We start from the raw sequence: 57,671 nt of genomic DNA, 5'->3' as shown, positions 1-57,671 counted from the left end.
TTTGAAGAATACCGGACATTTAAATATCAAAAGGAATGAGTAAAAATGAAATTTAAATTAATAAGGTCAAACAAACGCTTCCTTTACAAAGGAATCATCGTTGAACCACAAGTTCGCGATTTTTTTACCGGTCGTATTTGGACGCGAAGCAATACGCCATTCCATCAAGAGAAAGTCAATGCTTACATTCAACAAAACTATTTCAATGTGAAATCGGGGATTACTAGCCAACCAAAGGGAATATTCCTGCGTCAATCATTCACATGCAATCGTTGTTATAACCAAATTCAACACGAGTTCGTGCAATACAATTGTGCCAAGTGTGAAAAAATTTGTGTGTATTGCCGGCATTGCATTAACATGGGGCGCGTGACGAGCTGTACGAATTTGATACTTTGGAACGGTCCGCTGCCACTCAAATACCAAAAGCATGTGTTGGATTGGGATGGTACCTATACACCCGCGCAAAAGCAGGCAGCCCAAGAGTTAACCGAGAGTATGAATAATAAACGCAGCCATCTGGTACATGCAGTCTGTGGCGCTGGAAAAACAGAAATCTTATTCCCCGCCGTTCTCCATGCTCTGAACAAAGGCTTGCGTGTATGTATCGCTACACCAAGAACAGATGTTGTGCTTGAACTGTTTCCTCGTTTTCAAAAAGTATTTCCCAATACAAACATCCACGCCTTATACGGCAATGCGCCAAAACAAGCCGGCTTTTCGCAGCTTGTCCTTTCAACAACGCATCAGCTTTTTCGATTCGAAAATGCGTTTGATGTGGAACTTGTAGATGAAGCCGATGCTTTCCCTTATACCATTGATCTGGCATTACAACAAGCCGTTCTGAAAGCAAAAAAAGAGGGGGCGCCCATTGCATTCGTGACCGCTACGCCCTCAACTCAAATTTTAAATACAGTGAAAAAAGAGAACTGGAGCTATTCGTTTATCCCCAAAAGATATCATAACCATCCTTTGCCGGTTCCTCGGTTTGAGGCGCTCTGGTCTTACGAAAAAGGCATCACCAGAGGGAAAATTCCTCTCAAACTAATCGAATGGACAGAAAAGAGACTATCCAATCGAGAACCTTTCTTGATTTTCTTTCCGACTATACAATTAATGCAAAAAGCGATCCCTCTGTTCCAGCGGATGAATGAAAAAATTCTAAGCGTGCATGCAGAAGATGAACACCGAAAAGAAAAGGTGATAAAACTGCGGAATGAAGAGATTCCCGGGTTGCTCACAACTACCATTCTCGAAAGGGGCATTACCATCAATAATGTACAAGTTGCCGTGGTAGGGGCAGAATCCAAAATTTTCACTTCCAGTGCCCTAATTCAAATTAGTGGCCGAGTCGGGCGAAACGTACAGTTTCCAGAAGGCGATATTGTGTTCTTTCACCATGGCATAACGGCCGAAATGGATGAAGCACGCAATGAAATACTTCGGCTGAATAAGGAGGGGTTCGGGAGTTGAAGAGGAATGAAGTTGAAAATTGTCTTCTTTGCAACTCTCCGATTGATGTGCCCGTAACCTGGAAAACGCTTTTAACGAATGAATTTCCGAGAACCATTTGTTTAGAATGCGAAGAAAAGTTTGAGATTTGCAAAACATCAAATGAAGAAGTCACTTCACTCTATAAATATAACGAACAAATGAAAGATTATCTGCACCGCTATAAATTTATGCATGATCTTTTATTGGCAAAAGTGTTCAGATATCAGCTACATTACCATTTAAAAAAGACAAAAGAACTCATCGTCCCGATCCCAATGCATGCGGAAAAACGAAAAGAACGGACATTTGCCCATGTTGACGAGTTGTTAAATGAAGCCGTAATCCCCTATACTCACCTTCTCGAAAAAATGACCACTGCAACACAGGCAAGCAAATCGCGTGAAGAAAGGCTCAACACACCGCAAATTTTTCAGTTAGAACAAGGGGTTATAGTACAACAGAAAGACATTCTTTTAGTTGATGATATTTATACAACGGGGACTACCATCAACCATGCCAAGCAATTGCTGTTGGATGCGGGAGCAAAATCCGTGAAGGCCTTCACCTTAATCAGAGGGTAAAGAAAATATAAAAAAAGCCGATAAAGAGAATAAGTAAAAAGTAATAGTTTTTAAGACAGGGGGAATCAGCATGGCTGAATTACGCAATTGCCCTAGTTGCGGAGAGTTTTTTAATTATACAGGTGTTCGGGATGTTTGCTATAATTGTGTTCAAAAAGAAGAAGAGTTGTACCAGATTGTTTACAAGTTTTTAAGAAAACGTGAAAATCGCGCGGCAACAGTTGAAAGAATAGTTGAAGCGACAGGTGTACAGGAAGAATTATTATATAAATGGGTACGTAAAAACCGTTTGCAGCCTGCCATGTTTCCTAATTTGGGCTATCCTTGCGACAACTGCGGCCGTCTGACAACGAAAGGGAAACTTTGCGATCAATGTGCAGATGAATTAAAATCTGATTTACGTACTTTTGAAGCGGCAAAGGAATTCAGAGCGAACATAGCAAAAAGTGAAAGAGGAACATATTTATCTGAAAGAAATAAGTAAATAGTTGTGCTCACAATAGTGCTAAAAATCCTTGTTCACCGTTGCGTTAATAGGAAAAAGCATGGATTGTGAGTTTTTTCATTTATAAAGGTTAATAATTATTAGATATAACCGAAAATAATAGTATAGATTAAAGTTGAAGGAGGAATCGTTGTGAAAATCACGTCTTATGGTGTAAATTCAGTCAACCCATATAACAAAGCGCAAAATAATGTAAAAGCAGCCGAGAAGAAGGCTGCCGTGTCTTCAGATAAAATCGAAATTTCATCCGCTGCCAAAGAAATGTCTGTCTCTTCTACGTACACCGCAGAACGTGCACAAAAAATTCAGCAACTGAAAGAACAAATTCAATCCGGAGAATACAAAGTAAATGCCAATAAAGTGGCAGAGGATTTGCTAAAATTCTATCGTTATTAAACAGCAAAGGAGCTCGAAACCATGTCTGTCCAACTCATCATCGCCAATCTAGAAAAGCTTGAAAAAATGCATAAAAGTTTACTCGAGCTAGCTTACAAGAAAACGGAGCTTGTGAAGAAGGGCAACATGGAAGAGCTTGATGAAATGCTGAAAAACGAGCAGTCCCATGTAGCAGCAATCGAACTACTCGAGAAACAGCGCCAGCAAATGGTAACGGATTACCTCCGAGCAAAAGGAATTGCTCTTGCTGGCACACCAACTGTCGCTGATGTAATTAATGCTGCTGATGTGATAGAAGAACGGGAAACGTTAGAAAAAGTAAGAACTAGTTTACTTTCAACAATAAACGAAGTGAAACAGCAAAACGCCTTAAACCAGAAGTTGGTGTACCAATCGTTGCAGGTTGTCAATGCAACATTAAACATACTGCAGCCGCAATCAGAGGAAATTAATTACTCTGGCAATGCGGTGCGGAGAGATTATACAGCAGCTAAAAAATCTCTATTTGATTCGCAAGCATAGCGCAGTTCAAATCTGCGCTCATACATACATATTAAAGGAGGAGACACTATGCGCTCCACATTTATGGGATTGGAAGCAAGCAAGCGCGGCCTTTTTACGCAACAAAGCGCTTTATATACAACGGGACATAATATTTCGAATGCCAACACAGAAGGCTATTCGCGCCAACGGGTAAATATGCAACCTACTTTGCCATATCCGGGAGTAGGATTGAATAACGATACAAATGCCGGCTATATTGGAACAGGTGTTGAAGCCGGCTCTGTTCAACGCATTCGTGATAGCTTTATTGACAAGCAATATCGCCAGGAAGCAACAAAATTGGGTTATTGGGAAGCACGTTCGCAGTCCATCACGGAAATGGAAGATATCTTGACAGAACCATCTGATTATGGACTAGCTCAATCGCTCAATGATTTTTATAATTCGCTACAAGATTTAAACGTCAACCCTGAAGACGGCGGGGCGCGCGCAGTCGTGGTACAACGGGGGATTGCGGTGGCAGATTCATTTCACTATATGCACAATAGCATCCAACAAATAAAAGAAAATGCCGCATCCGAAATCGGCATCCTTTTGCGTGACGCTAACTCGATTCTAGAACAAATTGCTGGCATCAATGCTCAAATCCAAGCTGTAGAACCGAATGGCTATTTGCCGAATGATCTGTATGATGCACGTGATAATTTAATTGATAAACTATCAACCTACTTCCCTGTAGAAACGACAAAAGTGCAATCTGGTGGTAATGCTTTGGCTAATGCTGAAGGGTCTTTGACAGTTTCGTTGAAGTTGAATGGCGTTCAATCTATCACACTAGTGGAAGGCAAAAACTTTGCAAAACTTAGTAATAGGGGAACAAATACAGAGACTCCAACAGGAATGGTTACAGGTCTGGGTGGTGTAGATAGCAGTGGTGATAGTATAAATGCAGATATTAATATTTTTAATAGTTTAGGGAAATTTAAATCCCTAGTTGATTCATATGGCTATAAAAGTAATGTGACTACTCCAGCCTCTGAAAAAGGGCTTTTCCCGGATATGTTGAAGAAGCTGGATACTTTGGCTAAAGAATTTGCAGATGCATTTAACAGTATTCATAAAAAGGGAACAGATTTGAAAGGGGTAACTGGTAAAGAGTTCTTTGTTAGTAATGATACTAGTTCTCCTATCACAGGAGGGAATATCTATGTTTCGCAAACTATCCTAAATGATGCTAGTTTAATTGCTGCTTCAGATTCTTTAGAGACAACACCTATTCCAACTCCAGAGCCAGGAAATGGCAAAAACGCACTAGCGCTTGCTAATATAAAATTCAAGAATCTAAATGATCAAAATGGCGGAGGAAACCTAGGCGGTGTCAGCGTCCAAACCTATTTCGAAGGGCTGATCGGCCAGCTTGGGGTAGATGGACAACAAGCGGAACGTTTGAAATATAACTCTGAAACGCTAAAGCAAGCTGTAACAGAAAAACGAGCTTCCGTAAGTTCAGTTTCCTTAGATGAAGAAATGACCAATATGATTACTTTCCAACAAGCATATAACGCAAATGCGCGTATGATTTCCGTTATTGATGAAACGTTGGATAAAATTATTAACGGCATGGGCCGTGTTGGGTTATAGGAGGGATAAAACATGCGCGTAACACAATCAATGCTTTCCAATAACTTGCTTCGCAACTTGTCGAACAGTTATGCAAAGTTGGGAAAAGTGCAAGAGCAGATTAATACAGGCAAAAAAGTAACTCGTCCTTCCGATGACCCAGTCGTGGCCATGAAAGGAATCGCGTTGCGTACACAGTTAAATAATGTGGAACAATATTCGCGGAATATCGGTGAAGCCCACAATTGGCTGGATACGACGGATGATACACTTGATAAAGTCAACTCTGCCTTGCAGCGTGCCAATGAATTAATGGTGCAAGCATCGAGTGATACTTATACGGCAACTGATCGAAATAGTATAAATAGTGAGTTGCAACAATTAAGGGCTCATATTCAGGATTTAGCCAATACACAAATTGGTGAGCGGTATATTTTTAGTGGGACAAAAACCACTACTGCTCCTTTTGCAGATGGTAAATTTGCAGCAGTTGACGAAGCATTTGAAAAACCGATTGAAATTGAAGTTTTCGATGGGATTTCAATGAAAATTAATACTACACCAATTAAATTATTCAATGAGATTGACCAGATGTTTAAAGATATTGATGGATCAATAAATTCTTCAAGTGGAGAGCAGTTATCTAAGCACATCTCAACCATTCAAGACAGAATGAATAAATTAACTAATACACGTGCGGACATTGGAGCGCGGCAAAACCGGGTAGAGTTAATGGATTCGCGTCTTCAATCTCAAGAAATAATCGCCACAAAACGGATGTCGGAGAATGAGGACGTCGATTATGAAAAAGCGATTGTGCAAATGACAACGCAAGAATCCATACATCGTGCGGCCCTTTCAGTAGGAGCGAGCATTATACAACCAACTTTAGTAGACTTTTTAAGATAATGTGGAGCGTTTGGAAATTTATTTCCAAACGCTTTCTTTAAAGGGGAGAGAACAGGTGGACATCCCAAAACTTCAACTACAAACAACAAGAGGTCAAATCGGACTAACGATTCAACAACCTCAGCAACTTATTCAACAACCGAAAGCAGAACTCGACTTGCAGCAACCGCAAGCGAAAATGACAATCAATACAACGCAGTCATTGCTTTCAATTGATACAACCGAAGCACGAGCGGATCTTGACTTAAAGAGCTCTCGCAGAAGAACAGTAGAAGTAGCCGATTATAGTATCCAAGAAGCCTTAAATGGACTTGCCCGGGTATCGCAAGAGGGTGATAATTTAATGAAGATTGAAAATGGCGGGAACCCGATTGTAGAGCATGCAAAAAGAAGAGGCAGACAGCCCTATACGAGCATAAATATTAAATTCATCCCTTCTCAAGGAAATGTAAAGATTGATTTTCAACCTGCTGAAGTGGAGATTAATGTAGAACCGCAAAAAGTAATTAATAATACAAAGATTAATAAACCGATACATCAATATACACCTGGGAAAGTAAGTGTTGATTTGATTCAACAGCCTTCCCTTAAAATTGATTGGCTAATCTAACAATAAGGAGCGTTAAAAATGAACATTAAAACAGCCTATATGGGCGAAATTAGCATTAATCCTTCCCATATTCTTTCATTTGAACACGGCATTCCAGGATTTGAAGATGAAAAAAGCTTTATAATGCTTCCGGTTGAAGAAAACAGTATCTTTCAAGTTTTGCAATCAGTGAAAACAGAAGGTCTGGCATTTATCATTACAAGTCCATATGCCGTAATAGCAAATTACAATTTTAATTTAGATGAGGCAACAGTGCATGCCTTGGAAATTAAAGATGAAAAAGAAGTTGCGGTATTCGGAATAGTATCGTTAAAAGACAAACTTGAAAATTCAACTATCAACCTTAAAGCGCCGGTTGTCTTAAACACTGTCAACAACAAAGCCAAGCAAGTCATAGTAGATAATGACCGCTATGAAATTCGTCATAAACTTTCTTTAGAAAGTGAAATGGGGTGAGCTAATGCTAGTATTATCTAGAAAACCTGGAGAAACCATTTGGATTGGTGAAGATGTAGAGATTGTCATTTCAGAAGTGAAAGGTGATCAAGTAAAAATAGGCATCCGTGCACCTAGAAGTGTAGAAGTCATTCGCGGTGAACTAAGGGAGGATGTATCTGCATCAAATAGTGAAGCTATACTTAAAAACTTGGATCTAATAAAAAATCAAAAAAATAATATCTAAATTTCTAAAAACCTATTAAAAAATCCGATGTCGTTCCGATACTAATAATGTAAGTAAGGAAGAAAGAGATCGGCCGGCTCGCTACCCTTGCTAATACACCAAATCCAAAATGTTCACAAGGACGTGAACAGTATATTCCAAGGAGGAAACTAAAATGAGAATTAATCATAATATCGCAGCTCTTAACACTTATCGTCAGTTGAATAGTGCTTCTACAGCTCAATCAAAATCAATGGAAAAATTATCTTCAGGTCTTCGTATTAACCGTGCAGGGGATGATGCTGCCGGTCTAGCAATCTCTGAAAAAATGCGTGGGCAAATTCGTGGGCTTGATATGGCTTCAAAGAATGCTCAAGATGGCGTGAGCATGATTCAAACAGCCGAAGGAGCTTTAAATGAAACTCACGACATCCTTCAACGTATGCGTGAATTAGCAGTTCAAGCTTCAAATGATACCAATACGGATACAGATAGAGGAGAAATACAAAAAGAAATTAATCAGTTGACTTCTGAAATAGATAGAATTGGTAACACTACAGAATTCAATACGAAGAAACTATTAAATGGGTCTCAGTCACAAAGCGTTACATTGGCTACGGGTAACACAAAAGTTACAAAGGCAGAAGTACTGAATGATACAGCCGTAGGCACATATTCATTAAAAGTAGAAAATAAAGCCATAGAAGCGGCAAATTTATCTGGTGGTGGTACAGGACTAACATCAGCGGATTTAGCATTAGGTGGAGCTTCCATTGATGTAAATCAAGCATATCAAATTAAAGTTGTAGATGGTGCGACAGGTGGAAAGTATGATATTACACTTACGAAAGCTGATGGGACTGTACTTGATACACTTACTGACCAAGATGTAACTACTGCAGATTTCAAGTTAAATAGTGGTGGCGCTAATGAAATTACCGTAACAAAAGGTAAGATTACTGGTGAAGGAACAACTAATTTTGATGTAGGTATCACTGCAAAGTACACATTAACAAATACAACTACTAATGAAGCTACTGTTGCAACAAAAACGTCTACAGATGGTCTAGTTGATGTAGGTGCCTTCCAATTAACAGTTGATAAAACTCTAACTAATGCTACAGATAATGCAGCTTTCAAAGTGAGTGGTGAAGCAGTACAATTACAAATTGGTGCCAATGAAGACCAATCAATGAGAGTTGCAATACGTGATATGAGAGCACAGAATTTAGGTGTTGATAGTATCGATGTATCATCTTATTCAAATGCAAAATCCGCAGTAACAACTATTCAGAATGCAATTGAATCAGTTTCAGCAGAACGTTCTAAACTAGGCGCATATCAAAATCGCTTAGAACATACTATCAACAACTTGGGAACATCTTCAGAAAACTTAACTGCTGCTGAGTCTCGTGTACGTGACGTTGATATGGCAAAAGAAATGATGGCACAAACTAAGAATTCTATTCTTTCTCAAGCAGCACAAGCTATGCTTGCTCAAGCAAATCAACAACCACAAGGAGTTCTACAACTTCTTCGTTAATTTTATATTATTTGAAAGGGACTCTAGTCTTACTAGGGTCTCTTTTTTACTGTTCTGATATATTAGGTTGAAAGAATTTCTTATTAATAAAAGGAGGATTTGAATGACTATTTTAAATTGTGATGTAGGATTGAGAGACTTGTTATTAGAATATAAAGTGTATGATTCATGGCAGTTTGTAACTAATAGCATAAAGAACTTAGAGACTGCCGAATATTGTTCGGATTTAATAAGAAGGCTACTAGATGCAATGGATGAAGAACAGGAACAAACGAATGAAGAGATGTGGAAAAAGCTAAAAAAAGAAGGACAGTACAGTTTTAATATTGAGGACTTTCCAAAAGGGAAGGTAGATATATTAGGAAAAAGTGTAAGCCATTACTTTTTACTTGATAAATACATTAAAGATTTTTTTCAGTATTTGAGAAATTCCTTAGATTCTTTAGCACAATTTATTAATCTTACTTTGTTAGCAGAAAATCCAATGGATATTGAGCGTGTTGATTTTCCCCGTGTATTAACTAGTTTAAAAAAACAATCAAATTATGTAGCAGTAAAAACGGAAATGGAATTTATTAAAAGTTCTGTGGAATATGCATACATTAGTGAATTTAATAATAAAGTTAAACACATTTCTGATGCTAAATTAGTTGTTTCTAGAAGTATATTGGATAATTCAGGAAAAAACCTAATTAGTAGTTTTGTAAAAAAAGGTGAACCATTTAAAGAGCAGGAAATAAATACAATAGTAGCCCAGACATATTCATTTATTGAAAGTCATTTGGACTTATTGATAGGAAACGTTAAAAATGAGATAAGTAATTTGGCTATGAGAGATAGAAGATATTATCAAATTAAATTTGAAGGACAACGTATAAATGGTGATGCTCAAAATACATTTACCAATATTTTTATAGAATGTGCTGATATTGATAAGTTGGCTGATGAAATAGGGATTCTTTTTGTAAATGATGTAGATAAAGATAATATACGTGTTATGAACTGCGAATACGATGAAATCTTTGTAAAGGATGAAGGAGGAAAATATGTAGGAAAATATAAAGCATTAGAATCTTATGATGAATATATCGACTTACTTCAATATAGAAGGTATAAAAAGGAAACTTTTAATTCCCCTTGTGCATTTGTTATCCATGATATAAAAGTTAATAGCATTAAGCCATTCTTTATGAGTGGTACTATAAAACAAATTGGTTTTGACGACGCTTCTTTTTAATTATTAATTATTGGAGTGGTTAAATGGAAAAGAAGGTTATCAGGAAAATTCAAATTAGTTATGATAATCAGAGCTTTAGGGATTTTTCTCTAATAAATGGTGAAATAAAGGAATTCGACCATGCCTTTTCTAATCCTTGGGAAATTAGTATTGAAACTAGGGATGAGATGAGTGTTGATAAGAAAGCGGACATTCGCTTTCTAATTGAGGGTAATCGTTACTTTGAAGCATCAGTTTTTGTTTCGATTGATAACATCAATGAAAATTCAGGTATAAGAGATTACACCTTAAAGGGAATTAGCGATATATTACCTTGCCAGTCCAGTCATTTAACTAAATGGTATTAAAAAAATAAATAAGCATATATCATAAAATTGAGCATTCATGCACATATGTTCATCAAATACTATCTCTCTCTCTTCGGAGGGAAGTCCTTTTTTAATTGAAGGAGGAGAAAAGATAATGTATTTAGACTGGTTTGTTGGAACAATGAAAAAGACATTTAACATTGAAGTTAAAAGAGAGGATGTAGGCTATGAAGCCCATGATTTCTATCATGAAGAAATAGATGATTTGCTCATCCCAGCCGAACACTTAGAAAAGCTGCCTAACCCATTGCTTATAGAAACACTTTCCTATGTAGATGATAAAGGGTACGAGTGGATTGCTGGTTATGTACTGAGGAGGAAGCGAGTGAGAAGCTTTACGAAGTATGGATAAAGAATGGGGAACAAATTGCTTACGAAATTTATGTTGACTAAATGGGATTCACGACATTTCTTACTGCAATCTTACGACAAAACTAAAAGGAATAAAATCATATTTTGCAGAATGTATGAGTGACAAAGAAATGGAATGGTTGTAACCGTCAAGTAGTTTTGAACACTTTTTGCTCATTAAGAATGAACATTTTTGATTAATTGAAAATCTTTTGTTGATGTTCTAATCTATGGCTTTCGTTGTTCATATGAATGGCCTCAACACGGTGTAACAGACGATCCAGTATGGCCGTCATCATTCCTTGATTGCCTACAAGTTCTGTCCATTCTTCTGGGCTTCGATTTGATGTTAAAATTAATGAACTCTGTTCATATAATTGGTGAATTAATTGGAAGAACACAGTTGCTTCACATTGATCCATTGTCATATACATGACATCATCAATAATAATTAAGTCCGAAGCACGCAGCCGCATTAATTGAATCTTTGATTTGCGTGTGAACTCTTCCGTTTTTAACAGCTGAATTAATTCACCCATTGTAACGAAATACACTTGAAACCCTTTTTGAATCGCTTCAATCCCTAAGCCTACGGCTAATAAAGTTTTACCTGCCCCAGGTGGCCCGAGTAAGATTAAGTTATAGGCTTGCTCTAGCCACTGATACTCACGTAAATGATTTAATTGTCGCTCTATGATGGCTGTTTGCTCGTCTAAAGAAACTGAAGTTGTTGAACGTACGAAAAGTGGAAGAAAAAAGACTACTGCTAAGGGTAGATATCCTATTGGGATTCCCTAGTCGATTCTGGTTTTATTGTCGTTTGCCTTGGTCGAAGAATCAACAATAGCTAGTGATATTTTCATGTAGGTAACTTTAAATTTAAGTATCGAGTATTGTCTCGATTCGTGAGATATTAAGGTATTTTGGTGACTGCCATTATAACGAATTTGGGGAGGTGTCCCATTTTTATCGGTTTGAATCCTTTGCTGAAGGAGTTGTATTATAGATAACTGCTTTAATAAAATAATATCAATCGGTTTATTAGTTGTTGTTTTTCTTAATTATTATTGAAAATAAGAGAATTTGCGCCGATATAATAAACAATAACTGATATCTTATAGGAGGAGAGCTTTATGAGGATTCATTCGCAAATGCAAATAGATACTTCAAGTACTCCAACAACACTTCAAAAGAGTGATAGTTTATCAAAAGAGATAAATGCCGCTCAAACTCATCAATTCGAACAAAAACTACCTAAAATAGAAATCTCTTCAAATATCGTGGACAAGCTAAATGAATTTTTGGAAGTTCATAATAAAAATTTAAAATTCGTTTACCATGAGGGCTTGGAAGAATATTACGTAGAAATCGTTGACTCACAAACTGATGAGGTCATCAAGGAAATTCCATCTAAAGAATTACTAGATGCATATTATCAAATGCAAAAAATTATTGGAAATATCGTAGATGCAAAGGCTTAAGGAGGTAGTAATAGAATGGCTAATGTTTCAGGTAATTATTCATATTTACAAACGGCAAATAGTCGTATTACCGGATTAGCGTCTGGAATGGATACAGAATCCATGGTTGAAAAATTAATGAAGGCTGAAAGTGCCCAAATGGAAAAGTTGCAACAACAAAAACAAAAGTATGAGTGGAAAAGAGATGCGTATAGGGATGTAAATAAAAAATTGTCCACATTTAGTGACAATCTTTTCGATAAATTTGCACTACAAAGAGACTTTTCCTCTAAAACAGTCTCTGTTTCGGATTCAAGCAAATTATCTGTTACTGCAGGAGCAAGTGCAACAGGTACACTTAGTATTGAAAAGGTTGATCGGTTGGCTACATCCGCATCAAAAAGTGTAAGTTTAACTTTAGAACAATTTGGATTTACAGGTGGCACTGGTAGTTTGGCTTCATTTAAAGTGGACGGCGTAGATGTTACGGTTTCATACAGTAAAACAGATACGCTAGATCAACTAGTTGGTAAACTGCAAAAAATCACAGGGTTAGAAAAGGCTGTAATAAAAGACGGCGTTATTTCCTTAGGAACGGATAAAGTAGAGGTTGGAAGTGCGACAAACTTCTTTAAAAAGTTAGGATTTGATTTAGGTGCTAATCCTACTTCTACTACAAAAGTGCCAAGTAAAAGTGATATAACACTTAAATCATTTGGGTTAACCAGTGATGGCACCGTAATGGTAAAAATTCTTCAATCTGATGGAACATTAAAAGAAACAACTATAGACTATAAATCAACAGATACTCTCGACTCTTTTTTGAAAAACTTAAATAATTCTGGAGCAGGGCTGACTGTTTTATCCTCTAAAGGAGCAATATCAATTACAGCCAATGCAACAGGTAGTATAGCAGGTGGAGCGATTCAAGTTTCACAAGATTCCCAAGGATTATTCCAAAAACTTGGCTTTTTAACTAGCACAACTGGAATGATAAAAGATGGTGCCAATGCTGAATATACAGTTAATGGTTTGGCTATGGAAAGCACATCAAATACCTTTAGTATTTCAGGTTATAGCATTACACTAAAAGAAAAGTTTGATAGTACTTTGACTACACCTATCACGATTTCTTCTTCTATAGATGTTGATGCAATGGTTGATAAAGTAAAAGATTTTATCACCACATATAATGAATTAATCCAATCATTAAATGACAAAGTTTCTGAAACGAAATACCGAGATTTTAAACCTTTAACAGATGCACAAAGAACTGAAATGACGGATGATCAAATTACGAAATGGGAAGAAAAAGCAAAGTCAGGTATCCTTCGTAGTGACTCTACTGTCAAAAATGCGCTTTCCAATTTACGTGAAACGCTTTATCAATCAGTTGAGGGTGTGGATGAAAAATATAATGCCCTCTATAAAATTGGGATTACCACAACAAGCACGTATAATGATGGCGGTAAAATTAGAATTAGTGATGAAGATGCACTTAGAGAAGCATTAACAAAAGATCCAGATAGTGTTATTAAACTATTTACACTTAATGATACAAGTGATAATAAAGATACAGATGCAAATCACGATGGGAATCCGAAAACGGGAATGGGTATAATTGCACAATTGCGTAAAGTTGCTGATAATGCTGTCAAAGCTATCGAAGTCACTGCTGGAAAATCAACTTCTACCGAAAATGCCTATACTTTAGGCAAACAGTTGATTAATATCAACAAAAGCATCGATGATTGGAAAGATCGCTTAAAAGATATTGAGAACCGGTATTGGAGACAATTTTCAGCCATGGAAGATGCAATTCAAAGAGCGAATTCTCAAGCATCTTACTTTATGTAGAAAATGTAATATTATATAAAAGGAGTTAATCATAGATGCCAACACAAACTGCATACAATGCGTACCAACAAAATAGTGTTACAACCGCTTCACCTGGTGAATTGACATTAATGCTCTATAATGGTTGTCTTAAATTTTTACATCAAAGTAAAAAAGCAATTGTAGAAAAAAACATCGAGGGGAAAAATACTAATATTCAAAAAGCGCAAGCGATTATTTCTGAACTCATGTCTACATTGAATATGGATATCGCCCTCTCGCAGCAAATGTTTTCATTGTATGACTTTATGAAAAATCGTCTAACTGAAGCCAATATCAAAAATGATATTTCGATTATTGACGAGGTTGAAGGATATGTCGTTGAATTTCGCGACACTTGGAGAGAAGTCATTCGTATAAATCGTCAAAAACAATTTTCAGGTAATCAAGTATAATGGAACCCATCCAAGAATTACTTGAAATTTCCGAAAAGCTTTTAACACATTTAACGATTATTCCTACTGACAAAGACAATGAGCGTGATGCCTTTATCCAAAAAATGAATGAACTACTCAATGCACGAGGAGCAATTATTGATCAATTGAAAGATTTGAAACCTAACCCAATACATAGCCACCCGCTAAAAAGTGAGCTCATACAACTTGATCAAGGTATTCGTGAACAATTACAAAAAGCGAAAATGACTATTGCCGATGACTTGAAACAACTACAAATTACTAAGAAATCTGAACAACGATATATAAATCCATATGCTGCTGTTCAAGTGATGGATGGTACCTATTACGATAAGAAAAAATAGTACTTAATTCACTTGCATGCTCAAAGGAGTTACTTATTCCGCCTTTTTAACAATAAAAAGTACAACATAACTAAGATCGTTGAGTTGTACTTTTTCATTTTAAGCCTGTTACCATTATCAATTATTTATTTGCACTAAAATTATTAGAAATGATTCCATCTGGATTTGTTCGCCAATGTGCATTGACAACTGTTCCATCGGCACGTACATAAGAATCAACCAGCGTTACACCCGGGAACTTTGGACATTGGTAAATTTTCGATTGACTTAAAGGGTCATTTCCAAAATATCCGTCTTGATATCCTGTAAACTGGTTATTAGTTGAGTAGTTAAAATCCACTACATCATCGTAAAAACTATCACTCGTCAATGAATCATTATGGTGATCAACATTTAGTTCTCCTCCATTAAGTCCATTAAATAAATCGTACATAAACAATTCCTCCTATACCGTTAGTAGTTTTTGGTCATTTAACAATTGATTAATCGCTAAGATTTCTTGATCGTTTTCGTTCGTCTTGTTATTATTTTTTTCTATCTGTTCGCGTACAGCTCTTTCTTGCTCTGAGATTCGGTCATTGAAGTATACCAATGACTGGTCAAAAACATGTTCTGCACTTTTCTCAATATACTCACAAACTTCATCTATAAATTGAAATTGGACTTGTACTAGTTTTTCACTTATATCAGATTTCATTTGTGGTTTTAAATTATCAAGTTGCTTCTTCTGCATTTTCTTTTGAAGATAAGGAAGACCAACCATCCCTAGAATTGGCAATAGAATTGGACCTCCTAAAAAAAGCAATAAAGTGCTTGCACCACCCACAAGTAAACCGGATGTCAACAGTGGGTCTGGTTGTTTTTCCGACTCTAAACTAACTTCCTTAGCACTAGCTACTTGATAATGACTTCTCATAGAGTGAATTGATACTTTTTCTTTAAATAATTGTTCTAGTATTTCTGCTAGGGCTAATTCTAACTTACTAATTAATTCATGAATATGGGGAGTATAGCGCTCAATCCACATCTTCATTTTTCGTTTGATTAAATTAGGGATTTCTTTCTCGAAAAATAGTTGGATTTGAGTACCACTATAAACTTCGATTCGATCATGAATTTCTTCTTCAAGATCGTTAAAAAACGTTTTAATTGATAATTTAGCCATTTGTTTGAATTCAATTACGCGTTCATCTTTATAGGCTTTTAAATTATCTAAAAAAACTATTTGCTCTTCTCGCCAATTTCTAAGTTGTTCTTGGTATTGTTCTAACTGTTCTATGGATTGTTCCAACATAAACTTTTGTTGCTCTAACAATGTATAAAATTCTTCTTGAATGAATAAAAGCCGAAGTTCATAACGTTTTTTCTTTTCTAAAATTCGAGTACCAGAATTGCATAATTGAACCATTCTTTCTTTCACAGGAGGCATTCCTGAGATTTCATACAATTCTTCATCATTTTCAACAATGGCATCCGCTGCTTCGAGCGCTGAGAAGGGAAAAACAACTACTTCTTCAAGATTTGTTCCATATTTAATTTGGCGTTGTATTTTATCAAGAATAGCGTCAATTTCTGCCTCGTCGACTTCATCAGCAAAATTTGCAATAAAGATAATTCTATTCAACCCATTTGCTAATAATGTATTTGAAATAAAATCATATTCCGTTCTACGGAGCGGGGTACGGCAATCTAATAGGAAAAATACAACATCTGCTCGTGGGATATATTGATAAGTAATATCTGACCGTAATTCATTGATATCATTTAGTCCTGGTGTATCCACTAACACAATGCGATCTTTTAAAAATTCAATTGGTTGCTCCACTGTAATATGGTTAATTTGATCCGCATTTACAATTTCCTTTGCAATAAACTGTCTCAATACATCTGGATTTGCATCAGTATATTGCGTACCATCTAAATAATTAACGGTAACTTTTTCCTGTTCTCCATAGTGAATTAAGTTAATTGTTGAAGTCGTTGGTGTAATTCCAGTTGGTAGGATAGGTTGTTCAATTAATGCATTCAAAAATGAAGATTTCCCTGTACTAAATTCGCCAACTACGATAAACGAATAATAATCATCCTCAATGTCAGCAGCTAAAATTTGTAGTTTATCAGAAACGGAAACCATTTTATATTGCTCCGCAAGCTGCTTAAAACGATTGATTTCAATTAGTAGGTTATCTCGGAACAGGGATTCGTTCATCTGCTTTCACCTCATTGGTTGTAGTTAAATAATGGTCAAAATCTTTATCTAAATTGTGTATTAACGATTCACAAACTTGACGTTTGATATCTAAAGCTTTTATTTTTTGTTGCACTTCACCAGCTTCTAAGTTTTGATTTTTAATAAGCATTTGAGAACGAGTACGCTCTTGTGCAATTTTAGCTTGTACTACTTTTTTATATTCTTCTTTTGTATCCTTGTTTAATTGTTTTAGATACTTATCTAATTCCTTCGTTTGCTTGGATACGTTTCCTTTATACCGGCTTTTCACTTGCGTTTTTAAACGGCCGTACATTGATTGATTGTCTTCTTTTTGTGTAACGTACGAGTAGGTTGCTCCGGCTATCCCTGCACCAACAAGACCCCAACCAGCTAAACCACCAGTAAATAAAAGTGTTAATCCACCTAAAACAACTGCCCCAGCACTTGCATTTTCAACAGTTTTTCTTACTTGCGTTTCTCTTCGCACAATTGTTTCTCCCCATTGATCGTTATGGGTGGAGAGACCTATTACATTTTGAGTTAAATTTCCTAACTGATCATTCAATTGACGATCTTCATCGCTAATAATGCCATTAATCATGCTTTGAATTTTTTTCGACAACTGTTCGGCAATCTGTGTTTCAATTTTCCCAGTTGCCAGGTCAATATCAGATTTAACAACTTCTGGGTCTTTTTGAAGAGAAATACCATCTTGCATGGTTTGTTCGGCAATATTCGCAACATTACTTAATTCATTAGAATACCATCTAGAAATTGCTTCTGATTCAAGTGACATCTTTAATTCAATTCGTTTCGTCGTTTGATTAAGGTCATTTTCAACTTTTTTCAATTGCTTTTCAATTTCAACAACGCGTGTTCCGATATCCGAAATATTGTGATTCAAGGAATTTCGTTCAAACAAAATATGGTTATCTATTACCGACTCAAGTAAACGAACTGCTCGATCGATGGGTTTACGCAATTTCTGAGTCCCACTCTCCGTAGACAAAAAGTTCATTAACTGTTGTTCAAACTCCAACATTCCAGAATCTTCAATCGTTAATTCTCGTTCTTGTTTTCTTTGGGCACGGCGGCTAAGAGGTTTTTCTTCGTTAACCCCTTTCAACTGTTTATAGTGGTTTAAGGCATGCAATGCGGACACAAAATAGATTTTGGGAGATTCAATTTCTTTTGGTAAGTGATCGATTACAATTTGTTGTATTTCGGCAAACTCTTCTTTGGAGCGAATTAAATCTTTAAAGTTAATCACAAAAAAGATTTTTTTGATATCCGCATCTAAAATCCTTTGTAAAAATGCCTTCTCACTTGCAGAAAAAATCTTTGTAGCATTCAATATGAAAATTGCAGCATCACTTTTTGGGATATATTCATGTGTAATTTGGACGCGTCTTTCATCCATATCATTTGTTCCCGGACTATCAATCAATACAATATTATTCTTACAGATGGGCGAGGGGTAACCAATTTCCAGATGTGTTGCTTTTCCAAATTGGTCACGAATCTTTTGTAAAATTTGAGGAGCTTTTCCTTCGACTTTATGTTTGTCCTCGGCAACAAAATCTAAAAATTCTTGCCTCGTTAGATTTTGTGTTTTTCCATTATCATAATGTACTTCATATGTCGGTGCTTTTCTGTAATAGATTTTATTAATTAGCGCTGTTGTTGGTACATTAGAAGAAGGGAGGAGTTCTTCTTGCAACAAAGCATTTAAAAAAGTAGACTTCCCATTTGAAAATTCGCCTGCTATGATAATTTCAAATTGTTCACGACTCAATGTCATGCGCATCAAATGTAAATCTTGTGCAATTTTTTCAATCCCTAGGTCACTGACAAATTTTTCAGCTAGCTCTAACGACTTTAAAGTTTTAGATTTTGTTTCTTCGAATTGTTGTAAATAATTCATCAGTATTCACTCCACTCATAGTCTTCATAAGTAACAACCTTACCGTTATTGCTTATCCATGCATCGTATCCAATACGATACCAACCAGTCTCAGAAGAAATTTCATAGACCTCTACAATTGTGCCTTTTTTTAAAATCCCCTGACTTTCTGCCTCAGTATGATCATTTTGACGAACATGTAAATCTACTAAAACCTCAGCCAAACCAATAACTGATTCTCCTGTAGGAAACGCTTCGTAATACTTAGTAAATGTACTATAATCTGGATCTTCACTTACCCACCCCTGAGTCCCGATACGATACCAGCCTGTGGAATTTGAAACTTCATAAACATTTACTATAGTGCCTTTAGGTAAAATCCCTAATAGATTTGATTCTTGATAATCCAATTCACGAACATTTAAAGCATTTGTATCAACTGTTAAAGTACCAATTGGTTCGCCATATTCTTCTGGTACAAAGCTCCAATCGATATCTAAGAATTTATCTACTTCTATCCACGCATTTGTACCAATACTCGCCCATTTGCTTGTTGGTAATTGATAAATATCAACATTTGAGATATTCTCTAAATAACCAATAACGGCACTTTCTCTATTATTTTCTGCAAAAACAGGAATGAAAGAAGAAGTAGTGTCTTCCGTCCTTATAATCGGCTCATAGTTTATATTTGTACTTAAATTATTATGTAACGACCATTGATCCAGTGTAATGGACTGTTCATCATAGAAAACCCAGGCATTTTCACCAATTTTCAACCAACCATTTTCAGTAAACGCTGACACTAAATATTCTGTGTCTCCAAGATAGCCTAGTTTTGATGATTCATCATTTGCTCGTTCATAGACTAAAATTTCCTCATTGTTTATATTATCTTTCGGATAAATCGTAGCCATACCAGCTGTATCATATTGAATATATTCTTGTAGATTAGCTATAAATAAGTGTTCAACATCTTCTTTTTTCACCCAATAATCTTCTTGAATTTCATAATATAAATCAGTTTCTGAAAATACACCCCAAGATGTATATGGCGATAAAAGATAGTTTGTATCTTCATAGCCCCTAGCAGGACTTTGATAAATTGGTATTTCCCCATTATCTATATCAATATAGCCAATATACTCTCGGCCATCTCCAGGAAGTTGTTCTAAAGCTTGATATACTTCTTCAGGTACTTCGTCATATATTTCGTGATATACTTCGTCATTTGAAACTTCATAGTAATCGTCTACAGGATTTTCATTTGATAATACATCCTTACCGGCAGAGGCGAAATTACTAATTGGATTTTTCAAAAGGATAAAAGCAGAAGCCACTAATGCAATGGCAGAAGCACCAACTAATGGTCGAATATTATGAATAAAATATATTGGAACTTCATCTAGTAGTTTTAACTCGTTTGGAATTTCAACTTGAATCTTGATATCGATTTCATGGGAATCCTTTTTAGGCGAGCTATTGATTTCTTCATTTAAAGAAGCAATTTCTTTTTCAACTAGTTGCTCTTGTTTAAGGTGTGGTAATTCATTTGCAAATGCCGCGATTATTGATGCATTATGAACATATTGGTTAACTTGAATCATACTTTGTTGTAAATCGAGCAAAAAATCCCATTTCCTTAATTGATCTTCTAATAATTTCTTAGATAGTAGATTAGCATCTTTTAACTTTGCGTTTTCAGATTCTATTTTCTTCAGGATAGTTGATTCATTTTCAATTAAAAGGTTACGGTAATATTCGGTGATTTTCTCTATTATGTAATTTTTCTTATTCAGAAGATGAGCATGGATTTTGTTTATATTCTTAATTTGCTTATTTAACTCTTTTTCTGTATTCAACAATTCACGTTGTTGGAATCGGTATTTCACTAGAACAATTTTAGGAGTGGATAATAGTTTAGAAAATCCAATCTTCTCTCCAAATTCATTTAAAATATTATGTTCGTATTCCATAGTATCCAGTTTTAACCTTTTGGAAGCTTTTAATAAATCATTATATGATTCATTAAAAGCTTTCCATTCTTCAAGTTCTGGAATTGCCTCTACTAGATTTATAAAATCTTCCTTTTTTGCCCAATCATTTAAATATACCGTTTTAGAAAAGTTTGATTGTATTTTTTGGTTATTATCTTTCATTTGACTTTCTTCCTCGGTCAAACGCTTCTTAATAATTCCATTTTCTTTCTTTACATCTTGTAAATCATTTTTGATTTGTTGAATACTATTTAAATATTTATCAGAAACGATAAATTCTTCCAATGATTCATTTAACTGACTCCAAAATTTCATAAAGCTTTGCTCAAATCTCTTTTTCTTCAAAGAGTGCTTATCAGTTTTTACTTCTTCTATAATGCTTAATAACTGTGGAAAGCCACTTAAGTCCAACAATTCTAAATCATTGTTATTATATGCATCTTGAGCTTCAATTGCAGAAACACCAATTAGTTTTCTTACTCGTCCACTTAGTTTTTCAAATTCATAATTTAAATAGGGCTTAATGTCATCATCATTCGATTCGTCAATCATATTTACGACACCAATTGGATGTAATCCGTCATCTTTAAGATCTTTTAGAACATTAATTTCTGATTGTTTTCCTACATTCCTATATTTAAATATCCACAAACTATCATCCGCTTCTTTATATGCTTCGAAAGCTTGAATATCATGATGGGCAAAAGGGGAATTTAATCCTGGTGTATCAATCAAGACAATATTTTTCAAGATTGGATTAGGTATATAGAGATTGATATGATGGATTTTTTCCCTAAGTTGTTTTCCTTCTCTATCTCTTTCCGAAGTAAGCCTCGTTAACTGGTCAACAGTTAGTTGCTCGATTATTCCGGTTTCATAAACCACTTCTATATATGTATCTTTTTCACCAAAACGTAAATAGGTTGCAATGGCGGTCGTAGGAACCGCTCCACTTACAAGTACTTTATCGCGTAATAATGTATTAATTAATGTCGATTTCCCAGATTTAAACTCTCCCATAACAAGTAGTCGGACCGGATCATGCCAATGTACTAGTAATCGTTCTAAAGAAGAAACTAACTTACTAAAGCTCTCTTCTTCTCGCAAAGAATTTAGCATGGAGTTCATTACTTTATCAAAACTCATCGTGTAGCCTCACCTTACAAAAATCTATTATTTTAGTCGGATCATTTACTTTTAAGTTATTACCGATTTGGTAGTTTCTTTGTTCTTTTATACTTTTCTTTTTATTAGGTATTTAGATAGATTTAACAAACTTAATTATAATGGTTATTTGGTACATTTGTATACCAAATAATTCAAATAAAATGTATATAAAGACTTTGGTTTGGGGAAGAGGCACAAAAAGCAATTGAGAGAATTGACCAAGCCATTGCAAAGGCTTCCTCCTTACGTTATATATGGTGGTGCTTATCAAAATGAACTTGAATATGTATTGGAATATGCTATAAACCACGAAGTAAACTTAGTCTCCGCAGAATGCCATATTCGCGATACGTTTATGCATATGCTTTTTAAGCAGTGAATGTACAGTCGCCCTAGTTAGTAAGGACTAGTGATGATGAACGGGTGGATTGCTGGAAATCCCTTAGAGCTTTTCTCAATACAACTTAGTTAGAAACTACAATCGTAAAGGTTTTCATTTTGTCCAAAATGGCAAATTTTGTTGATATCGCTCAAATTTTGATTAAATACACGTTAAAAATAATCACAAAAGGAAAATGTAAAATAAAGTAAAAAGTCGCGTAGACTTAAGTAACGCCTTCCGTTAATTTGGAATAAATAGGAAAATTAACAGGAGGAAACGCTTGTGCAATTTAAAAGAAAAGAAGGATTTCGTTATGTTTTTAAAGAGCCGATTAAGGCGAATGTCCGGTTGCTGCTGGATGGAGTAGCCATCAATCCGCATACTCCTTATTCGAGTGAAATATTGGATATCAGTCCACGTGGTGTGAAGCTGTTTTCGGAAGCGAAAATTGGGGAATATCTCAACAACCTTAACCTGCAAATGGAATTGCAATTTGTTTTGGATGTGAAGTTGATTGAAGCAATCGGTGAAATTATGTGGGTCAACCCCTATATGAATGGTCAGCAATATGGTCTTTCGTTACATGCCCAAGAGGATATCGATAAGCTGATTATTAGTGAAATGAAATTTCGCCGCAAAAAAGAAATGCTGCTATCAAAAAGACGATAAAAATTTTTTTGTCTGCTTTCTCGAGCATGTACTTCAACTCTTCTGTTCTTTAATAAGCTTCACCATCAACACGCCATGTAAGTAAGCCTTTGCTACTTATTTTGCCAGCAGTTTTAAAGATTTTCTACCATTAGAAAAGTATAAAAATTTCAATAGCTATATACCTAAATACCTACCGAAGCCGTCAACCTAAAAATAAAACCAAAAGCCCCATGACAAAAGAAAAATCTTCCATTAACTTAATGTTAATAGATTCTTTAGGTTTAGGAGGATTCCCCTATGCAATTTAAAAGAAATGAAGGCTTCCGTTTTGTGTTCAATGAGCCAATTGATTCGAGTTTTAAGATTATAATTGATGGGAATTATGTTAAGCCGGAAATTCGCCATGCGGGCAAAATCCTGGATATTAGCCCACACGGCGTGAAACTGTTTTCAGAAGCGCAAATTGGGGAATATCTGAATAAGACTACCTTGCGAATGGAATTGCAGTTTGTTTTGGATGTGACGATGATTGAAGCGGTCGGTGAAATTATGTGGACCAAGCCCTATATGAGTGGCCGGCAATATGGCATTTTGTTTCAATCCGAGGAAAAGATTGATGAGCTGATTATTCGGGAAATGAAACTTCGCCGGAAAAAAGAAATGCTTGATTCGAAACGGCGATAACTCCTATGTTTTCATTTTATTGAAGAATTCTTGCAAGCAAATTACCAGAATCGTGAATCATCCAGCTGCTCATGTTCACCTAGTTTGCCGCACACTATATGAAAACTTTCTAACTATTCTGTTAGGAAAATGTGAACGCAATTGTCGAAAGATGAAAAAGATTTCCTCGCAGTGGTAGGATTTTTTGAACCTATGGCGAATAGTATTTACATAGGTGTAATAAAAGGAGGAGTTTACATGATTAACTTTAACATTCGTGGTGAAAACATTGAGGTAACTCCAGCGATACGCGAGTACGTTGAAAACAAGATTGAAAAGATCGAACGCTATTTCAACGAAGATGTCAATGCCAACGCTAACGTCAACTTAAAAGTGTATAACGATAAGCAGACAAAAGTTGAAGTCACGATTCCCATGAAAAATGTTACACTCCGCGCAGAAGAACGTCATAATGATATGTACGCAGCTATCGATTTAATAGTAGATAAACTTGAGCGCCAAATTCGGAAGCACAAAACGAAAGTCAACCGTAAATTCCGTGAACGCGAAGGCGTGGGTGTTTTCTTCGCCAATGAAGCATCAAACGGTGTGGCGGCAACGGCTACGGAAGAGGAAGAATTCCCGGTTGTTCGTACAAAGCAATTTGACCTAAAACCAATGGACCAAGAAGAAGCGATTCTTCAAATGAACCTGTTGGGTCACGATTTCTTCATTTATACCGATTCAGAGTCCAACAACACAAACATCGTTTACAAACGCCGTGACGGGAAATACGGCTTGATTGAAACAAACTAACTATAGTATCCAAGGGGCTCTCTTGAAAGCAAAACTTTCAAGGGGGCTCCTTTTTTATTCCAACTGCTCCAAATTATTCATATATCCTCAACCTCAATTATTAAACCACTTTCCTAATTATTCATTTTTTAAACAAAAATCCCGAAAATGATTAGAAATTCACATGTTGGTAGTGCAATACCTTTCCTCTGCTATTTATTTTAGACTAAATTCGACATAATTCGACACAAACAAACAAATATTACTCTTCGTTAACACAAAAAACAAAACTATCCTCACGTGTCGAAGGGTCTATGAAATAAGGGCTCAATTTTCTTCCTAACTTTGACAACCTTTCCTCCTATCTTATACTGATAAAGTAAATTGCATTTGCGAGAATACGAGACAAACTAGAAAGTAGGGAAATTTGTGTTAGAGGCAAAACGACGAGCGGCCATTTTTCTTATACTCGCTTTTCTATTAGCGGCTGTTGCAGGGTATTTAGTGCTGGAAAAAGTGAAGCAGCTGAATGCCGAGCTTGGGGGAATGGTTGAGATTTACGTATCCAATGGCGATATCCCTGCTCGAACATTACTACAGTCCAATCAGATCACCAAAATGGAAATTCCTCAAAAATTCTTAACTGAATCTCATATCACTTCCGAGTCTGAAATTATTGGTCAAGTATCCGTTGTTCCTTTAAATGAGGGCGACATTATTACCAACAACATGCTGAAAAATTACTCGAACTTACAAAATGAAAATAATCGGCTTGTGGCGCTTTACCGCACGGACAACATTCAGTTTGACCAGGAAGTTGCGGCATTGGACCGAGTGGATATCATCGTTTCCACTGAAGCCAATGGCAAAAAGCAAACCAAGCTATTTATGAAGGATGTGTCGGTTGCTTATGCTTCCGGAACGGCTGAGAATTTTGCAGGCGTTGCTGTCGAAGTTTCGTCCGAGGATGCCACCAAACTGATACATATGCAAAACTATGCAGAGCACATACGCGTCTTGAAGGCGAATGTTGGACAAGAGTTGGCGGCAACGGAGGAAAAGCCTAAAGCTGCTGAGAAAACGAAGTCTCCAGCTAAGCCACAAGATGCAGAGGCGAAAGCCAAAGCAAAAGAAGCATCAGATTCTAAACAAACTGAATCGTCGGATGGAAATTCGTAAGGAAAGGAAATGTGAGCATGGAACAGAAATTAAATATTTTACTTGTCAGCGATGATCCGGTTCTGCGAGAACAGTTGAACACCATCGCTGAGACCACCGAAGAACATGTTCTTTCTGCAACGTCTGCCGATGCCATTCGGGAAATGAATCGCGAAACGCGGGATATCGTTCTCATGACCCAGCCTGATTCGGATATCGCGATTGATCTTGTGCAATCCATTCGACAAATTAATCCATCCGTATTGATTATTTTTATTGCAGACAGAACGGACTTTGTGCTGCTGCGCAATATGATGCGTGCAGGGGTGGATGAATTTTTCGTCTTTCCGGAAGAGACGTCTCTCTTTACAAGCCGGTTCCCTACGACGGTTAAAAACTATTCCATTAAAAAAAATTCAAGAGAAACGGAAAAAGCGGCGATTTCCTTTGGACGGGGAAGAGGGCAAATTTTCTCTGTATACAGCGGAAAAGGCGGTACGGGCAAATCCATCATTTCTTCGTCTTTAGCTCAAACGCTGAAGCTTGAATCGACTGCCGAAGTGATTCTCATAGATTTAAACGGGCAGTATGGCGGAATTGAATCAATGTTTTCCATCGAAACAAACCGTTCCATTGCAGACCTTTTGCCCGTTATCGAGGAGTTAAACGAAAGCCACATACGAAATGTGTCAAAAACCGAGGAGCATTCGAAACTCGAAATATTGGTCAGCCCAATAGATGCGGAAGTCTCGGAATCGTTGGGCGAAGACTTTGTGGCAAAGCTGCTTCGAACTTCCCGACGCGCGTTTGATTATGTGATTGTTGATTTGCCTTCTTCCATGAATGGCAAGTCAATCACTGCAATGGAAGAGTCCGATAAGATTTTTTACATACTCACACCAGATACGCCGTCATTGAAAGTGCTGAAGCATTATGAAGAGTTATCCGCTCGGCTTGGCATGAATTTGTTGGGGAAAATGGAGATCATTTTAAACTTCATGTCCAAAGAAAATGAAGTGCAGGAAAAAGATCTGAAAAATGTTCTTCGCTATCCGATTGCCGCCGTGTTGCGAAAAGATGTGAAAGGATTGCAGCCTTTCCTGAATAAAGGCGAGCCGGTTCGCAAAAATATCAAGGAGCGAAAACTCATTCCGTTTGCAAAGGATATTCGAAAGTTTTCGCGCGAAATTTTGAAATCATAAGGGGGTTTCGTCATGGCTTCTATTTTTGAAAGAAGAAAAGAGTTCGCTTCGCAAAAGAAGAATGTTTCCTATGAATACGAAAACCATCTTGTGGATGAACTGGTTGAACATTATAAAGCCCGTTTGCTTCGCGATACCAACCTGGAAGCACTGACACAGCTGTCGCAGGGCGAAATGAGGCTGAAAATTGAACAATATGTTTCGCAATTCATGTCGGAGGAACGAGTGGTTATTTCCCGTCATGATAAGGAACTGCTCGTTACACGAATTCTCGATGAATCGGTTGGATTGGGGCCGCTTGAACCGTTGATCAATGATTCCACGGTAACGGAGATTCTCATAAACGGCTTTAACGAGGTGTATGTCGAGCGAAAAGGAAGATTAGAGCAGGTCAATATTTCATTTCGCGATGATGAGCATGTTCGCCATATTGTCGACCGTATCGTGGCACCGCTTGGGCGGCGGATTGATGAAAGCTCGCCAATGGTCGATGCGCGTCTTCCGGATGGCAGCCGTGTAAATGCAGTGATTCCGCCAATCAGTTTGAATGGCACGCTTGTTTCGATTCGTAAATTCCGAAAAGAGCCATTCCAAATGGAAGATCTACTTCAGTTCAATTCTCTTGATGACCGGATGGCTACCTTCATTGATAGTGTGGTCAAGGCGAAGATGAACACGCTGATTTCGGGAGGAACCGGTTCTGGTAAGACGACCTTGCTGAATGTGGCGGCAAGTTCCATTCCCGTTTATGAACGCGTGATTACAATAGAAGATTCCGCCGAGCTTCGGTTGAATCGTCCGAATGTGGTCGGAATGGAGGCGCGTCCTGCCAATGTGGAAGGAAGAGGGGAAATTACGATTCGCAACCTCGTTAAAAACGCGTTGCGGATGCGACCGGACCGAATCATTGTCGGGGAGGTTCGAAGCGGGGAAGCGTTCGATATGCTCCAAGCGATGAACACGGGTCATGAAGGCTCCCTGACAACCGTCCATGCCAATACACCGGATGATGCGCTGCGGCGTGTCGAATCCATGGTCGTGATGGCGGGGATGGATCTTCCTTCCAGCATCATCCGCGAATTTACGGTCGGAGCGTTGGACATTATTATTCAAGCAACGAGATTAACAGATGGAACAAGAAAAATTGTTTCCATTTCGGAAGTGCAAAAAAAGGACGATGGCACGGCTGATATCGTTGAAATTTTTACTTTCAAGCGGGTTGGCATGTCCGAAGAGGGCGAAGTATTGGGTTATTTCACGCCAACCGGTCAAATGCCGAAGTGTCTTGAAAGGATTCGGATGTTCGGCATTGACATTTCGGAAAGCTTGTTCCGGCCACAGCAGGAGGTGGTCGTATGATCGAAGCTTCTATCGCCGCATTGGCTTTCTTTCTGCTGATTGTTGGCTTGTACTTTCTATTAGGCTATCGAAAGGAAAAAAAGGAATGGCGAAAAAAGACGCATCAGTTCTACCGTGAAGGAGAAAAGCGGAAAAGTGTCCTCGTGTTGTGGGGGGCAAAGTTTGACCAGACCGAAACGGCAAAGGAAATGGAAGGAAAGCTGCAAAATGCGAATATTCCATTTACGCCATCCGAATTTTTGGGCGCTTTAATTGTTTCTTATATGGGCATTTTATTCGTCCTGGTCAACTTTTTCAAGGTGCCGACATTGATCGCATTGGCTCTTTCCTTAATGCTGCTGGAAGCTGGAAGAAGAATGCTATTTAAAATCCGCAAAGACCGAAGACGGCAAATGTTAATCGATCAATTGCCGGATATTTGCCGGCTGCTTGCCAACTCCACACGATCCGGCATGACGCTGAATCAGGGAATTCAGTTAGCGGCAAAGGAAATGGCGGAACCTGCAAAAAGCGAATTTAAACATTTGGCCCATGAGTTGTCTCTAGGAATTGATTTTGGGACAGCCATTCGAACATTGGAAAAGCGGATTGATAATAAAGAATTCCACCTTTTCACCGCGACGTTGCTGATCCAGAAGCGCGCCGGGGGAAATCTGTATGCCGTGCTGGATGAAATGAGTCAAACGCTTGATGAGCGTAAACTCCTGAAACAGGAGATTAAGACAATGACCGCGGAGCATCGGTATATCGCGTACATTGTGCCAGTAATCCCCATTTTCCTCGTATTGATGATGAACAATGTTGTCGATGGCTTCTTAGACGCACTGTTTTCAGGGATTGGATTAATACTGCTTGCAATTTTTATTGCGGGTACAGTTGCTACTTTCTTCATTATTAACAAGATTACAAATATTAGGGTGTGAGACGATGGATGGAATAATTGCGATTGCCATAATGCTCACCGTGCTCTCGATCGGCATTGCATTAAGAGGGTTTTATGTTTATTTAACCGAACATCGAGAGCTTAAAACAACGGTTGCCGATATGCTGGAGGACCACCAACACTTTAAAAAGAAAGTAAGCCGAAAGGAAAAAATTCTTTCGAAAATGCTTCATTTTGCGGATGATTTCTCGGATTTGGGGCAGCGCATTAATTTCTTCAGTGAGAATGCGGACGTGAAAAAATGGATTGTCCAGGCGGGCTACCCCTATGGAATGACGGTGGAACGATTTCAGGGATTGAAAATGTTCTGTTTGATTATCGGTGTGATGATGGGTGGAATCTTGCTCATACTTGGTTTTCCATTTTCACAATTTCTAGTCATTCTATTGCCCATCGGCGGATTTTTAGGTTCGATCCTGTGGATTCGCTCGAAAGCAAAAGCGCGGCAGGAGGAAATTTCGTATCAATTGCCGGATTTTCTTGACACGATGAGCGTTACCTTGCAGGCAGGGGTTGGATTGACGCAAGCGTTGCGGGATATTGTACCTTACTTTGAAGGTCCAATCAAAGAAGAGTTTGAGCGGTTTCTTCAAGAAATCAGCGTTGGGGTATCACGAGTGGAAGCGTATCGCTCACTGCTCGAACGCAATGAATCAAAAGAGTTTCAAATTCTGATCAAATCATTGATCCAGGGGGAACGGTTGGGTGTTCCCATTGCGGCATCATTTAAACAACAAGCCGAAGAAATGAGGAAGCTGAAGAAAGAAATGATCAAGGAAAAGGCGGCAAAAGCATCGCCGAAAGTCACTTTAGTTACAACCTTTCTCATATTGCCTTCTTCATTAATTTTAGTCGGAGGCTTGATGATCATAAATTTGTTTAACCAAAATAGCGGGATTTTTGACTTATTAAAATAAAAGGAGAGAAAAAAGATGAAAAACATGATGCAAAAGGTATGGTTGAATCTAGTAGCACCAACAAAAAATGAGAAAGGTGCTCAATCTTTGGAATGGTTGGGACTGGCTGCATTGTTAATTTTAGTTCTAGGAATTATTTCTACAGCCGTAAGTGGCCAGTCAGCATCAATTTCAGAGTTAATCGGCAAGATTATCAGAAAAATTTCCGAAATGGTAGGAGAATAACCTTAGTAGGTATTAGGAGTTGAACATATTGCATAAACGAATCAGCATACTATTCATCCTAATTTTAATACTCCTTGCAGGTTGCAGTTCTAATGAAAGCACGAACGAACCGATGATGGAAGAACAGCAAGTTGCAGAAGAAACAGTGAACGGAGATGGCCAAAATCCAGCAGAGCCGACAAATGATGAGGTTAAGAACAATGAAAATGTCATCGTGGGTCCTTCCCTTCCAACAAATCTGGAGGAACTGGCAGATTTGCCTTCAGGTTATATAGAATACGTGAATACTGCCAGTGAAGACGGACGAAAGATTGTCGACGAATTAACGGAAAACTTGCCTGACATTTCAGGTAACCCGACGAATGAAGAACTAGACCAATACTTTGAGGCGATTTTATCAGTCTTTCAACAAGATTATACTGGGGCCGGAGATATCATTGATAAGGTAAAATTCCAGTCAATAGGCAGTCCAGAGATTGAAGACTCCCGTTATCAGTTTAAAGAAAACTTGAATGTCATGGTGATCTTGGATGCCTCCGGAAGTATGGCGAATTACGAAGGTAACGTGACGCGAATGGAGGCTGCTAAAAATGCCATACATAAATTCGTGAAAGCCTTGCCTAATGAAGCCAATGTCGGCTTGCTCATTTATGGACATGAAGGAACGGGAGAAGTTGGAGATCAGGCACTTTCTTGTAAGAGCAGTGAATTAATCTACCCGATTAGCCAATATGAGGAAGCAAGTTTCAATGAGGCACTAAAAAAAGCAACACCAGCAGGCTGGACTCCCATTGGCTTAGCTTTAAAGGAAGCTCAAAAAGATTTAGCCGCCTTTAAAGGAGAGACGAATACCAATATTGTGTACTTGGTAAGTGATGGGATTTCGACTTGTGAAGATGATCCGGTTGGTACTGCAAAATCCTTATATGATTCTGATATAACACCAATCGTAAATGTAATCGGTTTTAATGTAGATCAAGAAGGACAAAAACAATTGCAGGATATTGCGGCTGTTACAGAAGGTACGTTTCAACATGTAACAGATGCGCAAGGTCTTGAAAAACAACTAAATGAAGCGAATAAAGTAGCGGGAAAATGGAAGCAATGGAAGTCTTCCCAAGCGGATAACCTGGCATTTAACAAAGTAGACAATTGGCTGGAAATCTTTACTTACCATGGAGGAGAATTCGGAAAATGGGTAGTAGAAAGTTTGGCGATTGAATTAACCCTTACCTACCTTTATCAACATCACGATGCAATGTCCGAAGAATCCCATGATTATTTACAAAAGAAAAATAGTGAATATCATAACTGGGTGGAAGAGCAATATGATCGTTTACGAGCAGATTTAGAAGCAATGAATGAAATGAACTATGAAGAAACAGTAAAACAACTAGAGGAAAAATATCTAACAAACACAAGTAACACACCTTAATAGGAAAGAGAATGCGAAAGTTTGAGAATAAAAACTTTCGAAGAATCTTAGCCGGATTTAGATGATTGCCTCTATGTTTTTCTGATCAGCATTACCGTATGGTGTTATCTCGGAGGAAGCGATAACCCTCGGCTTATTAAATTTCTACTATGGTAGGTTGGTAGCGGACATGAGGAGTTGAAAAATTTGCATACACGGTACTGCATGTTATTAGTTTTGCTAATGGTGCTGCTTGTTGGATGTAGTCAAGAAGGTGCAAGTACGGAAGAGGGAACGGCAGCACAAACAGACAATTCCTCTGAAGAACATTCAGACAATAGTAACGAAATTGTGGAAGAGGAAGTACTCGTAGGACCGCCTATTCCAACTTCCCTAGAGGAACTAGCAGACTTGCCAAAAGGTTACACAGAACATATCAGTCGTCTGGAAGAAGAAGGAAGGAAGCTGACGGATGAGTTAACAAAAAATCTTCCCGACATTTCAGGCAATCCAACAAATGAAGAGCTGGATCGTTATTATGAAGCCATTCTTTCTGTTTTTCAACAAGATTATGAGGGTCCTGGTGATTTGATTAATCAATTAAAATTCCAATCCATCGGGGACCCGGATATTGAAGAGCCGCGCTATCAATTTAAAGAGAATTTGAATGTTGTGATGATTCTGGATGCCTCCGGTAGTATGGCGAACGAAGAAGGAAATGGAACACGCATGGATGCAGCCAAAAATGCCATTCATGAATTTGTGAAAGCCTTGCCTGAGGAAGCAAATGTTGGCTTGCGGATTTATGGACATGAAGGAACTGGAGAGGTCGGGGATCAGGCGCTTTCTTGCAAGAGCAGTGAATTGATTTATCCGATTAGTCCTTATGAGGAAGCTGGATTTAATGAGGCGTTAAAGAAAGCAACACCAGCAGGTTGGACGCCAATTGGCTATGCATTGAACGAGGCTCAAAAAGATTTGTCTTCATTTAAAGGCGACAAAAACACAAATATTATCTATTTGGTGAGTGACGGCATTTCCACTTGTGAAGATGACCCAATTAATTCGGCGAAATCTTTATATGACTCGGATATTACACCGATTGTCAATGTGATTGGATTCAATGTCGATCAAGAAGCGCAAAAACAATTGCAGGAAATTGCGGATGTTACGGAAGGCAGATATGAAAATGTAACAGATTCGCAAGGTCTTGAGGAAGAATTAAGGAAAGCGAATGACATTGCGTTTAAGTGGAAGCAATGGAAAACGAAAGAAGAAGGATCGATTAATTTACAACGAACAACTAATTCTCTCGACATATTCGGCTATCATAGCGGTGAGTTTGGAAAATGGGTCGATGAGCGGCAGGCAGTAGGTTTCACACTGACTTATCTGCTTCAAAAAAGAGAGAAGATGTCCAAAGAGTCGCATGATTATTTACAGGAAAAAAATAAAGAATATCACTCTTGGATTGAACAAGAATATGACGAACTACGAGATGAATTAAAAGAAATCAATGAACTGAATCATACAGAAGCAATTAAACAAATGGAAGAGAAATATCTTTCCAACACAACCAAAACTCCATAAATAGGAAATGTAAGGTGAAAGTGTGAGAAGGTGAAATTCTCTAGGGTTTTTTGCTTTTCAAAGTTGCATCCATGTTCTTCTGAACAGCATTCTCTCCCAGTAGTCAGGCAATGATCATATTGGGGGAAGCGGTAACACCAGGTTAACCCTCGACCAATAAAATTCTAGAATAGTAGGTTAGTAGCCAACGGATAGGAGTTGAAAAATTTGCATATACGACATTACTTCCTTGTAGCTTTGCTAATGGCCTTCCTTGTCGGATGCAGCCAAGAAGATGCAGATAAAGAAGAAGTAACGGCACAAACAGAAAATCCATCTGAAGAAATTTCAGAAGAGAAAGAAGCTGCAGATGACGTAATCGTTGGACCTCCTCTTCCAACATCTCTGGAGGAACTGGAAGACTTACCGAAAGGGCACACCGAATATCTTAATACTTTGGAAGATGAAGGAAAACAGGCGACAGATGAGTTAACAAAAAATCTTCCCGATATTTCGGGCAATCCGACAACAGAAGAGCTGGATCGTTATTATGAAGCCATCCTTTCTGTATTTCAGGAAGATTATGAGGGTCCTGGTGATTTGATTGAACAATTAAAGTATCAAGCGATAGGGGACCCGGATATAGAAGATCCACGCTACCAATTTAAAGAAAATATGAATGTGACTATTATTTTAGATGCTTCAGGGAGTATGGCGAATCCTGAAGGTTCTGGTACGCGCATGGATGCAGCCAAAAATGCCATTAATGAATTTGTGAAAGCCTTGCCTGAGGAAGCGAATGTTGGCTTACGCATTTATGGACATGAAGGAACGGGAAAAGTCGGGGATCAAGCGCTTTCTTGTAAGAGTAGTGAATTGATTTATCCGATTAGTCCTTATGATGAAGCTGCTTTCAACGAGGCGCTAAAAAAAGCGACTCCGGCTGGCTGGACGCCAATTGGCTATGCACTAAACGAGGCGCAAAAAGATTTAGCTGCTTTTAAAGGCGACAAGAACACAAATATTATCTATTTGGTGAGTGACGGCATTTCCACTTGTGAAGATGACCCAATTGAAGCGGCAAAGACCTTATATGACTCGGATATTACACCGATTGTCAATGTAATCGGATTTAATGTCGATCAAGAAGCGCAAAAACAATTACAGGAAATTGCGGATGTTACGGAAGGAAGCTATGAAAATGTAACAGATGCACAGGGTCTTGAAGAAGAATTAAGGAAAGCAAATGATATTGCGTTTAAGTGGAAGCAATGGAAAACGAGGGAAGAGGGATCGATTAATTTACAACAAACAGATAATTACCTCGATATATTCGTCTATCACAGCCAGCAGTATGGAAAATGGGTCAATGAGCGGCAGAATATAGGTTTTACACTGACATATTTGTATCAACAAAGAGACAAAATGTCCAAGGAATCCCATGATTATTTAAAAGAAAAGAATCGAGAATATCATGATTGGATTGAACAAGAGTATGACAAATTACGAGATGAATTAGAAGGAATCAATGATTTGAATCATGCGGAAGCAATTAAACAATTGGAAGAGAAATATCTTTCAAACACAGCTGACACACCTTAACTATCTTTGGTCGGGGTACAAGCCCCGGACTGAATGGAGAATACATAAGGCGGATACATTCGTTCGAGAAAATGTGCGCCTCAAATATACCGATGTGGTATTTATTCGAAAGTGAGGTGGGATTAATTGAGAAAATTTTTGGCTAGTTTCATGATTGCTTTTGTCTTTACCTGGTCGGTATTGCCGGGTTTAAGTATGGCTTTTTTCATCAAGCCAGGTCAACCGATTACGCCGGGAGAAGCAATTACCGGAGGCCAGCCCATCACGGGTGGTCAGTTTATTATCCCCGGTGATCCGGTTCAAGGCGGGGAAGCTTACAATGATGGAACCGTGTTGCAGGGGGGAGATGCTGCAACTTCCGGGCAGCCGATTATTCCTCCATATCAGAATAACAGCGGTCAATTTATCATCCCCAATGTAGCGGGTTCATTGCCGATTAATAATCCTTTGCAAACGGGAGAAGCGATTACTGGCGGAGATGTTCCGTCAAGTGGCCAATCGGTGAACGGAGGTGAAGGACCGACAGGAGGCCAATCGGTGAATGGCGGTGAAGGGCCATCTGGAGGTCAAGCGGCTGCCGGAGGTGAAGGACCATCTGGCGGCCAAGCGGCTACTGGCGGGGAAGGACCGTCTGGAGGTCAAGCGGCTAGTGGCGGAGAAGGACCATCTGGCGGCCAAGTAACTACCGGAGGCGAGGGACCAAACAGTGGTCAAGGTCCAGCTGGCGGCGAAGGCCCAACCGGAGGCGAAGGACCAACTGGTGGTGAAGGCCCAACAGGTAACAATAATGGCAATACAGCGAAAAGCGAAGATGTTCCATCGCTATGGAACGTATTTATCGATTCAACAAATAAAGAAAATAGTATATGGGGTACCATATCGCAAACTTTAAAAGATACCGAACAATATGGAATAGCTTTTATTAAACCGTTTTTAGAAGGAGCGACTGCAACTTATGCCGGGTTTGATTTTGAAGCGCTACCTGATGGAAAGTATAACTTGCTAGGGAAATCAAGCATAAAAGATCCGGTAATGAATTACTTTTATCATAATTACAAGAAATACAATATAGGTGACACACAGCGTTATTTGCCGGCTGGCAGGTTCGAATCCTATAAGGTAGAGCAATACAAGGTATCGAGCTTTTTTGATAGCAAGAATTTGGCTCAAACAAGAAAAGATGCTATGGGGATGATCGGGAAAAACCTTAAATCCAGTTTGAATGAAGGCTATAATATCTTTTCCAAAAAGAATTTCTGGACAAAATCAAACTTGGCAAAGCTAGGGGGCCCGGTTAGTATTGCAGCCACAGCATTAGGAAATGTCGATAAGCATGGGAAAGGTTTCCTTAAGTCTCCTGATTTTTACGCTGACATGACGGTAGACGTTGCCATAGGTGCAGGAACTACAGTGGCATCCACTATCATATCAAGTGCTGTAACCGGTGCAATGGCTGGTTCATTCGTTCCGGGCGTCGGTACGATGGTCGGTGCAGGCTTCGGATTGCTTGTCGGATTAGGTTCGGCTTGGGCCGTTAATGGAACACGTAGAGGTCGAGACCTTAAAAAAAATATTAGTGGCAAAGTGAGTGATGCTTATTCTTGGGGTGCAAAACAAGCAAGTAAAGCATGGTCCTCTGCTGTTGAAAAATCGCAAGGACTCCTCAACGGTGCCAAGAAGTTATTTGGGTTTGGCTAATCGGATTGCTCCTTTTGGGGCAATCCAATCTTTAAGTTAGTAGGTGAGATCTTGTTTAATACAATGAAGTTTTTTCAGGCAATAGGGGTTAGTATTTTGTTGACGATTGTCATTTCTTTTCTATTAAGTTTTATTCCCATGGAAAGTTACGGACTATTCTTGTTGATTCAAACTATTCTCACCTATGGAAGTGTTGGGCTTTTTGCAGCGAAGTGGAATCCCGAAACACCTTATACGGCTGCTTATTTAGGAGCCATTATGATTGCATTTATTAGTTTTTTGCTTTCTCATTTTGTGTTTAATATTTTAGTTTTTGCAGATCCGGAGGGAATTGCAAGAAGCTTATCTTATGCAGTTATTGTAAGTCTTCTATTTGCCTGCGGAACAGACTTGTTCCGTAAAAAGAGAGAAGGTGCGCTCCAGTGATACGAGATATCTTGGATATTTATAATCGAAATTGGAGTCAAATTCTAGTTTGGTCATTGGCCATTATTTTCCCCGTAACCACAATCTCTTTCCTTGGCATGATTTACGTGAATATCTCCCAAGAAGCAATAGTACCAGCAATTTTTTCTGTTTTGGCAATTGTCCTCAATTTTATTGTTTGCATTCCGCCTTTTATGAAAATGGTGATTGCTTATAAACAGGACGATACCATCCATCCAATGGAAGGAATACTCTATTTTATCAAGCAATTTGGGATTCTCTTTATTCTTACATCGATTTTTTATTTTATCGCGGTAATGGGTATGTATCTTTTATTTATCCCAACCTTCATTGCGATTGTCTTTTTGCTTATTTTTCCCTTCTTTTCAGAAGGGAGAAATGTCAAATCAGTATTTAAGCAAACTTTTCAGACTATTGTAAGGGAAAATATTGCGTTGATTGGGGAACTTCTTATTATTTTTAGTATCAACATTGGTTGTTGGGGAGCCATGATGCTCTTTATGTCGCAATATGAAAACAATATTTTTGCTTTTTTAATGATTCGCGTTTTATTGAATGTGTTGGTGTTCCCATTTATTTATATTTATTTAACATTGCGGTTTCGGAAGGAATTAAATCATCCACTAATGGATTAAATTTTTCAAATGTCCATTCGTTAGGATTAGCCATTTTTCTTTCATCTGTTTGAATTCCAATTTAAACTTAACAAGATAGCTAGCGCAGAAAGGAATGGAAGTATGAAAGAAGAAATAGAATCGGTCACGTTTAAAGAAAATTATATCTTTATCACGTTATTTGTACATGTAGTAATCGGAAGTATTGTTAGTCTTATGCCGGAAGAAAACGTGTTGGAGTGGTTTATGATTAATATGGGAATCGCCATCGTATTAGCCATTCTGAACTTAATTCTTTGGATTTTCCACAAGCATGATAGCAAACGTTATTTTTCCCTGCATTCATTCGTCATGATCATGGGTGGGGTATATTATGCCATGTCTCCCGCTTTTAAGGCACTCTATCCCACTGTTTTCTTTTGGATATTGCTTGCCATTACGATTGGACTCACTTGCGTTTTATTTTTAAAACGAGAATTCATCACTAGGGCGCTCGTAAATCCCCGGGAATCATGGTTTAAAGGTCTGTTGTTCTATTACATGGCAACGGTTTTAATCATTGGAGCCGTAATGTGGGCTTATATTCTCGCTTTTGATGGTGGTTCATTCTTCGTTGTTGCGATTATTTTCTATTTTATCGGTTTGTTTTTGTTGATGGTTGCGCCAGCTTTGTTAGCAACTCGAGAACAGATAAAAGAATTAAAACAACAATAATAGCAATAGAGTATCAGCTTTAAGGGGGAGATTCAGTGAATAAATCATTCATCAATGAAAATCAGTTTAGTGTAGATTTCAAAAAATTAAATCTCCTTGTCATGTTTGTTTTGTCGTTTATCACGATGGGTGCGTACATAGGGATATGGTTTTTTAGAAATCGGGATAGTATACAATACTTTGCCTATAAACCTACTATTCATTTTGGCTTGTGGCGATGGTTTACCGTTATTTCATTTTTCTTTTTGTTTATTCACTTCTTTGGAGGTTTGGCCATAAGCGACTATGGTATGGCAAATCTGGAATCCTACGAAATTCTGTTTAACTTTTGCTTTATTGGCTTGCTCTACTATTCGATTTTCAGATTAAGAGAAAGCCTGGAAGAGGAAACGGATCTCGTTTTAAATAAATACTTGCTGTTCTTCTTCCATGTTTTTTATATTCAGTTCAAATTAAACCAACTACATTCAACTTCGAAGCAGTCTTAAAGGGGGAGGATGTTTTGGGAAAAAAGAAGACGGATGTTGTGACTTTTTCCAATAATAGAATATTTATTACGCTAATTCTTCAACTCGTATTTGGTGCCATGTTTAGTCTTATTCCACCAGAGCATATCTTACTATGGCTATGTATCAATATTGGCATAGCGATTGTTTTGGCGCTTGTGAACTATGTGATTTGGGTTTATCACAAAAGCGATAGCAAACGATATCATTCACTTCATTCGTTTGTCATGTTGTTTGGATTTGCTCTATATATGATGCTTCCTGCTTTTAGAGGCCTTTATTCGTCTAGCTTTTTCTGGCTATTATTGCTAGTAACCGTCGCCTTAACAGGGTTTTTAATTTATAAATACGATGCGGTAACAAATGCATTTGTAAATCCAGGGGATTCTTGGTTTTTCAAACTGATATCAATTTTTGGAGTAACAGTTTTTCTTTTGGGCGGAATTTTATGGGCTTACATGAATGCAACCGAGACAGGTCCATTCATTCCGGTTGCCATCATATTATTTTTCATAGGCTTCTTTATACTCATGCTCTCACCGATCATGCTGGCAACACCAGAGAGGGTGGAAGAATTAAGACAGCGAAAATACCAGTAAGAGGATTGTTGAATTAAGAAAATCATTATCCCTGGGGTCTTGCGAGTAAAGGTATTGAGGGAAAAAGTAAATTGGGGGGAGTTTATGGTAAATGTACATAAAGCAGCTGTAGGATCCTTTTTCCTGCCTTTTGTTACTGCTCTCCTTGCCATTTATATGCCCAATGTTCAATCTACGTTTAATGTCATGATTATGGCAGTTTTCGCTGTCAACATAATGAGTTATATTGTATTGTTATCAATCTTTAAAAAGAAAAAGCGCCAAAATGCTTCAAGAATAGTAATCCTATTTAATATGTTGGCGTTTTGTCTTTTCTTTACTTTTCCTCTTTTAAAGGCATTGAATGGGAAGTTCTGGATGCAAATAGTATTATTTATCATCTTCTGTATTTGTATTGGTCTTGCCATCTATGATCAAAAACGGGAGGTTCCGCTTGTGTTCCCCCCAGATGAAAAAGAGAGAAGGAAGTATGGCTTAGTTTTTTATCTAATTCCTGTCTTCGCGGGATTAATCGCAGGAGGAGGCAACATTATTGTTGTCCGGACGATAACGGATATTGTTGGCGACTGGTTTGTTACGTATGTGGGTGGAATTTCTTTATATGTATTGGGGTGCTGGTTCGCCTTCTTCTTTCAATCCTTGTCTTATCAAGGTTTTACAAAGAATGGTTTGTGGGTTAAATGAAATCTTAAGGTTGGCTAGAGTGAGGACTTGGGAATAAATGAAATTCAGAAGAGATAAGGTGAAAGCGAATGATAAATAAGAACATATTGAAAAATGAAAGAGGTTCCCTTTCAATTGAGTTTCTGGGCATTCTACCGCTATACTTTTTGCTTTTTCTGCTTCTCTGGCAAGTGGTGGCGTCGGGGTATGCGGTCATCAGTCTGAAGGCTGCGGCGTCGGATGCGGCGCAGGTTTATGCAGTGTCGGAAGATTATTTTGAAACAAAAGAGGTCATTGAAAAGTCGATTGGCGGGTCTTCCCTTTTGCGGGAACACCAATTTGCCATTCAAAGTGTAGCGGGAAATTCAGATTTATTTGAAATAAAGATTACCGCCAATCACCCATTGGTCTTTCTGCCGGATGCTATTGCAAATTCGGCGCTGATCCCGATTAATTCGACGGCAACAGGCAAGGTGCTTGTCCCATGAAGGTTGTAAAGAATGAAAAGGGAAGTGCCGCAATCTATTTGTTATGGTTAACGACGGTTATGATTGTTCTTACCGTAATCATCGTGAATATTGCGCGGGTCTACGCCGTTAAACAACAATCGTCCACCGCTGCCCAACTCGGCGCTTTTGCTGCGACAAGCGAAATTCTGTTTGTAACGGAAGAAGTAATTAAAGAATTTGACGATGTGATGGCGGAAACACATGGAGCTGGATACGAACCGTTATGGAATATTATTGAAAAGCACCAAGAAAATTTAATGGCAAATGATTATAGTGAGCAGGAAGCATACATAAAAGCGTTAAATGAAATATTGCCTGTAAGCTTCAGCGATCCAGTATTAAAGGATTTATTCGATTTGCGATTCCAAAACAATCCCATGATCAGTACAAGCATTTACGATACGGTGAGACAGGTCATTCGGGAGAACGGAGGAAATGACGAACACTTGGAGATTTTTATTTCCCCCGAGCGCTACCGTGTGGAAGTAAAGACCGATGCGACATTTGATTCGATTGCAGATGGGGAAATGATGAAGAAGTTTTCGAAAGATATTCCTCAAAAAGGCTATGGGCCAGAGTTATCATATTTGAAATATATATTGAACTAGTGAACGCTCCAAAGAATGTAGATCTGCTTTGGAGCGTTTTGTTTTTTGTGTGAAACTAGAGTTTGGCGGATAAATTGATAGTTTTGGCGGATATAATATAAAATCTGGCGGATATTAGTCAAAAGTGGCGGATTTATGCCTGCAATTCTTTTTGTTTTCGCTGATAATTGACTAGATAAATACTAACGCCTACCAAGATTATTCCGTAAAATAAGTTCACCGTAATGGGTTCGTCTAAAAAGATGGCGCTGATGAAGACGGATAAAATGGGAACGATGAAGGTAAAAGCCCCCACTTTACTTGCTTCTCCTTCATTCATTAGTTTGTAATAGAGAATTTGAGCGATGGCCATTCCCGCAGTTGCTCCCCAAACCAAACTGGAAATCAGCGCAGCATTCCATGTGATGGCACCCATGTCTTCCGTGACCAATCCTGCCGATAATAACACAGCCCCTCCGATGACAAGCTGCATCACCACCATCCAATACGAATCCACTTTTGTTTTATTTTTCTTTACATACACAACCCCGCTCGCCCAGACAAAGGCAGTGGCTAAGGCGAGTGCCACTCCAATGACGGATAGATGAATCATCAGCCCATCAATGCTGACTAAAGAGATGCCGGCAAATCCAAGGATCAGGCCGATAATCTTGAGAATGGTCATGTTTTCCCCCAAAAACCACCAGGCAAGGATGCCCAGCAATACCGGCTGGAAATAGACCAAAACGGAAAATAAGCCACCAGGTAAATAAATGAGCCCAACAGTTTGGATTCCTAAATAGAGAATGATGTTCAATGCAGCGGAAATAAGATAATACCGCCAGTAACTTGTAAAGTGAAGGCGATAACGATTTTTCCATGCGATGAAAAGTAAAATGATTCCCCCAATAAACGCCCGGATCCCTGCAAATAACAGGGGAGGCATAAAGTTGACGCCGTTTTTGTAGATTGGCCAACTCACACCCCAAATAACGATCAGCAATGCGAGCAATAGATAGGAAGTAAACTTTGAGCCTTCATTCCCCACGAATCAACCTACTCTCTGCTTATGATTCTAGGTAATCGTGTAATTCATAATTCTAATATATGCCGAAAGAATAGATTGGGTAGCATGTAAAGTTAGCTTGACATAAAATGGACTGTAAAGTAAGCTTTACGTAAAGGAAGCTTTACATTCAGGTGGGTGATGAAACTTGCAAAATCGCATTAAAGAGTTAAGGCAAAAACATAATTTCACACAAGATGAACTAGCAGATAGGCTGGAAGTCTCCAGGCAGACGATTATTTCTTTGGAAAAGGAACGATATAATCCGTCGATTGTCCTTGCCTATAACATTGCTAAATTATTTGATATGAAAATTGAAGACATTTTTATTTTTGAGGAGGGAGAGCAGAATGGATAATTTCTGGGTGGCGCTGTTATTTTGGATTGGGCTTGCTGTTGTTTTAGTTAGTACTTTTTATTTCCCTAGAAAATTCATGAAAAAGAAAAAGCAATACGATGAACGATTTGTTTACAATGATCATTTAGCCCGCTCTTATAGTTGGTTCGGTTCGCTGGGTGTCATCTTTGTCGCTTGGTTTTTATCGCTTGTTATTTTTCATTCACTGATCGCATTTTGGCTCATAACCGTTATTTATATTGGTCATATGCTTTCCTATGCTATTGGGGCTGCGATTGCAAATGGGAAAAATTGAAATAGAATGATGGACCAAAAAAGCCTTCGTTTCAAAGGGTTCTTGAAACAAAGGCTTTTGAAGATTTAAAACTGTTCACCGCTATCCAAGCTTAATTGCCATTCCACACCAAACTTGTCTTTTACCGAACCGTAGCATTTGCTCCAGAATGTCTCCTGCAGCTCCATTTTTACTTCTCCGCCTTCTTTTAGTCGATCAAAAGCGGAACGGATGATTGCTTCATCTTCTGTTATGACTGCCAGCGTGATATTGTTTCCGACTGTATAAGGGGAACCTGGCCAATTATCAGAGAACATGACGCGGCTACCCAGAATGTCCAGTCTTGTATGCATTACCAGGTTTTTCGCTTCTTCAGGGATTTTAAAGTTTGGATCATCGTTTCCTTCGCCGAACGTCATAATTTTCGGCTTTTCCGTTTGGAATACATCCGCATAAAACTCTGCAGCTTCGCGACAATTCCCGTTAAACACAAAATAGACTTCAATTCCCATTGAAAACACTCCTCTTGATTTTTTTATTTTACTGTGTCATTTTTACTTATTCAAAGTCCAAATATACACACTACTTCCTCATTATGCATCAAGTGAGTCGAATTTGCCTTGAATTTTTTCTAGCTCTAACGACTCTATTTTTCTTAAAAGGGCTAAATACAAGGAGGGAATTTGCACCTGCTCTACAGGAAATGATAAAATGGAAATCGAGACTATATGGGAAGTGAAAAAATCCATGGCAAACATTTTAAATAAAATTTTTGATTTGAATAAACGAGAAGTAAAAAAATTAAATAAAATAGCAGACAAAGTGGAAGCATTTGCTTCACAAATGGAACAGCTGAAGGACGAAGATTTAAAAGAAAAAACTATCGAGTTTAAAGAGCGTTACCAAAATGGCGAAACGGTTGACCAGCTGCTTCCGGAAGCTTTTGCGGTTTGTCGTGAAGCTGCGCGCCGTGTGCTGGGGATGTATCCATATCGCGTGCAAATCATGGGGGCTGCCACATTGAACGAAGGCAACATTGCCGAGATGAAAACCGGTGAAGGGAAAACGTTGACTGCGACAATGGCGGTTTATTTAAACGCGATTACCGGAAAAGGCGTCCATGTGGTCACGGTCAATGAATATCTTGTTACCCGTGATGCGACTGAAATGGGTGAACTGTATAATTTCCTTGGTTTGTCAGTAGGGCTGAATTTAAATAGCTTAACAAAAGAAGAAAAACGCCAGGCTTATGCAGCGGATATTACATACAGTACGAACAATGAGCTTGGTTTTGACTATTTGCGCGATAACATGGTGGTTTATAAAGAAGACCGCGTTCAGCGACCTCTTCACTTTGCCGTTATTGATGAAGTTGACTCCATCTTGATCGATGAAGCGCGTACGCCGTTGATCATTTCGGGCCAAGCCGGAAAATCGGCGAAGCTTTACGTTCAATCTAACATGTTTGTCCGTATGTTGAAGCTGGACGAAGATTACACATACGATGAATCAACAAAAGGGGTTTCGTTGACAGAAAGCGGCATTGCGAAAGCGGAAAAAGCATTCGGCATCGACAACTTATTTGATTTATCGCATGTTCTGCTGTTGCATGCAATCAATCAATCCCTAAAAGCGCATGTTTCCATGCATCGCGATGTGGATTATGTGGTGCAGGACGGCGAAATCGTGATTGTTGACGGCTTTACTGGCCGTTTGATGAAAGGCCGCCGCTATTCGGATGGTCTTCACCAAGCAATCGAAGCCAAAGAAGGCGTGGAAATTCAAAATGAATCCATGACCATGGCGACAATTACTTTCCAGAACTATTTCCGTATGTATGAGAAGCTTTCCGGTATGACAGGTACAGCCAAAACGGAAGAAGAGGAATTCCGCAATATTTACAATATGCAGGTTGTGGTCATTCCGACGAATAAGCCAATTGCGCGTGACGACAGACCGGATCTTATTTTCTCGACAATGAACGGAAAATTCAATGCCGTTGCAAGAGAGATTGCAGAGCGCCACAAAATTGGACAGCCTGTTTTGGTGGGGACAGTTGCCATTGAAACGTCAGAAGTTATCTCTAAATTATTGGATAAATATAAAATTCCGCATAACGTTTTAAATGCGAAAAACCATGAGCGCGAAGCCGAAATTATTGCCAATGCCGGAAATAAAGGCGCCGTTACGATTGCTACGAACATGGCTGGCCGTGGTACGGATATTAAACTTGGTGAAGGCGTCCTTGAACTTGGCGGTTTGGCCGTAATTGGTACTGAACGCCATGAATCCCGACGTATCGATAACCAGCTGCGCGGTCGTTCCGGTCGTCAAGGGGACCCGGGGGTAACGCAATTCTACTTATCCCTTGAAGATGAGTTAATGCGCCGTTTTGGTTCCGATAAAATGAAAGCCATGATGACGCGGCTTGGCATGGATGACGAACAGCCAATCCAATCGGGAATGGTTTCAAAAGCAGTGGAATCTGCGCAAAAACGCGTGGAGGGGAATAACTTTGATGCGCGTAAACGTTTACTGCAATATGATGACGTGCTTCGCCAACAGCGTGAAGTAATCTATAAAGAACGCCGAGATGTGCTGGAAACGGAAAATATGCGTGCCCTTGTGGAAGCGATGATCCAAGAGTCCATCGAAAACATTGTGGGGATTCATACACAGGGCGATCAAAAAGATTGGAACCTAAAAGCGCTTGAAGATTATATCCAGGCTAGCCTATTAGAAGAAGGCGCCATTACGGCAAGCGACCTTGAAGGCAAGACGCCGGAAGAAATGATCGTATTTATCAATGCGGAAGTTCAAAAACGTTACGATGAAAAAGAAGCAGAATTAACGCCTGAACGCATGCGTGAATTTGAGAAAGTCATCTTGCTTCGCTCGATTGATTCTAAATGGATTGACCATATTGATGCAATGGACCAGCTGCGTCAAGGGATTCACCTGCGTGCTTATGGCCAGACCGATCCGTTGCGCGAGTATGAGCAAGAAGGATTTGCCATGTTTGAAGAGATGATTGCTTCCATTCGTGAAGATGTTACGAGATTTGCGATGAAAGCACAAATCCGCAATAACTTGGAACGTGAAGAAGTGGCAAAGGGACAAGCCGTAAATCCGAAAGAAGAAGCGGCACCAAAGAAAAAGCAGCCTGTTCGCAAAGCGGAAAACATCGGTCGAAATGATTTATGTCCTTGCGGCAGCGGGAAAAAGTTTAAAAACTGCCACGGTGCAGAATAAGAAAAAGCGCAAGCGCCCTGCTCAGCCCCGCGACGGCAATAACGCGACGTCCTGTCGCATTGCCGTCATGACTCACATCCTGTGAGCCTTAAGCACTGATGGCCCGAATCTTTACCGCTTTCGACCGAGGGACCGAAGCGACCTCGAGGGGCTGGGCGCTGGAGCTAGACATTGTTCAAACTGGCAGAAATTAATTTTTTTATACTAGAAAAAGCGTGGGAACCGTATGATGAACATGCGGTTCCCAATCTTTAATTTTAAAGTACGGAGGATTTAATCATGATTGAATTATCAGATGCAAGAAATACATTGGAAACTACAGCCTCGAAATTGGCGGACTTCAGGGGGTCTCTTTGACTTAGAAAACAAGGAAGCCCGGATTCAGGAATTGGATGAAATGATGTTAATGCCCGATTTCTGGAATGACCAAAACGCCGCGCAAACGGTCATTAACGAGGCGAATGGGTTAAAAGCGATTGTGAATGAGTTTAAAGACCTTGTGGAAACACAGGAAAACTTGGAAATGACACTGGAGCTTTTAAAAGAAGAGCCGGATGAGGAGCTGCAAGCGGAATTAGGCGATGAATTGGCTGATTTCCAAAGCAAGATGGACGGCTTTGAGCTTCAAATGCTGCTTAGTGAACCTTATGACAAAAACAACGCCATCCTGGAGCTGCATCCGGGTGCGGGCGGTACGGAATCACAGGATTGGGGTTCCATGCTTTTGCGCATGTACACGCGCTGGGCGGAGCATCATGGCTTTAAAGTGGAAACCATGGACTATCTTCCCGGCGATGAAGCGGGAATAAAATCCGTGACGCTGTTAATTCAGGGGCATAATGCGTATGGCTATTTGAAGGCTGAAAAAGGGGTTCATCGTTTGGTGCGTATTTCACCATTTGACTCTGCCGGGCGACGCCATACTTCCTTTGTTTCGTGTGAAATCATGCCCGAATTCAATAATGAAATCGAGATTGATGTGCGTTCAGAGGATTTGAAAATCGATACGTATCGTGCCACTGGTGCCGGTGGTCAGCATATCAATACAACCGATTCGGCGGTGCGCATTACGCATATCCCGACAGGTGTCGTAGTATCCTGCCAGGCCGAACGTTCACAAATTAAAAACCGCGAAAAAGCCATGAACATGCTGAAAGCAAAATTGTATCAGCTTGAAATTGAAAAACAACAAGCGCAACTGGATGCCATTCGCGGCGAGCAAAAGGAAATCGGCTGGGGATCTCAAATTCGTTCCTATGTATTCCATCCGTATTCAATGGTAAAAGACCATCGTACAAACTTTGAAACAGGGAACGTCCAAGGGGTTATGGATGGTGATTTGGACGGTTTCATCAATGCTTATCTTCGTTCCCGTATCGGACAATAATTGAATTGGAACCTTTTCGTGCAAGAACCTTTCTTCAGCGAAAAGGTTTTTTTTATTTTTCATTTCATTAAAATCGGTTATAAAGCGAATGCTAATGGTAATTTGCGCTGAATGTTCATTAAATTGAAAGTTACCCGAAAAACTATTGCTTTTCTTTTCCCCAGTTTTCCTTCAGTTCCCAATTGCATTTTTCAAAATATGATGTAATATAATTATAAGAACAAATGTTCTGTATTGCAGGAGGGGTTCCATGGCACATATTCCCATTGAAAGTGTCCCATATCTAGAATCGGCGATCTATTTGCCGATGCTGCTGATTGTTTTGGAAAAAGATCACGCACAAATAGAGAATGGGCAGTTTAAATTAAAACGTCCATATATTTGTTTAATTGATGAAGCTAGAAAATACGCAGAAAATGACTTGAAAAGAACAAAAGCATATTTAAAAAATCACCAATTAAGAGTAGTTCAAGGAAATCGAGATGAAATGTTTACAGAGTACCAGTTTCATTATAAGCAAGTGATGGATATAAGAAGATATTCCAATATCCGATTAAGAAACCATGTTGAAGACTTACTTCGAATATACTTAAATAAAGCTTCGAACGCTAATCCTCATCCAAAGGTTGATTTAATTCATTTTGAATAACAATCCTTTGATTTGCGGCATATTTTTGCAGCATGGTCGCACACACATATTGCGCGCAAAACGATGCATAATTAATTTGCAAAATATATTCCTTGCCATTTTTCAAAGTAACTTCTGTAAAATCTTGAAGGCGGCGAATGTTTATGATGGCGTGAAGGCCAATCCAAACATTATTTGGTGAAGCGGGAGATAATAGAGGAAAAAATACATTTGGTATTCCATAATCATGGGAAACTACAATCGGCAGCTTGTGTTTCTCCTTTCCGAAGAAATGTTTTGCAAGTGTCCTGGCGTTGTTATAATTGCTTCCCAATACATTGCAGGAATTGCGAACTATGTATAGAGGTTTCCGTTCGACAAGATATTCTCCGTTTTTATCATAGACTCGCGAGTAAAGCTTTTTTCCATGCTGCATGGGCTCTATCAAATAAGTATTGAAAGAAATATGATAAGAATTTACAACATTTACATTATCCAAATTAAAAACCCTCCTTCTCATAATCGATCTATAATGCTTTATAACCGATTCAACTAAATCATAATATGAAAATATTCCCAAAACAATTGAATAAATTTCAAACGTTTAAAAAATAATATTTCATCCAATTTATTACTTTAGTAGGAAACTGAACGATAATAAGGTATTGTTGATTAGATAGTTAATTTTTTTGAGAGTCAACAAGAAATCCTTTCAGCTGGGATATGGGCAGCTATTTCTTGACAAAGGGAAAAATCAGTCAATTTTTCAGAATATATTGCAAATTGATTTCCGTTTTCTTATAATAGAAAAAAGGGAATCGGGGTGATATCGATGGATAAATATTATTCATACACAGATTTTCTTAAAGCAGTTGGAAACTCTCAACATGCAAATGAATCTGAAAAGTTATTGAATGACATTTATTTGGATTTATTTTTAAATCGGATGCAAAGACTACAAAGAATTGAACAGCTGAAAGATCTCATCGATAGTGCATTGGACGAGAGAGATGAAGAAGCATTTTATGCATACACGAAAGAGCTTAATGAATTGCAGGAAACACAGGAACTGGAAGAGTCGCAAGAGCCGATAGTTTAGACAAATAGAAGATTTTCGCAAGTCGCCAAAACAGTGACTGTCCCTCAGCCTTTTGCAAGGACGGGACAGAGCTTTGGGCGGCTTTTTTGTATTTGGGGAAGACAATAGTTTGAATCTAATAATCGAGGTAAATAGTAGTATTACCAACAACTTTATTCAATCAGGAAAAATACGTTTGAAGCTAAAGAGCAAAGACTATGAACCCCACTTTTGCAAGAATTGTTGGAGAATATACGTTCGCTTTTCAATCGTATTTTTTCGATGTCTATGATAAAATGAATGTAGAAGATTTGTGAAAGGACGAACAATTTATGGCCACTTTTGATTTGCAATCTGTATACCAACCGAGTGGCGACCAGCCGAATGCCATTCAAGAACTTGTTCAGGGCGTTCAGGAAGGGAAGAAACACCAAACGCTACTCGGAGCAACTGGTACAGGAAAAACATTTACGGTTTCCAATGTCATTAAGGAAGTAAATAAACCAACGCTCGTTATCGCGCACAATAAAACGCTGGCAGGGCAGCTGTATAGTGAATTTAAACAGTTTTTCCCCAACAATGCCGTTGAATATTTCGTCAGTTACTATGATTATTTCCAACCGGAAGCGTATGTACCGCAAACAGATACATACATCGAAAAAGACTCGAGCATCAATGATGAAATCGATAAATTGAGACACTCCGCCACATCCGCTTTATTTGAACGGGATGATGTCATTATCATTGCTTCCGTATCTTGCATTTACGGCTTGGGGAATCCGGAAGAATATCGGGAATTGGTCGTTTCAATCCGTACGGGAATGGAATTGGAACGCAATCAATTGCTGCGGAAACTGGTGGATATCCAGTATGAAAGAAATGATGTCAATTTTACACGCGGGACATTCCGTGTGCGCGGGGATGTAGTCGAGATTTTCCCAGCCTCGCGTGATGAAAAATGTATCCGCGTTGAATTCTTTGGCGATGAAATTGACCGCATACGGGAAGTGGATGCCTTGACTGGAGAAATTATGGGCGACCGCGATCATGTAGCCATATTCCCGGCTTCCCACTTCGTTACACGTGAAGAAAAAATGATCAAAGCCATCGAAAACATCGAAACAGAGCTCGAGCACCAACTGGAAAAATTCCGTTCGGAAGATAAATTATTGGAAGCACAACGGTTGGAACAGCGAACAAATTATGATTTGGAAATGATGCGTGAAATGGGCTTCTGTTCGGGAATCGAGAACTATTCACGCCATTTGACTTTAAGAGAAGCCGGTGCGACACCGTATACATTGCTTGATTATTTCCCGAAAGATTTCTTGCTGGTAGTGGATGAAAGCCACGTTACCCTGCCACAAATCCGCGGGATGTTCAATGGGGACCAAGCGCGAAAAGGCGTGCTTGTTGATTATGGCTTCCGTTTGCCTTCCGCACTGGACAACAGACCATTGAAATTTGAAGAGTTCGAAAGCCATATTAGCCAGGCAATTTATGTATCTGCGACGCCAGGGCCATATGAATTGGAGCATACACCTGAAATGGTGGAACAAATCATCCGTCCAACCGGGCTGCTGGATCCAACGATTGATGTGCGTCCGATTGAAGGGCAGATTGATGATTTAATCGATGAAATCCATGAGCGGGTAAGAAAAAATGAACGTGTTCTTATTACCACATTGACGAAAAAAATGTCAGAGGATTTAACGGATTACTTAAAAGAACTGGGTATTAAAGTAGAGTATCTTCATTCCGAAGTAAAAACATTGGAACGAATCGAAATTCTGCGGGAACTGCGGAAAGGCACGTATGACGTATTAGTCGGAATCAACTTATTGCGGGAAGGGCTCGATATTCCGGAAGTTTCCCTCGTTGCAATTTTGGATGCAGATAAGGAAGGATTCTTGCGTTCTGAACGTTCGCTGATTCAAACGATTGGACGTGCTGCCAGAAATGCAAACGGTCATGTCATCATGTATGCAGACCGAATGACGGACTCCATGAAAAAAGCGATTGATGAAACAAAACGCCGCCGTACAATTCAAGAAGCATATAACGAAGAGCACGGTATTACACCGCAAACCATTCAAAAGAAAATCCCTGAACTTATTCGAGCAACTCAAGCAGCTGAACAAGAAGAAACTTACGTTACAAAAGTAACGAAAGGAAAGAAAATGACAAAATCCGAAATCGAAAAACTTGTTGCTACGCTTGAAGTTGAAATGAAGGAAGCCGCAAAAGCACTTGATTTTGAACGTGCTGCAGAATTGAGGGATACCATCTTTGAACTGAAAGTAGAGGGATGAAAAACGTGAAGAATACAGAAATTGTCGTGCAAGGCGCACGTTCAAATAACTTGAAAAATATCGATATTACGATTCCGCGCGACAAGCTTGTTGTGTTAACAGGCTTATCCGGCTCGGGAAAATCTTCATTGGCCTTCGACACCATTTATGCTGAAGGGCAGCGGCGTTATGTCGAGTCCCTTTCGGCATACGCGCGTCAATTTTTGGGGCAAATGGATAAGCCGGATGTGGATGCCATTGAAGGATTATCTCCCGCCATTTCGATTGACCAAAAAACGACAAGCAAAAATCCGCGTTCCACAGTAGGGACGGTGACGGAAATTTATGATTATTTTCGTCTATTGTATGCCCGTATCGGGAAACCGATTTGCCCGAACGATGGCATTGAAATTGCTTCCCAAACAGTTGAGCAAATGGTCGACCGGTTGCTTGAATATCCGGAACGTACGAAAATGCAATTGCTCGCACCCATCGTTTCCGGTCGGAAAGGCGCCCATGTCAAACTGCTTGAAGATCTGAAAAAGCAAGGTTATGTCCGTGTGCGGGTGGACGGGGAAATGCTGGACTTGGATGATACGATCGAACTTGATAAAAATAAAAAACATAATATCGAAGTAGTCATCGACCGGGTCGTCATAAAAGAGGGGGTCTCTGCCCGTCTTTACGATTCGCTTGAAACAGCTGTCAATTTGGCTGATGGAAGAGTGTTGGTCGATGTAATGGACCACGAGGAACTGCTTTTCAGCGAACATCATGCATGTCCGATTTGCGGGTTTTCAATCGGCGAACTGGAGCCGCGCATGTTCTCATTCAACAGTCCGTTTGGTGCATGTCCTTCTTGTGATGGATTGGGGACGAAGCAAGAAGTGGATCTGGATTTATTGATTCCGGATTGGGAAAAAACGTTGGAAGAGCACGCCATTGCCGCATGGGAACCGACAAGCTCGCAATATTATCCGCAACTATTAAAAGCCGTGTGCACGCATTACGGCATTCCAATGGATGTACCTGTTTCACAGCTTCCAAAAAACCAAATGGATAAAATTTTATATGGCTCTGGAAATGAAAAAATTTATTTCTATTACGAAAGCGATTTTGGCAGTGTGCATAATAAGAAAATTGAGTTTGAAGGGGTAATCCGCAATATCGAACGCCGCTTCCGCGATTCTAGTTCTGATTATGTACGTGATCAAATGGCCAAATACATGACAGAGCAACCTTGTCCAACATGTAAAGGATACCGTTTGAGACCCGAGTCGCTTGCTGTAAAAGTGGAAGGGCTTCATATTGCAGAAGCAACACAACATTCCATTGAAGATATGTATGCATTTTTCTCGAACTTAACGTTATCGGAAAAAGAAATGGCAATCGCCAAGCTGATTATTCGTGAAATTACCGAACGACTCAGCTTTTTGATCAATGTCGGGCTGGATTATCTTACACTAGCGCGAACGGCAGGCACTTTATCAGGGGGAGAGGCTCAAAGGATTCGTCTTGCAACTCAAATTGGGTCCCGTTTAACGGGCGTTCTTTATATTCTGGATGAACCATCGATTGGGCTGCATCAACGCGATAATGACCGATTGGTGGCAACGATGCAGGAAATGCGCGATCTGGGGAATACATTGATTGTCGTGGAGCATGATGAAGATACTATGCTGGCTGCCGATTACTTAATCGATGTCGGACCGGGCGCTGGTGTGCATGGCGGGGAAATTGTCGCTGCAGGTACACCGGATGAAGTGATGAAAAACCCGGACTCCATTACAGGCCAGTATTTAAGCGGAAAGAAATTTATTCCGCTGCCGACTGAACGCCGACAATCGGATGGACGGAAGCTTTCCATCAAAGGTGCTTCCGAAAATAACCTGAAAAATGTGAATGTGGATATTCCACTGGGCCAGTTTATTGCGGTCACGGGTGTATCGGGGTCCGGAAAATCCACTCTAATTAATGATATTCTATATAAATCGCTTGCCAATAAATTGAACCGGGCACGAACAAAACCGGGAGCCCATAAAGAGATTAAGGGAATCGAACATTTGGATAAGGTGATTGATATCGACCAATCCCCAATCGGCAGAACACCACGTTCCAACCCTGCTACTTATACAGGTGTGTTCGATGATATTCGTGATTTATTCGCTTCCACGAATGAAGCCAAAGTGCGCGGCTATAAAAAAGGACGCTTCAGCTTTAACATAAAAGGCGGACGCTGTGAAGCATGCCATGGCGACGGGATTCTCAAAATCGAAATGCACTTCTTGCCGGACGTCTATGTGCCGTGTGAAGTATGTCATGGAAAACGTTATAACCGCGAAACATTGGAAGTTCGCTATAAAGAAAAAAATATTGCGGAAGTTTTGGATATGACCATTGAAGATGCAGTTGTCTTCTTTGAAAATGTTCCGAAAATCCAAAGAAAGCTCCAAACCATCATTGACGTGGGACTTGGCTATATGAAGCTTGGACAATCGGCTACAACATTATCCGGCGGGGAAGCGCAGCGTGTTAAATTGGCCTCCGAATTGCACCGCCGTTCCACAGGAAAGTCATTTTATATTCTGGATGAGCCGACAACAGGGCTGCATGTTCATGATATTGCCCGCTTGCTTCAAGTTCTTCAGCGGCTGGTGGAGAATGGGGATACAGTGTTGGTGATTGAACATAACCTGGATGTTATTAAAACCGCAGACTACATCATCGATCTTGGTCCGGAAGGCGGGGAAAAAGGCGGCACAATCCTGGCTACAGGTACGCCGGAAGAAATTGCCGCTCGTAAGGAATCCTATACGGGCCGTTACTTAAAACCGATTTTGGAACGCGACCGCCAAAGGATGCAGACGCTATTGGCCGAAGCCTCTTCAAAATAATGTTTGTTCATGGATAGATGAAAGCCCGAATGTGGTCGTATATCTATCTTTTGGACTAATGGGCAAGGATCAGCAAAACTAACCTTCCTTATTGCTGCCAACATTGTAGTGAAATATCCATAATTGAACAATGAAACTTTTTGACCTCCCTCAACGTATATCTTAGTATACAAATTAGAGGGAGGCTTTTTATATGGAAAACGAACGTAAACGCATTTTAAAATTAGTTGAGAACGGGACCATCACGACGGAAGAGGCGATTGTCTTACTAGAGGCGTTAACAAAAGAACAGAACTCCACTACAACAAATGTTGTTCCTCTAACAAGCACGAATGAAGAAAAAGATGCTCACGCGTATCGCGAATATTCGCAAACGGAGCAAACCCAGGATGAGAAAAAATCGAAAACAACGGGCTTTGAAGACCTTTTTGGGAAAGCATTCAATTCTAAAGAATCCAATAAAAAAATGGATGAATTTATGAATGACCTTAAACAGGATTTGACGCAATTCAGTGATCGCATCATGGGATTAATGGGGTCTACCTTTTCAAAAATAAAAGACTTTGATCTGGAATTCCCTTTTGGCGAAAAAGTGCAATTTGAAAAAAACTATGTTTTTGAGCAAGATGAAGTCAATTCCCTGGAAGTTGAAATTCCAAATGGGAAAGTAGAACTTGTTAAAGCGGAAAATCATCAGTTATTGGTAGAGGCGTCCGTGAAAACATCGGTTCAAAATCATGATGAAGAACAAACAAAAGCCCATTTTGAAGAAAAATTTGTACAATTGGTGAACGGGAAACTGACGATTTCTGTTGCTGCCAAAATGTCGCAAGTGAATTTGCGGATTGCGGTACCAGAAAAATTGTATGACCTTGTTTTAATTCGTTTATTAAATGGCGGCGTGACAATTCAGAATTTGGATGCCCAATTAATTAAAGTCAAAACATACAACGGTGCTGTAAAAATAGACCACGCCACATTCCAGCATGGGGATATTGAAACAGGAAATGGTGCCATCGAGCTGCGCCATGTAAATGGGGAAGATATCGAAGCGGAAACGGGAAATGGCCGCATCTATATTGATGGAGAAGTAAAAGAAGTAGAGGCGGAATCCGTGAATGGAGCCGTCGTGATTACGACAAACGATCAAGATGCACGAAAAATCAAAGCCCAAACCGTTGCGGGTGCAGTCGAAATTTATATACCAAAATCGCTTTCATTGGAGGGTCAGGTGACAACTAATTTCGGCAAAGCCGACATCGTATTGCCTGATATTGCAGCAAGACTGGAAGAAGACCAATTTTTGCAAAAAACATATCATTTTGAGAAAATCATGGAAGATGCTAAACTATTAAAAGTGAACGGCGAATCCCGAACAGGAAGCATTATCGTTCGCTATACCGCAGAATAAAAACAGGAACCGCACATGCGGTTCTTTTTTCATGAGTGGGAGTTTTCAAAATTCTTTTACAAAGCGTAATGGTTGAAATTTAAAATAGAAGTTATTAGAATACGGTATTGTTGAAAAATTAAATTTAATAGACGATAAACGGCAAAAAAGTAAATTTAGTGAATAAAAGAAAAAAGAAAAGGAATTTTTGTCTATTTATGGAATAATACATAAAGAGAAGAAAAGTCATAGTTCGTTTTACATAGAAAAGTATGAAAGATTAAGACAGTTATTTCTCAAACAAGGAAAGTTGAAAAGAAACTGTAATAAAAACTAGGAATTTAGAGTGCTATAATGGTTGTTGAGTTTAAAAAATCCAATCTTGATAGAATATTTAGGTGGTTTTAATTAATGATTCAAATGAAAAACGTGGTGAAAAAATACCCGAACGGTGTCGTAGCCGCGAACGGTATTACCATCGATATAAAACAAGGTGAATTCGTTTATGTAGTTGGCCCAAGCGGTGCAGGGAAATCTACTTTTATAAAACTAATGTATCGCGAAGAGAAACCTACTTCAGGCGATGTAATCATAGCCGGGACAAATTTATCGACACTTAAAAATCGGCAAGTTCCTTATTTAAGAAGACAATTGGGCGTTGTTTTCCAGGACTTCAAACTTCTTCCAAGGATGAATGTTTTTGAAAATGTTGCCTATGCGCTTGAAGTGATCGAAGAAAATCCGCAAGTCATCCGGAAACGTGTAATGGATGTATTGGATTTGGTTGGTCTAAAGCATAAAGTTCGTATGTTTCCAAATGAACTTTCTGGTGGGGAGCAACAACGAGTGTCAATTGCACGTTCCATTGTGAATATGCCAAAAGTGGTCATCGCGGACGAGCCTACCGGTAACCTCGATCCGGATACTTCTTGGGAAATCATGAATATTTTTGAAGAGATAAATGCCCGCGGTACAACCATCGTGATGGCCACGCATAACCGCGAAATTGTTAATACCATTCGAAGACGTGTAATTGCGATAGAGGGCGGTTTAATCGTCCGTGATGTAAACGGGGGTGAATATGGCTATGAAAGCTAGAACGCTCCAGCGCCATTTCCGTGAAAGTCTCAAATCCCTAACGCGAAATGGCTGGATGACCTTTGCATCCATCAGTGCCGTCACCGTTACATTACTGCTTGTAGGTGTCTTTACCATCATTATGATGAATTTAAACAAAGTGGCGGACGACATCGAGAATGATGTAGAAATAAAAGTATTAATCGATATTATGGAAGATTCGGAACAAGCAAAAGCAGCCGAAAAACAACTGATCAAGCAAATCAAAGCTTTGCCGGCCGTGGAAGAGGTCGTCTACTCATCAAAAGAGCAGGAGCTTGATTTATTGATAAAAGATTATGGCGAGGATTTAAGCTTGTTTGAACAAAGCAATCCATTAAATAATGTTCTTTATGTAAAGGCAAAAGATCCGCAGCAAACGGTCAAGGTTGCCAAACAAATCGAGAAATTAGAACATACGCAGGAAGCCGTATATGGAAAAGAAAAGGTCGAAAAACTATTCAACTTTTTAAATATTAGTAGAAATGTAGGCATCGTATTAATTTTAGGGTTGCTGTTTACTGCTATTTTCCTCATTTCCAATAC

The 57,671-nt window shown here is 39.0% G+C and carries 57 protein-coding genes and 1 pseudogene (1 of these 58 cut by a window edge); 50 read left to right on the top strand and 8 right to left on the bottom strand.

Annotated features, from left to right (window positions below):
* Positions 1 to 45: 45 nt before the first annotated feature.
* The 14 genes from D1B33_RS03600 (at position 46) to D1B33_RS03535 (ending at position 10,780) form a co-directional block, all read left to right on the top strand.
* Positions 46 to 1,473, top strand: coding sequence for an ATP-dependent helicase ComFA (locus D1B33_RS03600; protein ID WP_118874953.1), 1,428 nt, complete (start codon positions 46 to 48; stop codon positions 1,471 to 1,473).
* A complete protein-coding gene (locus D1B33_RS03595; RefSeq protein WP_118874952.1) occupies positions 1,470 to 2,075 on the top strand; it encodes a ComF family protein in 606 nt (201 codons plus the stop codon). Before D1B33_RS03600 ends, D1B33_RS03595 begins: the two co-directional genes overlap by 4 nt.
* A gap of 70 nt (positions 2,076 to 2,145) precedes the next feature.
* Positions 2,146 to 2,559, top strand: a complete 414-nt coding sequence (locus tag D1B33_RS03590; protein WP_118874951.1) for a TIGR03826 family flagellar region protein — start codon at positions 2,146 to 2,148, stop codon at positions 2,557 to 2,559.
* Between the two features lie 153 nt (positions 2,560 to 2,712).
* Complete coding sequence (gene flgM, locus D1B33_RS03585; protein ID WP_118874950.1) at positions 2,713 to 2,976, top strand: flagellar biosynthesis anti-sigma factor FlgM; 264 nt, start codon at positions 2,713 to 2,715, stop codon at positions 2,974 to 2,976.
* A gap of 21 nt (positions 2,977 to 2,997) precedes the next feature.
* Complete coding sequence (locus tag D1B33_RS03580; RefSeq protein WP_118874949.1) at positions 2,998 to 3,498, top strand: flagellar protein FlgN; 501 nt, start codon at positions 2,998 to 3,000, stop codon at positions 3,496 to 3,498.
* 48 nt (positions 3,499 to 3,546) lie between these two features.
* Positions 3,547 to 5,121, top strand: coding sequence for a flagellar hook-associated protein FlgK (gene flgK / locus D1B33_RS03575; protein WP_118874948.1), 1,575 nt, complete (start codon positions 3,547 to 3,549; stop codon positions 5,119 to 5,121).
* A 12-nt stretch (positions 5,122 to 5,133) separates the two neighbouring features.
* Positions 5,134 to 6,009, top strand: a complete 876-nt coding sequence (gene flgL / locus D1B33_RS03570; protein ID WP_118874947.1) for a flagellar hook-associated protein FlgL — start codon at positions 5,134 to 5,136, stop codon at positions 6,007 to 6,009.
* 55 nt (positions 6,010 to 6,064) lie between these two features.
* Positions 6,065 to 6,619: a DUF6470 family protein gene (locus D1B33_RS03565; RefSeq protein ID WP_118874946.1), complete on the top strand. Its 555-nt coding sequence runs from the start codon at positions 6,065 to 6,067 to the stop codon at positions 6,617 to 6,619.
* A gap of 18 nt (positions 6,620 to 6,637) precedes the next feature.
* Entirely contained in the window at positions 6,638 to 7,075 is a 438-nt protein-coding gene (gene fliW, locus D1B33_RS03560) for a flagellar assembly protein FliW (RefSeq protein ID WP_118874945.1), read from the top strand.
* A 4-nt stretch (positions 7,076 to 7,079) separates the two neighbouring features.
* Complete coding sequence (csrA, locus tag D1B33_RS03555; RefSeq protein WP_118874944.1) at positions 7,080 to 7,301, top strand: carbon storage regulator CsrA; 222 nt, start codon at positions 7,080 to 7,082, stop codon at positions 7,299 to 7,301.
* A 154-nt stretch (positions 7,302 to 7,455) separates the two neighbouring features.
* Positions 7,456 to 8,823, top strand: coding sequence for a flagellin N-terminal helical domain-containing protein (locus D1B33_RS03550; protein ID WP_118874943.1), 1,368 nt, complete (start codon positions 7,456 to 7,458; stop codon positions 8,821 to 8,823).
* 103 nt (positions 8,824 to 8,926) lie between these two features.
* Complete coding sequence (locus D1B33_RS03545; protein ID WP_118874942.1) at positions 8,927 to 10,060, top strand: hypothetical protein; 1,134 nt, start codon at positions 8,927 to 8,929, stop codon at positions 10,058 to 10,060.
* 23 nt (positions 10,061 to 10,083) lie between these two features.
* Positions 10,084 to 10,407 (top strand): hypothetical protein, encoded by a 324-nt coding sequence (locus D1B33_RS03540; protein WP_118874941.1) that lies wholly within the window; start codon positions 10,084 to 10,086, stop codon positions 10,405 to 10,407.
* 115 nt (positions 10,408 to 10,522) lie between these two features.
* A complete protein-coding gene (locus D1B33_RS03535) occupies positions 10,523 to 10,780 on the top strand; it encodes a hypothetical protein (protein ID WP_233549371.1) in 258 nt (85 codons plus the stop codon).
* Between the two features lie 196 nt (positions 10,781 to 10,976).
* On the opposite strand, the pseudogene D1B33_RS03530 reads toward D1B33_RS03535, so the two are convergent.
* A pseudogene (locus D1B33_RS03530) lies at positions 10,977 to 11,495 on the bottom strand (ATP-binding protein); the annotation flags it as partial.
* Between the two features lie 417 nt (positions 11,496 to 11,912).
* On the opposite strand from D1B33_RS03530, the gene D1B33_RS03525 reads away from it, so the two are divergent.
* From D1B33_RS03525 to fliT, 4 genes are read left to right on the top strand one after another with little or no spacing between them, the layout of a single operon-like run.
* Positions 11,913 to 12,260, top strand: a complete 348-nt coding sequence (locus D1B33_RS03525; RefSeq protein WP_118874939.1) for a flagellar protein FlaG — start codon at positions 11,913 to 11,915, stop codon at positions 12,258 to 12,260.
* A gap of 15 nt (positions 12,261 to 12,275) precedes the next feature.
* Positions 12,276 to 14,096, top strand: a complete 1,821-nt coding sequence (fliD, locus tag D1B33_RS03520; protein ID WP_118874938.1) for a flagellar filament capping protein FliD — start codon at positions 12,276 to 12,278, stop codon at positions 14,094 to 14,096.
* Positions 14,097 to 14,131: 35 nt separating this feature from the next.
* Complete coding sequence (gene fliS / locus D1B33_RS03515) at positions 14,132 to 14,530, top strand: flagellar export chaperone FliS (RefSeq protein ID WP_118874937.1); 399 nt, start codon at positions 14,132 to 14,134, stop codon at positions 14,528 to 14,530.
* Positions 14,530 to 14,895 carry a flagellar protein FliT gene (gene fliT, locus D1B33_RS03510; RefSeq protein ID WP_118874936.1) on the top strand — a complete coding sequence of 122 codons (366 nt, stop codon included), beginning with the start codon at positions 14,530 to 14,532 and terminating at the stop codon, positions 14,893 to 14,895. The genes fliS and fliT overlap by 1 nt, the downstream gene beginning before the upstream one ends.
* A gap of 121 nt (positions 14,896 to 15,016) precedes the next feature.
* On the opposite strand, the gene D1B33_RS03505 is transcribed toward fliT, so the two are convergent.
* From D1B33_RS03505 to D1B33_RS03490, 4 genes are read right to left on the bottom strand one after another with little or no spacing between them, the layout of a single operon-like run.
* Positions 15,017 to 15,334 carry a hypothetical protein gene (locus D1B33_RS03505; RefSeq protein WP_158582906.1) on the bottom strand — a complete coding sequence of 106 codons (318 nt, stop codon included), beginning with the start codon at positions 15,332 to 15,334 and terminating at the stop codon, positions 15,017 to 15,019.
* Positions 15,335 to 15,340: 6 nt separating this feature from the next.
* Positions 15,341 to 17,104: a dynamin family protein gene (locus tag D1B33_RS03500; protein WP_118874934.1), complete on the bottom strand. Its 1,764-nt coding sequence runs from the start codon at positions 17,102 to 17,104 to the stop codon at positions 15,341 to 15,343.
* Positions 17,079 to 19,031, bottom strand: coding sequence for a dynamin family protein (locus tag D1B33_RS03495; protein ID WP_118874933.1), 1,953 nt, complete (start codon positions 19,029 to 19,031; stop codon positions 17,079 to 17,081). The genes D1B33_RS03500 and D1B33_RS03495 overlap by 26 nt, the downstream gene beginning before the upstream one ends.
* Positions 19,031 to 22,153: a dynamin family protein gene (locus D1B33_RS03490; RefSeq protein WP_118874932.1), complete on the bottom strand. Its 3,123-nt coding sequence runs from the start codon at positions 22,151 to 22,153 to the stop codon at positions 19,031 to 19,033. Before D1B33_RS03490 ends, D1B33_RS03495 begins: the two co-directional genes overlap by 1 nt.
* A gap of 685 nt (positions 22,154 to 22,838) precedes the next feature.
* Between D1B33_RS03490 and D1B33_RS03485 the strand changes: the two genes are divergently transcribed.
* From D1B33_RS03485 to D1B33_RS03385, 21 genes are all read left to right on the top strand, one after another.
* A complete protein-coding gene (locus D1B33_RS03485; protein WP_118874931.1) occupies positions 22,839 to 23,225 on the top strand; it encodes a PilZ domain-containing protein in 387 nt (128 codons plus the stop codon).
* A 279-nt stretch (positions 23,226 to 23,504) separates the two neighbouring features.
* Positions 23,505 to 23,891 carry a PilZ domain-containing protein gene (locus tag D1B33_RS03480; protein WP_118874930.1) on the top strand — a complete coding sequence of 129 codons (387 nt, stop codon included), beginning with the start codon at positions 23,505 to 23,507 and terminating at the stop codon, positions 23,889 to 23,891.
* Between the two features lie 237 nt (positions 23,892 to 24,128).
* Positions 24,129 to 24,686: a ribosome hibernation-promoting factor, HPF/YfiA family gene (gene hpf, locus D1B33_RS03475; RefSeq protein WP_118874929.1), complete on the top strand. Its 558-nt coding sequence runs from the start codon at positions 24,129 to 24,131 to the stop codon at positions 24,684 to 24,686.
* Between the two features lie 408 nt (positions 24,687 to 25,094).
* The gene (cpaB, locus tag D1B33_RS03470; protein WP_118874928.1) at positions 25,095 to 25,844 is read left to right on the top strand and encodes a Flp pilus assembly protein CpaB; all 750 of its coding nucleotides are present in this window, start codon (positions 25,095 to 25,097) and stop codon (positions 25,842 to 25,844) included.
* A gap of 17 nt (positions 25,845 to 25,861) precedes the next feature.
* The gene (locus D1B33_RS03465) at positions 25,862 to 27,025 is read left to right on the top strand and encodes a CpaE/TadZ family protein (RefSeq protein ID WP_118874927.1); all 1,164 of its coding nucleotides are present in this window, start codon (positions 25,862 to 25,864) and stop codon (positions 27,023 to 27,025) included.
* 12 nt (positions 27,026 to 27,037) lie between these two features.
* Complete coding sequence (locus tag D1B33_RS03460; protein ID WP_118874926.1) at positions 27,038 to 28,384, top strand: TadA family conjugal transfer-associated ATPase; 1,347 nt, start codon at positions 27,038 to 27,040, stop codon at positions 28,382 to 28,384.
* Entirely contained in the window at positions 28,381 to 29,307 is a 927-nt protein-coding gene (locus D1B33_RS03455; RefSeq protein ID WP_118874925.1) for a type II secretion system F family protein, read from the top strand. The genes D1B33_RS03460 and D1B33_RS03455 overlap by 4 nt, the downstream gene beginning before the upstream one ends.
* A 4-nt stretch (positions 29,308 to 29,311) precedes the next feature.
* Positions 29,312 to 30,244 carry a type II secretion system F family protein gene (locus tag D1B33_RS03450; protein WP_118874924.1) on the top strand — a complete coding sequence of 311 codons (933 nt, stop codon included), beginning with the start codon at positions 29,312 to 29,314 and terminating at the stop codon, positions 30,242 to 30,244.
* Between the two features lie 15 nt (positions 30,245 to 30,259).
* Positions 30,260 to 30,469, top strand: a complete 210-nt coding sequence (locus D1B33_RS03445; protein ID WP_118874923.1) for a hypothetical protein — start codon at positions 30,260 to 30,262, stop codon at positions 30,467 to 30,469.
* Between the two features lie 28 nt (positions 30,470 to 30,497).
* Positions 30,498 to 31,904: a vWA domain-containing protein gene (locus D1B33_RS03440; RefSeq protein ID WP_233549370.1), complete on the top strand. Its 1,407-nt coding sequence runs from the start codon at positions 30,498 to 30,500 to the stop codon at positions 31,902 to 31,904.
* A gap of 186 nt (positions 31,905 to 32,090) precedes the next feature.
* A complete protein-coding gene (locus tag D1B33_RS03435) occupies positions 32,091 to 33,473 on the top strand; it encodes a vWA domain-containing protein (protein WP_233549369.1) in 1,383 nt (460 codons plus the stop codon).
* Between the two features lie 207 nt (positions 33,474 to 33,680).
* Positions 33,681 to 35,054 (top strand): vWA domain-containing protein, encoded by a 1,374-nt coding sequence (locus D1B33_RS03430; protein WP_233549368.1) that lies wholly within the window; start codon positions 33,681 to 33,683, stop codon positions 35,052 to 35,054.
* 126 nt (positions 35,055 to 35,180) lie between these two features.
* Positions 35,181 to 36,752 carry an ICP22 family protein gene (locus D1B33_RS03425; RefSeq protein WP_118874921.1) on the top strand — a complete coding sequence of 524 codons (1,572 nt, stop codon included), beginning with the start codon at positions 35,181 to 35,183 and terminating at the stop codon, positions 36,750 to 36,752.
* Between the two features lie 51 nt (positions 36,753 to 36,803).
* Positions 36,804 to 37,178, top strand: coding sequence for a hypothetical protein (locus tag D1B33_RS03420; RefSeq protein WP_147370373.1), 375 nt, complete (start codon positions 36,804 to 36,806; stop codon positions 37,176 to 37,178).
* Positions 37,175 to 37,834, top strand: coding sequence for a hypothetical protein (locus D1B33_RS03415; protein ID WP_118874919.1), 660 nt, complete (start codon positions 37,175 to 37,177; stop codon positions 37,832 to 37,834). Before D1B33_RS03420 ends, D1B33_RS03415 begins: the two co-directional genes overlap by 4 nt.
* Positions 37,835 to 37,936: 102 nt before the next feature.
* Positions 37,937 to 38,527 (top strand): hypothetical protein, encoded by a 591-nt coding sequence (locus D1B33_RS03410; protein ID WP_118874918.1) that lies wholly within the window; start codon positions 37,937 to 37,939, stop codon positions 38,525 to 38,527.
* A gap of 35 nt (positions 38,528 to 38,562) precedes the next feature.
* Positions 38,563 to 39,015, top strand: coding sequence for a hypothetical protein (locus D1B33_RS03405; RefSeq protein WP_118874917.1), 453 nt, complete (start codon positions 38,563 to 38,565; stop codon positions 39,013 to 39,015).
* A gap of 14 nt (positions 39,016 to 39,029) precedes the next feature.
* Entirely contained in the window at positions 39,030 to 39,632 is a 603-nt protein-coding gene (locus D1B33_RS03400) for a hypothetical protein (protein WP_118874916.1), read from the top strand.
* An 84-nt stretch (positions 39,633 to 39,716) separates the two neighbouring features.
* Entirely contained in the window at positions 39,717 to 40,316 is a 600-nt protein-coding gene (locus D1B33_RS03395) for a hypothetical protein (protein WP_118874915.1), read from the top strand.
* A 68-nt stretch (positions 40,317 to 40,384) separates the two neighbouring features.
* Positions 40,385 to 40,783 (top strand): TadE/TadG family type IV pilus assembly protein, encoded by a 399-nt coding sequence (locus D1B33_RS03390; protein ID WP_118874914.1) that lies wholly within the window; start codon positions 40,385 to 40,387, stop codon positions 40,781 to 40,783.
* A complete protein-coding gene (locus tag D1B33_RS03385; RefSeq protein WP_118874913.1) occupies positions 40,780 to 41,412 on the top strand; it encodes an Rv3654c family TadE-like protein in 633 nt (210 codons plus the stop codon). Before D1B33_RS03390 ends, D1B33_RS03385 begins: the two co-directional genes overlap by 4 nt.
* Positions 41,413 to 41,545: 133 nt before the next feature.
* On the opposite strand, the gene D1B33_RS03380 is transcribed toward D1B33_RS03385, so the two are convergent.
* On the bottom strand, positions 41,546 to 42,439 hold the full coding sequence (locus D1B33_RS03380; protein ID WP_233549367.1) for a DMT family transporter: 894 nt from the start codon (positions 42,437 to 42,439) through the stop codon (positions 41,546 to 41,548).
* Between the two features lie 166 nt (positions 42,440 to 42,605).
* Here D1B33_RS03380 and D1B33_RS03375 point away from each other — a divergent pair, with 166 nt between their 5' ends.
* Positions 42,606 to 42,815, top strand: coding sequence for a helix-turn-helix transcriptional regulator (locus D1B33_RS03375; protein WP_118874912.1), 210 nt, complete (start codon positions 42,606 to 42,608; stop codon positions 42,813 to 42,815).
* Positions 42,808 to 43,110, top strand: a complete 303-nt coding sequence (locus D1B33_RS03370; protein WP_118874911.1) for a hypothetical protein — start codon at positions 42,808 to 42,810, stop codon at positions 43,108 to 43,110. The genes D1B33_RS03375 and D1B33_RS03370 overlap by 8 nt, the downstream gene beginning before the upstream one ends.
* Before the next feature lie 65 nt (positions 43,111 to 43,175).
* Here D1B33_RS03370 and D1B33_RS03365 read toward each other — a convergent pair whose 3' ends face one another.
* The gene (locus tag D1B33_RS03365; RefSeq protein ID WP_118874910.1) at positions 43,176 to 43,601 is read right to left on the bottom strand and encodes a VOC family protein; all 426 of its coding nucleotides are present in this window, start codon (positions 43,599 to 43,601) and stop codon (positions 43,176 to 43,178) included.
* 235 nt (positions 43,602 to 43,836) lie between these two features.
* Here D1B33_RS03365 and secA point away from each other — a divergent pair, with 235 nt between their 5' ends.
* From secA to D1B33_RS03350, 3 genes are all read left to right on the top strand, one after another.
* Complete coding sequence (gene secA / locus D1B33_RS03360) at positions 43,837 to 46,341, top strand: preprotein translocase subunit SecA (RefSeq protein WP_118875210.1); 2,505 nt, start codon at positions 43,837 to 43,839, stop codon at positions 46,339 to 46,341.
* Between the two features lie 282 nt (positions 46,342 to 46,623).
* Positions 46,624 to 47,728, top strand: a protein-coding gene (gene prfB / locus D1B33_RS03355; protein WP_199677350.1) for a peptide chain release factor 2 whose coding sequence is annotated in 2 segments (ribosomal slippage) — positions 46,624 to 46,695 and positions 46,697 to 47,728 — 1,104 coding nt in all. Because the reading frame shifts where the segments join, the coding sequence is not laid out codon by codon here.
* A 250-nt stretch (positions 47,729 to 47,978) separates the two neighbouring features.
* Positions 47,979 to 48,377, top strand: a complete 399-nt coding sequence (locus D1B33_RS03350) for a YhjD family protein (protein WP_118874909.1) — start codon at positions 47,979 to 47,981, stop codon at positions 48,375 to 48,377.
* Here D1B33_RS03350 and D1B33_RS03345 read toward each other — a convergent pair.
* On the bottom strand, positions 48,337 to 48,855 hold the full coding sequence (locus tag D1B33_RS03345) for a competence protein ComK (RefSeq protein ID WP_233549366.1): 519 nt from the start codon (positions 48,853 to 48,855) through the stop codon (positions 48,337 to 48,339). The genes D1B33_RS03350 and D1B33_RS03345 overlap by 41 nt on opposite strands.
* Positions 48,856 to 49,188: 333 nt before the next feature.
* Between D1B33_RS03345 and D1B33_RS03340 the strand changes: the two genes are divergently transcribed.
* The 6 genes from D1B33_RS03340 to ftsX all read left to right on the top strand — a co-directional run.
* The gene (locus tag D1B33_RS03340; RefSeq protein WP_118874907.1) at positions 49,189 to 49,455 is read left to right on the top strand and encodes an IDEAL domain-containing protein; all 267 of its coding nucleotides are present in this window, start codon (positions 49,189 to 49,191) and stop codon (positions 49,453 to 49,455) included.
* A 311-nt stretch (positions 49,456 to 49,766) separates the two neighbouring features.
* Positions 49,767 to 51,746 (top strand): excinuclease ABC subunit UvrB, encoded by a 1,980-nt coding sequence (gene uvrB, locus D1B33_RS03335; RefSeq protein ID WP_118874906.1) that lies wholly within the window; start codon positions 49,767 to 49,769, stop codon positions 51,744 to 51,746.
* Positions 51,743 to 54,619 carry an excinuclease ABC subunit UvrA gene (uvrA, locus tag D1B33_RS03330; protein WP_407656694.1) on the top strand — a complete coding sequence of 959 codons (2,877 nt, stop codon included), beginning with the start codon at positions 51,743 to 51,745 and terminating at the stop codon, positions 54,617 to 54,619. Before uvrB ends, uvrA begins: the two co-directional genes overlap by 4 nt.
* A gap of 193 nt (positions 54,620 to 54,812) precedes the next feature.
* Positions 54,813 to 56,030: a DUF4097 family beta strand repeat-containing protein gene (locus D1B33_RS03325; protein WP_118874905.1), complete on the top strand. Its 1,218-nt coding sequence runs from the start codon at positions 54,813 to 54,815 to the stop codon at positions 56,028 to 56,030.
* 390 nt (positions 56,031 to 56,420) lie between these two features.
* Complete coding sequence (gene ftsE, locus D1B33_RS03320; RefSeq protein WP_118874904.1) at positions 56,421 to 57,107, top strand: cell division ATP-binding protein FtsE; 687 nt, start codon at positions 56,421 to 56,423, stop codon at positions 57,105 to 57,107.
* Positions 57,097 to 57,671, top strand: partial view of a permease-like cell division protein FtsX gene (ftsX, locus tag D1B33_RS03315; protein WP_118874903.1) — the 5' portion only. The gene runs 322 nt beyond the window's last position; 575 of the gene's 897 nt are visible here — the first part of the coding sequence; its start codon is at positions 57,097 to 57,099; its stop codon lies off the right edge, out of view. The genes ftsE and ftsX overlap by 11 nt, the downstream gene beginning before the upstream one ends.

The organism is Ureibacillus yapensis (assembly GCF_003515775.1).
GTDB classification, from domain to species: Bacteria; Bacillota; Bacilli; order Bacillales_A; family Planococcaceae; genus Ureibacillus; species Ureibacillus yapensis.
Note: the sequence above shows the minus strand (reverse complement) of the source record. Positions and strands in the feature narration are given on the sequence as shown.

Coding starts and splice junctions, on each gene's coding strand:
- fliS (WP_118874937.1), top strand. CDS start 14,132: ATGCCAACACAAACTGCATACAATGCGTACCAACAAAATAGTGTTACA.
- D1B33_RS03455 (WP_118874925.1), top strand. CDS start 28,381: ATGATCGAAGCTTCTATCGCCGCATTGGCTTTCTTTCTGCTGATTGTT.
- csrA (WP_118874944.1), top strand. CDS start 7,080: ATGCTAGTATTATCTAGAAAACCTGGAGAAACCATTTGGATTGGTGAA.
- ftsE (WP_118874904.1), top strand. CDS start 56,421: ATGATTCAAATGAAAAACGTGGTGAAAAAATACCCGAACGGTGTCGTA.
- D1B33_RS03600 (WP_118874953.1), top strand. CDS start 46: ATGAAATTTAAATTAATAAGGTCAAACAAACGCTTCCTTTACAAAGGA.
- D1B33_RS03325 (WP_118874905.1), top strand. CDS start 54,813: ATGGAAAACGAACGTAAACGCATTTTAAAATTAGTTGAGAACGGGACC.
- D1B33_RS03350 (WP_118874909.1), top strand. CDS start 47,979: ATGGCACATATTCCCATTGAAAGTGTCCCATATCTAGAATCGGCGATC.
- D1B33_RS03465 (WP_118874927.1), top strand. CDS start 25,862: ATGGAACAGAAATTAAATATTTTACTTGTCAGCGATGATCCGGTTCTG.
- D1B33_RS03490 (WP_118874932.1), bottom strand. CDS start 22,153: ATGAGTTTTGATAAAGTAATGAACTCCATGCTAAATTCTTTGCGAGAA.
- D1B33_RS03525 (WP_118874939.1), top strand. CDS start 11,913: ATGAGGATTCATTCGCAAATGCAAATAGATACTTCAAGTACTCCAACA.
- D1B33_RS03450 (WP_118874924.1), top strand. CDS start 29,312: ATGGATGGAATAATTGCGATTGCCATAATGCTCACCGTGCTCTCGATC.
- D1B33_RS03590 (WP_118874951.1), top strand. CDS start 2,146: ATGGCTGAATTACGCAATTGCCCTAGTTGCGGAGAGTTTTTTAATTAT.
- D1B33_RS03410 (WP_118874918.1), top strand. CDS start 37,937: ATGAAAGAAGAAATAGAATCGGTCACGTTTAAAGAAAATTATATCTTT.
- D1B33_RS03370 (WP_118874911.1), top strand. CDS start 42,808: ATGGATAATTTCTGGGTGGCGCTGTTATTTTGGATTGGGCTTGCTGTT.
- fliW (WP_118874945.1), top strand. CDS start 6,638: ATGAACATTAAAACAGCCTATATGGGCGAAATTAGCATTAATCCTTCC.
- D1B33_RS03395 (WP_118874915.1), top strand. CDS start 39,717: ATGGTAAATGTACATAAAGCAGCTGTAGGATCCTTTTTCCTGCCTTTT.
- uvrB (WP_118874906.1), top strand. CDS start 49,767: ATGGCCACTTTTGATTTGCAATCTGTATACCAACCGAGTGGCGACCAG.
- fliT (WP_118874936.1), top strand. CDS start 14,530: ATGGAACCCATCCAAGAATTACTTGAAATTTCCGAAAAGCTTTTAACA.
- uvrA (WP_407656694.1), top strand. CDS start 51,743: ATGAAAAACGTGAAGAATACAGAAATTGTCGTGCAAGGCGCACGTTCA.
- fliD (WP_118874938.1), top strand. CDS start 12,276: ATGGCTAATGTTTCAGGTAATTATTCATATTTACAAACGGCAAATAGT.
- D1B33_RS03550 (WP_118874943.1), top strand. CDS start 7,456: ATGAGAATTAATCATAATATCGCAGCTCTTAACACTTATCGTCAGTTG.
- flgL (WP_118874947.1), top strand. CDS start 5,134: ATGCGCGTAACACAATCAATGCTTTCCAATAACTTGCTTCGCAACTTG.
- D1B33_RS03390 (WP_118874914.1), top strand. CDS start 40,385: ATGATAAATAAGAACATATTGAAAAATGAAAGAGGTTCCCTTTCAATT.
- D1B33_RS03445 (WP_118874923.1), top strand. CDS start 30,260: ATGAAAAACATGATGCAAAAGGTATGGTTGAATCTAGTAGCACCAACA.
- D1B33_RS03540 (WP_118874941.1), top strand. CDS start 10,084: ATGGAAAAGAAGGTTATCAGGAAAATTCAAATTAGTTATGATAATCAG.
- D1B33_RS03495 (WP_118874933.1), bottom strand. CDS start 19,031: ATGAATTATTTACAACAATTCGAAGAAACAAAATCTAAAACTTTAAAG.
- D1B33_RS03545 (WP_118874942.1), top strand. CDS start 8,927: ATGACTATTTTAAATTGTGATGTAGGATTGAGAGACTTGTTATTAGAA.
- D1B33_RS03500 (WP_118874934.1), bottom strand. CDS start 17,104: ATGAACGAATCCCTGTTCCGAGATAACCTACTAATTGAAATCAATCGT.
- D1B33_RS03580 (WP_118874949.1), top strand. CDS start 2,998: ATGTCTGTCCAACTCATCATCGCCAATCTAGAAAAGCTTGAAAAAATG.
- D1B33_RS03460 (WP_118874926.1), top strand. CDS start 27,038: ATGGCTTCTATTTTTGAAAGAAGAAAAGAGTTCGCTTCGCAAAAGAAG.
- D1B33_RS03365 (WP_118874910.1), bottom strand. CDS start 43,601: ATGGGAATTGAAGTCTATTTTGTGTTTAACGGGAATTGTCGCGAAGCT.
- secA (WP_118875210.1), top strand. CDS start 43,837: ATGGCAAACATTTTAAATAAAATTTTTGATTTGAATAAACGAGAAGTA.
- D1B33_RS03385 (WP_118874913.1), top strand. CDS start 40,780: ATGAAGGTTGTAAAGAATGAAAAGGGAAGTGCCGCAATCTATTTGTTA.
- D1B33_RS03535 (WP_233549371.1), top strand. CDS start 10,523: ATGTATTTAGACTGGTTTGTTGGAACAATGAAAAAGACATTTAACATT.
- hpf (WP_118874929.1), top strand. CDS start 24,129: ATGATTAACTTTAACATTCGTGGTGAAAACATTGAGGTAACTCCAGCG.
- D1B33_RS03480 (WP_118874930.1), top strand. CDS start 23,505: ATGCAATTTAAAAGAAATGAAGGCTTCCGTTTTGTGTTCAATGAGCCA.
- D1B33_RS03340 (WP_118874907.1), top strand. CDS start 49,189: ATGGATAAATATTATTCATACACAGATTTTCTTAAAGCAGTTGGAAAC.
- flgK (WP_118874948.1), top strand. CDS start 3,547: ATGCGCTCCACATTTATGGGATTGGAAGCAAGCAAGCGCGGCCTTTTT.